Origin of the sequence: Sphingobacterium siyangense (assembly GCF_023277505.1) — a bacterium.
Lineage (GTDB): Bacteria > Bacteroidota > Bacteroidia > Sphingobacteriales > Sphingobacteriaceae > Sphingobacterium > Sphingobacterium siyangense.
Map to the genome: position 1 here is coordinate 1 of NZ_CP080574.1, position 57,490 is coordinate 57,490.

General features: G+C 39.1%; 60 protein-coding genes (1 of these 60 cut by a window edge). 32 read left to right on the plus strand and 28 right to left on the minus strand.

Going from position 1 to position 57,490, the window contains the following annotated elements; genetic code table 11:
* Nucleotides 1-1,425: a chromosomal replication initiator protein DnaA gene (dnaA, locus tag K2F45_RS00005; protein WP_046672557.1), complete on the plus strand. Its 1,425-nt coding sequence runs from the start codon at nt 1-3 to the stop codon at nt 1,423-1,425.
* 147 nt (nt 1,426-1,572) lie between these two features.
* Here the strand turns inward: dnaA and K2F45_RS00010 are convergent, their stop codons facing one another.
* The 7 genes from K2F45_RS00010 to K2F45_RS00040 all read right to left on the minus strand — a co-directional run bounded on the left by K2F45_RS00010 (nt 1,573) and on the right by K2F45_RS00040 (nt 7,359).
* On the minus strand, nt 1,573-1,989 hold the full coding sequence (locus tag K2F45_RS00010; protein ID WP_075990429.1) for a hypothetical protein: 417 nt from the start codon (nt 1,987-1,989) through the stop codon (nt 1,573-1,575).
* 64 nt (nt 1,990-2,053) lie between these two features.
* Nucleotides 2,054-2,437: a hypothetical protein gene (locus tag K2F45_RS00015; protein ID WP_248932748.1), complete on the minus strand. Its 384-nt coding sequence runs from the start codon at nt 2,435-2,437 to the stop codon at nt 2,054-2,056.
* A 304-nt stretch (nt 2,438-2,741) separates the two neighbouring features.
* Nucleotides 2,742-3,110, minus strand: coding sequence for a hypothetical protein (locus K2F45_RS00020; protein ID WP_248932749.1), 369 nt, complete (start codon nt 3,108-3,110; stop codon nt 2,742-2,744).
* A gap of 151 nt (nt 3,111-3,261) precedes the next feature.
* Nucleotides 3,262-4,311 (minus strand): tetraacyldisaccharide 4'-kinase, encoded by a 1,050-nt coding sequence (gene lpxK, locus K2F45_RS00025; protein WP_248932750.1) that lies wholly within the window; start codon nt 4,309-4,311, stop codon nt 3,262-3,264.
* A complete protein-coding gene (locus K2F45_RS00030; RefSeq protein ID WP_248932751.1) occupies nt 4,308-4,778 on the minus strand; it encodes a gliding motility lipoprotein GldH in 471 nt (156 codons plus the stop codon). Before K2F45_RS00030 ends, lpxK begins: the two co-directional genes overlap by 4 nt.
* A 52-nt stretch (nt 4,779-4,830) precedes the next feature.
* Nucleotides 4,831-6,207 carry a PSP1 domain-containing protein gene (locus tag K2F45_RS00035; protein ID WP_172840624.1) on the minus strand — a complete coding sequence of 459 codons (1,377 nt, stop codon included), beginning with the start codon at nt 6,205-6,207 and terminating at the stop codon, nt 4,831-4,833.
* Between the two features lie 6 nt (nt 6,208-6,213).
* Nucleotides 6,214-7,359 carry a DNA polymerase III subunit gene (locus K2F45_RS00040; protein ID WP_145328246.1) on the minus strand — a complete coding sequence of 382 codons (1,146 nt, stop codon included), beginning with the start codon at nt 7,357-7,359 and terminating at the stop codon, nt 6,214-6,216.
* Between the two features lie 209 nt (nt 7,360-7,568).
* Here K2F45_RS00040 and dnaN point away from each other — a divergent pair, with 209 nt between their 5' ends.
* The 9 genes from dnaN (at nt 7,569) to K2F45_RS00085 (ending at nt 14,776) form a co-directional block, all read left to right on the plus strand.
* Nucleotides 7,569-8,690, plus strand: coding sequence for a DNA polymerase III subunit beta (gene dnaN, locus K2F45_RS00045; protein WP_046672565.1), 1,122 nt, complete (start codon nt 7,569-7,571; stop codon nt 8,688-8,690).
* A gap of 13 nt (nt 8,691-8,703) precedes the next feature.
* Nucleotides 8,704-9,366: a DedA family protein gene (locus tag K2F45_RS00050; RefSeq protein WP_075990435.1), complete on the plus strand. Its 663-nt coding sequence runs from the start codon at nt 8,704-8,706 to the stop codon at nt 9,364-9,366.
* A gap of 27 nt (nt 9,367-9,393) precedes the next feature.
* Nucleotides 9,394-10,041, plus strand: a complete 648-nt coding sequence (locus tag K2F45_RS00055; protein ID WP_248932752.1) for a DedA family protein — start codon at nt 9,394-9,396, stop codon at nt 10,039-10,041.
* A 171-nt stretch (nt 10,042-10,212) separates the two neighbouring features.
* Entirely contained in the window at nt 10,213-10,785 is a 573-nt protein-coding gene (locus K2F45_RS00060) for a CAP domain-containing protein (protein ID WP_120335645.1), read from the plus strand.
* An 85-nt stretch (nt 10,786-10,870) separates the two neighbouring features.
* Nucleotides 10,871-11,746: a YicC/YloC family endoribonuclease gene (locus tag K2F45_RS00065; RefSeq protein ID WP_083663423.1), complete on the plus strand. Its 876-nt coding sequence runs from the start codon at nt 10,871-10,873 to the stop codon at nt 11,744-11,746.
* Nucleotides 11,747-11,748: 2 nt separating this feature from the next.
* Nucleotides 11,749-12,318 carry a guanylate kinase gene (gene gmk / locus K2F45_RS00070; protein ID WP_075990439.1) on the plus strand — a complete coding sequence of 190 codons (570 nt, stop codon included), beginning with the start codon at nt 11,749-11,751 and terminating at the stop codon, nt 12,316-12,318.
* Between the two features lie 4 nt (nt 12,319-12,322).
* On the plus strand, nt 12,323-12,898 hold the full coding sequence (gene nadD / locus K2F45_RS00075; protein WP_075990440.1) for a nicotinate (nicotinamide) nucleotide adenylyltransferase: 576 nt from the start codon (nt 12,323-12,325) through the stop codon (nt 12,896-12,898).
* Between the two features lie 222 nt (nt 12,899-13,120).
* Nucleotides 13,121-13,876 (plus strand): hypothetical protein, encoded by a 756-nt coding sequence (locus K2F45_RS00080; protein WP_248932753.1) that lies wholly within the window; start codon nt 13,121-13,123, stop codon nt 13,874-13,876.
* Between the two features lie 60 nt (nt 13,877-13,936).
* On the plus strand, nt 13,937-14,776 hold the full coding sequence (locus tag K2F45_RS00085) for an SUMF1/EgtB/PvdO family nonheme iron enzyme (RefSeq protein ID WP_248932754.1): 840 nt from the start codon (nt 13,937-13,939) through the stop codon (nt 14,774-14,776).
* A gap of 26 nt (nt 14,777-14,802) precedes the next feature.
* Here K2F45_RS00085 and K2F45_RS00090 read toward each other — a convergent pair whose 3' ends face one another.
* The 3 genes from K2F45_RS00090 to kduI are packed head-to-tail and all read right to left on the minus strand — an operon-like array spanning nt 14,803 to nt 17,541.
* A complete protein-coding gene (locus K2F45_RS00090; RefSeq protein WP_172840746.1) occupies nt 14,803-15,567 on the minus strand; it encodes an SDR family oxidoreductase in 765 nt (254 codons plus the stop codon).
* Nucleotides 15,568-15,572: 5 nt separating this feature from the next.
* Complete coding sequence (locus K2F45_RS00095; protein ID WP_075990443.1) at nt 15,573-16,694, minus strand: DUF4861 family protein; 1,122 nt, start codon at nt 16,692-16,694, stop codon at nt 15,573-15,575.
* Nucleotide 16,695: 1 nt separating this feature from the next.
* A complete protein-coding gene (kduI, locus tag K2F45_RS00100; protein ID WP_075990444.1) occupies nt 16,696-17,541 on the minus strand; it encodes a 5-dehydro-4-deoxy-D-glucuronate isomerase in 846 nt (281 codons plus the stop codon).
* A gap of 540 nt (nt 17,542-18,081) precedes the next feature.
* Between kduI and surE the strand changes: the two genes are divergently transcribed.
* The 8 genes from surE to K2F45_RS00140 all read left to right on the plus strand — a co-directional run bounded on the left by surE (nt 18,082) and on the right by K2F45_RS00140 (nt 26,365).
* Nucleotides 18,082-18,882 (plus strand): 5'/3'-nucleotidase SurE, encoded by an 801-nt coding sequence (gene surE / locus K2F45_RS00105; RefSeq protein WP_075990445.1) that lies wholly within the window; start codon nt 18,082-18,084, stop codon nt 18,880-18,882.
* Complete coding sequence (locus K2F45_RS00110; RefSeq protein WP_075990446.1) at nt 18,872-19,132, plus strand: hypothetical protein; 261 nt, start codon at nt 18,872-18,874, stop codon at nt 19,130-19,132. Before surE ends, K2F45_RS00110 begins: the two co-directional genes overlap by 11 nt.
* A gap of 50 nt (nt 19,133-19,182) precedes the next feature.
* The gene (locus K2F45_RS00115) at nt 19,183-20,052 is read left to right on the plus strand and encodes a menaquinone biosynthesis family protein (RefSeq protein ID WP_075994567.1); all 870 of its coding nucleotides are present in this window, start codon (nt 19,183-19,185) and stop codon (nt 20,050-20,052) included.
* A gap of 257 nt (nt 20,053-20,309) precedes the next feature.
* The gene (gene secA / locus K2F45_RS00120) at nt 20,310-23,597 is read left to right on the plus strand and encodes a preprotein translocase subunit SecA (protein WP_075990447.1); all 3,288 of its coding nucleotides are present in this window, start codon (nt 20,310-20,312) and stop codon (nt 23,595-23,597) included.
* Between the two features lie 20 nt (nt 23,598-23,617).
* A complete protein-coding gene (locus K2F45_RS00125) occupies nt 23,618-24,076 on the plus strand; it encodes an SPOR domain-containing protein (protein WP_075990448.1) in 459 nt (152 codons plus the stop codon).
* A gap of 13 nt (nt 24,077-24,089) precedes the next feature.
* Nucleotides 24,090-25,280, plus strand: coding sequence for a M20 metallopeptidase family protein (locus K2F45_RS00130; protein WP_075994568.1), 1,191 nt, complete (start codon nt 24,090-24,092; stop codon nt 25,278-25,280).
* Between the two features lie 9 nt (nt 25,281-25,289).
* Entirely contained in the window at nt 25,290-25,868 is a 579-nt protein-coding gene (locus K2F45_RS00135) for a hypothetical protein (protein WP_075990449.1), read from the plus strand.
* On the plus strand, nt 25,865-26,365 hold the full coding sequence (locus K2F45_RS00140) for a GNAT family N-acetyltransferase (RefSeq protein WP_248932755.1): 501 nt from the start codon (nt 25,865-25,867) through the stop codon (nt 26,363-26,365). The genes K2F45_RS00135 and K2F45_RS00140 overlap by 4 nt, the downstream gene beginning before the upstream one ends.
* On the opposite strand, the gene K2F45_RS00145 is transcribed toward K2F45_RS00140, so the two are convergent.
* Nucleotides 26,362-27,666 carry a M20/M25/M40 family metallo-hydrolase gene (locus K2F45_RS00145; RefSeq protein ID WP_075990451.1) on the minus strand — a complete coding sequence of 435 codons (1,305 nt, stop codon included), beginning with the start codon at nt 27,664-27,666 and terminating at the stop codon, nt 26,362-26,364. The two genes, K2F45_RS00140 and K2F45_RS00145, sit on opposite strands and share 4 nt — an antisense overlap.
* Before the next feature lie 256 nt (nt 27,667-27,922).
* On the opposite strand from K2F45_RS00145, the gene K2F45_RS00150 reads away from it, so the two are divergent.
* Together K2F45_RS00150 and K2F45_RS00155 are read left to right on the plus strand one after the other, a co-directional pair.
* The gene (locus tag K2F45_RS00150) at nt 27,923-28,237 is read left to right on the plus strand and encodes a rhodanese-like domain-containing protein (RefSeq protein ID WP_075990452.1); all 315 of its coding nucleotides are present in this window, start codon (nt 27,923-27,925) and stop codon (nt 28,235-28,237) included.
* A 302-nt stretch (nt 28,238-28,539) separates the two neighbouring features.
* Nucleotides 28,540-28,770, plus strand: coding sequence for a DUF6358 family protein (locus K2F45_RS00155; protein WP_075990454.1), 231 nt, complete (start codon nt 28,540-28,542; stop codon nt 28,768-28,770).
* Nucleotides 28,771-28,803: 33 nt separating this feature from the next.
* Here the strand turns inward: K2F45_RS00155 and gcvT are convergent, their stop codons facing one another.
* The 6 genes from gcvT to K2F45_RS00185 form a co-directional block, all read right to left on the minus strand.
* Entirely contained in the window at nt 28,804-29,886 is a 1,083-nt protein-coding gene (gene gcvT, locus K2F45_RS00160) for a glycine cleavage system aminomethyltransferase GcvT (protein ID WP_075990455.1), read from the minus strand.
* A gap of 80 nt (nt 29,887-29,966) precedes the next feature.
* Nucleotides 29,967-30,785 (minus strand): DUF6929 family protein, encoded by an 819-nt coding sequence (locus K2F45_RS00165; protein ID WP_248932756.1) that lies wholly within the window; start codon nt 30,783-30,785, stop codon nt 29,967-29,969.
* Nucleotides 30,779-31,471 carry a pseudouridine synthase gene (locus K2F45_RS00170; protein WP_075990457.1) on the minus strand — a complete coding sequence of 231 codons (693 nt, stop codon included), beginning with the start codon at nt 31,469-31,471 and terminating at the stop codon, nt 30,779-30,781. Before K2F45_RS00170 ends, K2F45_RS00165 begins: the two co-directional genes overlap by 7 nt.
* Before the next feature lies 1 nt (nt 31,472).
* Nucleotides 31,473-31,841, minus strand: coding sequence for a DUF4359 domain-containing protein (locus K2F45_RS00175; protein ID WP_075990458.1), 369 nt, complete (start codon nt 31,839-31,841; stop codon nt 31,473-31,475).
* Between the two features lie 145 nt (nt 31,842-31,986).
* The gene (locus K2F45_RS00180) at nt 31,987-32,478 is read right to left on the minus strand and encodes a DUF4112 domain-containing protein (protein ID WP_075990459.1); all 492 of its coding nucleotides are present in this window, start codon (nt 32,476-32,478) and stop codon (nt 31,987-31,989) included.
* Nucleotides 32,479-32,480: 2 nt separating this feature from the next.
* Nucleotides 32,481-33,197: an SIMPL domain-containing protein gene (locus K2F45_RS00185; RefSeq protein ID WP_075990460.1), complete on the minus strand. Its 717-nt coding sequence runs from the start codon at nt 33,195-33,197 to the stop codon at nt 32,481-32,483.
* Nucleotides 33,198-33,359: 162 nt separating this feature from the next.
* On the opposite strand from K2F45_RS00185, the gene K2F45_RS00190 reads away from it, so the two are divergent.
* On the plus strand, nt 33,360-33,551 hold the full coding sequence (locus K2F45_RS00190) for a cold-shock protein (protein ID WP_046672593.1): 192 nt from the start codon (nt 33,360-33,362) through the stop codon (nt 33,549-33,551).
* A 217-nt stretch (nt 33,552-33,768) separates the two neighbouring features.
* A complete protein-coding gene (locus K2F45_RS00195) occupies nt 33,769-33,963 on the plus strand; it encodes a quinol oxidase subunit 4 (RefSeq protein WP_120335849.1) in 195 nt (64 codons plus the stop codon).
* A 145-nt stretch (nt 33,964-34,108) separates the two neighbouring features.
* Here K2F45_RS00195 and K2F45_RS00200 read toward each other — a convergent pair whose 3' ends face one another.
* From K2F45_RS00200 to K2F45_RS00210, 3 genes are all read right to left on the minus strand, one after another.
* The gene (locus tag K2F45_RS00200) at nt 34,109-34,597 is read right to left on the minus strand and encodes a DUF805 domain-containing protein (RefSeq protein WP_248932757.1); all 489 of its coding nucleotides are present in this window, start codon (nt 34,595-34,597) and stop codon (nt 34,109-34,111) included.
* Between the two features lie 241 nt (nt 34,598-34,838).
* Nucleotides 34,839-35,561 carry a DNA repair protein RecO gene (recO, locus tag K2F45_RS00205; RefSeq protein ID WP_248932758.1) on the minus strand — a complete coding sequence of 241 codons (723 nt, stop codon included), beginning with the start codon at nt 35,559-35,561 and terminating at the stop codon, nt 34,839-34,841.
* A complete protein-coding gene (locus K2F45_RS00210; protein WP_075990463.1) occupies nt 35,545-35,796 on the minus strand; it encodes a hypothetical protein in 252 nt (83 codons plus the stop codon). Before K2F45_RS00210 ends, recO begins: the two co-directional genes overlap by 17 nt.
* Nucleotides 35,797-36,013: 217 nt before the next feature.
* Between K2F45_RS00210 and rpmB the strand changes: the two genes are divergently transcribed.
* The 7 genes from rpmB to K2F45_RS00245 all read left to right on the plus strand — a co-directional run bounded on the left by rpmB (nt 36,014) and on the right by K2F45_RS00245 (nt 44,603).
* Nucleotides 36,014-36,247 (plus strand): 50S ribosomal protein L28, encoded by a 234-nt coding sequence (gene rpmB / locus K2F45_RS00215; protein WP_046672597.1) that lies wholly within the window; start codon nt 36,014-36,016, stop codon nt 36,245-36,247.
* 75 nt (nt 36,248-36,322) lie between these two features.
* A complete protein-coding gene (rpmG, locus tag K2F45_RS00220; protein WP_002998409.1) occupies nt 36,323-36,505 on the plus strand; it encodes a 50S ribosomal protein L33 in 183 nt (60 codons plus the stop codon).
* Between the two features lie 51 nt (nt 36,506-36,556).
* Nucleotides 36,557-36,718: a DUF4295 domain-containing protein gene (locus K2F45_RS00225; RefSeq protein WP_075990464.1), complete on the plus strand. Its 162-nt coding sequence runs from the start codon at nt 36,557-36,559 to the stop codon at nt 36,716-36,718.
* Between the two features lie 139 nt (nt 36,719-36,857).
* A complete protein-coding gene (gene ftsY, locus K2F45_RS00230) occupies nt 36,858-37,820 on the plus strand; it encodes a signal recognition particle-docking protein FtsY (protein ID WP_046672598.1) in 963 nt (320 codons plus the stop codon).
* Nucleotides 37,821-37,838: 18 nt separating this feature from the next.
* Nucleotides 37,839-39,176: a 30S ribosomal protein S12 methylthiotransferase RimO gene (rimO, locus tag K2F45_RS00235; protein ID WP_075990465.1), complete on the plus strand. Its 1,338-nt coding sequence runs from the start codon at nt 37,839-37,841 to the stop codon at nt 39,174-39,176.
* A gap of 363 nt (nt 39,177-39,539) precedes the next feature.
* Complete coding sequence (gene bshC / locus K2F45_RS00240) at nt 39,540-41,129, plus strand: bacillithiol biosynthesis cysteine-adding enzyme BshC (RefSeq protein WP_075990467.1); 1,590 nt, start codon at nt 39,540-39,542, stop codon at nt 41,127-41,129.
* A gap of 288 nt (nt 41,130-41,417) precedes the next feature.
* Nucleotides 41,418-44,603 (plus strand): TonB-dependent receptor, encoded by a 3,186-nt coding sequence (locus tag K2F45_RS00245; RefSeq protein ID WP_075990468.1) that lies wholly within the window; start codon nt 41,418-41,420, stop codon nt 44,601-44,603.
* Nucleotides 44,604-44,762: 159 nt separating this feature from the next.
* On the opposite strand, the gene ctlX is transcribed toward K2F45_RS00245, so the two are convergent.
* Nucleotides 44,763-45,713 (minus strand): citrulline utilization hydrolase CtlX, encoded by a 951-nt coding sequence (gene ctlX / locus K2F45_RS00250; RefSeq protein WP_075990469.1) that lies wholly within the window; start codon nt 45,711-45,713, stop codon nt 44,763-44,765.
* 575 nt (nt 45,714-46,288) lie between these two features.
* Between ctlX and gcvP the strand changes: the two genes are divergently transcribed.
* From gcvP to K2F45_RS00265, 3 genes are all read left to right on the plus strand, one after another.
* Nucleotides 46,289-49,162 (plus strand): aminomethyl-transferring glycine dehydrogenase, encoded by a 2,874-nt coding sequence (gene gcvP, locus K2F45_RS00255; protein ID WP_248932759.1) that lies wholly within the window; start codon nt 46,289-46,291, stop codon nt 49,160-49,162.
* Nucleotides 49,163-49,373: 211 nt separating this feature from the next.
* A complete protein-coding gene (locus tag K2F45_RS00260) occupies nt 49,374-50,030 on the plus strand; it encodes a hypothetical protein (protein ID WP_075990471.1) in 657 nt (218 codons plus the stop codon).
* Between the two features lie 208 nt (nt 50,031-50,238).
* A complete protein-coding gene (locus tag K2F45_RS00265; protein WP_075990472.1) occupies nt 50,239-51,066 on the plus strand; it encodes an N-acetylmuramoyl-L-alanine amidase in 828 nt (275 codons plus the stop codon).
* A 78-nt stretch (nt 51,067-51,144) separates the two neighbouring features.
* On the opposite strand, the gene idi is transcribed toward K2F45_RS00265, so the two are convergent.
* The 7 genes from idi to K2F45_RS00300 all read right to left on the minus strand — a co-directional run.
* On the minus strand, nt 51,145-51,684 hold the full coding sequence (gene idi / locus K2F45_RS00270; RefSeq protein ID WP_075990473.1) for an isopentenyl-diphosphate Delta-isomerase: 540 nt from the start codon (nt 51,682-51,684) through the stop codon (nt 51,145-51,147).
* A gap of 76 nt (nt 51,685-51,760) precedes the next feature.
* Nucleotides 51,761-53,074: a nicotinamide mononucleotide adenylyltransferase gene (locus tag K2F45_RS00275; protein ID WP_075990474.1), complete on the minus strand. Its 1,314-nt coding sequence runs from the start codon at nt 53,072-53,074 to the stop codon at nt 51,761-51,763.
* A 79-nt stretch (nt 53,075-53,153) separates the two neighbouring features.
* Complete coding sequence (locus tag K2F45_RS00280; protein ID WP_075990475.1) at nt 53,154-53,696, minus strand: NUDIX hydrolase; 543 nt, start codon at nt 53,694-53,696, stop codon at nt 53,154-53,156.
* Nucleotides 53,696-55,432 (minus strand): phospho-sugar mutase, encoded by a 1,737-nt coding sequence (locus K2F45_RS00285; RefSeq protein WP_248932760.1) that lies wholly within the window; start codon nt 55,430-55,432, stop codon nt 53,696-53,698. Before K2F45_RS00285 ends, K2F45_RS00280 begins: the two co-directional genes overlap by 1 nt.
* Nucleotides 55,433-55,467: 35 nt before the next feature.
* Nucleotides 55,468-56,151, minus strand: coding sequence for a hypothetical protein (locus K2F45_RS00290; RefSeq protein ID WP_248932761.1), 684 nt, complete (start codon nt 56,149-56,151; stop codon nt 55,468-55,470).
* A 17-nt stretch (nt 56,152-56,168) separates the two neighbouring features.
* Nucleotides 56,169-56,933 carry an enoyl-CoA hydratase/isomerase family protein gene (locus K2F45_RS00295; RefSeq protein WP_075990478.1) on the minus strand — a complete coding sequence of 255 codons (765 nt, stop codon included), beginning with the start codon at nt 56,931-56,933 and terminating at the stop codon, nt 56,169-56,171.
* A 36-nt stretch (nt 56,934-56,969) separates the two neighbouring features.
* Nucleotides 56,970-57,490, minus strand: partial view of a carboxypeptidase-like regulatory domain-containing protein gene (locus K2F45_RS00300; RefSeq protein ID WP_248932762.1) — the 3' portion only. Its footprint extends 2,152 nt past the window's final position; only the last 521 of its 2,673 coding nucleotides appear in the window; the start codon falls outside the window, past its right edge — the gene reads right to left on this strand; it ends in the stop codon at nt 56,970-56,972.

A 57,490-nucleotide genomic window follows, 5' to 3' on the forward strand; every position in this document is an offset into this window, starting at 1 on the left:
ATGGAAAAAACGTATTCAAGTGTCTGGAATAATTGTCTTTCGATTATCAAAGATAATATACCAGCGCAAAGTTTCAAGACCTGGTTTGAACCTGTGAAAGCAGTCCGTTTGGAGGGTGACGTTTTGACTATTCAAGTGCCTAGCTTATTTTTTTATGAGTGGCTGGAAGAACACTATGTAGGAATTCTTCGTAAGACCGTAAAGAAATTTTTAGGAGAACAAGGTAGATTGGAATACAATATTGTAGTGGAGAAGTCTTCAGCTTCTCATCCCTACACGACTAATCTTCCATCGAATGGCAATGGAGCAGAAGGGAAAAGACAATCTATCCCTGTACCGGTATCTTTAAATAGAGATATCAAAAATCCATTTGTTATTCCTGGATTGAAAAAATTGCAGGTTGATCCGCAATTGAATCAAAACTACACATTCGAAAATTTTATCGAAGGTGAATGTAATCGTCTTGCTCGTTCAGCAGGTTATGCTGTAGCGAATAAGCCGGGAGGTACTTCATTCAACCCTTTGATGATTTATGGTGATGTTGGTTTGGGAAAGACACACCTTGCCCAAGCAATCGGAAATGAAATCAAGAGAAATCTTCCCGATAAACTGGTCATTTATGTGTCTTGTGAGAAATTCTGTCAGCAGTTTGTGGATTCATTGAAAAATAATACAATCAATGATTTCGTTAACTTTTATCAAGCAATGGATGTCATCATTATGGATGATGTACATAACTTTGCCGGTAAAGAAAAAACACAGGATATTTTCTTCCATATTTTTAATCATTTGCATCAATCTGGAAAGCAAATTATTTTGACTTCAGACAAAGCACCTAAGGATTTAGCTGGTTTGGAGGAACGTTTGCTTAGTCGTTTTAAATGGGGATTATCTGCAGATATTCAGATTCCTGATCTTGAGACGAGAATGGCAATTTTGAAGAAGAAGATGTATTCCGATGGTATTGATTTACCTGAAAATGTAGTGGAATACGTCGCAACACAGATCGATAACAGCGTTCGTGAATTGGAAGGAGCCATGGTTTCATTATTGGCTCAGTCTACTTTGAACAAAAAAGAGATCGATTTGGGCTTAGCAAAATCGATGTTGAAGAATTTTGTGAAGAATACCCATAAGGAAATTTCAATGGACTTTATTCAAAAATTAGTCTGTGAATATTTTGAAGTTCCTGTGGATATGGTTAAATCGAAAGTTAGAAAGCGTGAAATCGTGCAGGCCAGGCAAATTTCGATGTACCTAGCAAAAGCACATACCAAATCTTCACTAAAATCGATCGGAGCATTCTTCGGAGGAAGAGACCACTCGACAGTCATTTATGCCTGTCAAACCGTAGAGGATTTAATTGAAACTGACAAGAAATTTAAAACTTATGTAAGTGACATTATGAAAAAATTAAAATCTTAATGTCAATTATCGTAAGTAAAGCACTAGAAGGGCTGTCCATATTACTTGGACAGCCCTTTTTTAATGTATTTAAGGCCCTGTAAGGCATAAAAAAGCCTCTGGATATGCCATTACATATCCAGAGGCTTTTCATTCGTTCTCGAATGGTTATTGTTGTTGTTGATTGCTCTGTCCGTTACCGGATTCTTTTTGTTCTGTTGTTTCTTGTGTTGCCGGAATGTTTACCGGAGGTCGCTCAGTTACATATTTCTGATAAGCAACTTTTTGTTCATCTGTTAGCAACTGTGCTATTTTAGTATCTGACTCAACCTGTATTTTGGCAATATTCTCCTTTTTGACGTCAACCTTAGTCGTCGAGTCCTGAATGACAGCCGCTATAGCCTTTTCTTGATCCAATACGATTGTTGATACCGCAGTTTTCTGCTCGTCATTTAATGTCAGCTTTGTGACTAATTCAGTCACTACCTTTGTTGCATTTTCTTCCGGTGTTGTTTGTGTTTGTTGTGCAAATGTTAGGCCCATCGCTAGAAAGAAACCTATGCCTGCTAAAAATAACTTTTTCATGATGTTCAATTTTAGATGAAATTATTCAATGTTTTTCTGCTACCTAATTTTACTTTGTTGTCGATTATTGACCAGATTCAGTTTTCGTAGGCTCAGCTGTGGTCGGCACGCCTTTAGCTGGTCTTTCAGTTATGACTTTTTGATAAAGCGATTTCTGATCTTCGGTAAGTAATTGACTGACTTTGGTATCTACTTCAGTCTGTAGCTTATTAAGTGCTTCGCTTTTCGCTTGAGGAGAAGACCCAGTATCTTTTACTATTGTCTGTTCTGCTTTTACCTGATCCAATAGAATGGTTGATACCGCAGTTTTTTGCTCATCATTCAGATGCAGTTTCTGTACAAGTTCAGTCGTTGCTTTAGCAGCTGCATCCTCGGGACTAACCTGTTGTGCAAACGTCAGGCTAAGCGTCAAACAAAATCCTATTCCTGTTAAAATTAGCTTTTTCATATCTATTGTATTTAAAAAGTTACAATTAAACGATCTTGCTATAAAAACTCGGAAAGGGTATTTATATTGTATCAACTATGTTACTTTAACAAAGTTTTAACATTAACTGATTGTAATTCATTGAAATACGGGTTTTGATATGTGATGTGAAATGCGAAAATTGATGATATCGCTGTTATTGCACTGTTAACAGGATCGATAAAGTTAGACGAGCTTAATTGTGATGACAACGTCAGAATAAAACTGAACGTGACATAAAAAAGGCCTTGTCAAAAAACAAGGCCTTTTTTTAAAGTAGCTTTATTTAATTGTCGGAACGTTTAGACATTCTTTCCTTCATTTTTTCTTGTTGTTCTTCAAATAGCTTAGCTTGGTCAGGGGTAAGCCATGATTTAATTTTGGTTGTTTGTATTTCCTGAAGCTGTTTATATTTTTCCATGTTCGCTTTTCGATCTCCCCCCTCATTTCGAAGAGCAGCCCGTTGTTGAGCCTGACTTAATGTAAGGTTATAGATCGAATCTTTTTGCGTTTGATTGAGGCTTAATAATTTGTCTAAATGCTCTACGCGCATTTTAGCTTGTTCTTCAGGACTACGTTGCTGACGTTGTTGGGCAAAAACTCCTGTAGCACTTAAAAATAAACAAGCTACTGCCATTAAAATTTTCTTTTTCATCTTTGTATAGTTTATATCATGAGTGCCGAATATCGGGTATACACTCAATTTGTTCATTATAGACAGAGCGAAAACTTTTGAGATTCTCTGTTTACATATAGAATATAAATTTGATGAAAAAGTTTAGTATAGCATCTGATCTTAACAAAATTTAAGGTTGATTAACACTTTGAGCCACTGCATTATATAGCCTTTCATGGAATATTTCCTGTTGGATAGGGTCGTGAAATTGAAGACCGATCGGCAGATAAGCCAAATCAATTGCAGTAAATTGCTGTTTAAAAGGTTTTAGTCGCTGAAAGTCCTTTTCAGTTGTCAATACGATCTTGTTGCTGCTCGCCAGATCGTGGTAAGATTTTGCAATTTGATTGATATCCGATTCAGTAAAAGAATGATGATCTTTAAAGGAAATGTGTTGGATTGAATTGGTTTTGTTTTGGAGATAATCTACTAAGGGTTGAGGTTTAGCAATACCCGTAACCAAAATAATATCTTTGCCTTTGACATCGATTAGATTTCCTTTACTATTGATGGGTTCAAGATAGTCGATATAGCTAAATACTATTAAAGCTTCTTTGTTATAATACCTGATTTTGTTTTCTATCCGTTTTTTTTGCTCATTAGAAAGATCAATAGGACATTTTGTAATCGTTATGATCTGTGCGCGTTTAGCCTCCATAAGGAGATCCCTAAAGTTTCCTGTGGGAAATACGAACATAGGGTGAGAAAATGATAAAAAATCAAATAATAATATATTGAAAAGAGGCGATAATTTTCGGTGTTGATAAGCGTCGTCCAGAATAATAAGTTGATGAGTTGACTGAAGTTTTTCAACTCCAGTACAACGATCCTCACAAACTGCAACAGTGACAGCCGGAAATTTATTTTTGAACTGTAAGGGCTCATCTCCGACGTCCGTGGCCGATGAATCCGTCTGTACCAATAAGAAACCTTTGGTGCTACGTCCATATCCCCGACTGAGTATTGCTGTTTTAAAGTGACCTTTAAGGCTGGATACCACAAATTCAGTCATTGGGCTTTTTCCTGTCCCACCAACGGCAAGATTTCCTATAACAACGGTTGGAATGTCAAAAGACCGCGATGGAAGCAGCTTAAAATCATATAATCTATTTCTTATCCACACCACAAGGGCATAGATGATGGTAAAAGGAAATAATAGATATCGTAATAAGCGTATCATTTTGGAACAACGGTTAACCCTACGTCTGTGATTTCTTTCAACGGATTTTCTTTCATGTTCTGTTCGATGGAAATCGTATAAATTCCTGTATCCGGAAATAGGTAATCTTTATGGATGATGGATTGATTGTTATACAAGCTACCGGAGGATTTTCCGAGCCATTTTCCATCCGGTCTGGCCATTTTTATTTCTTTACGAAAAGTATATTGCTTTTTACCTGGGCCTCGTTGGTAAATAAGTACAAAAAGATTGGAAAAAGCATATTCCGGTGTATGACGGACATCCATCAATACGTCATATCGTTTGGTCTTGTCGCTGATATGAAATTGAAAACTAGGCGGTGATGTATTCAGCCAAGCTTTATTATCAATGGGTTTATTTTCATTTATGACAAAAGTTTGGTCACAAGAACACCCTATGCCAATACATAACAAACCAATCAGGAAAGGAGCGCTTTTGAGTTTCATGTTTATTTATAAAAAGAATATGCCTAATGGGTTAAAATTAGGCATATTTTTTTTATTCTGCTTTCGGTGCAGCATTGTTGTTATTACCTTTGTTTTTATTCCGATGGCGATTGAAGCGCTTTTTGGGTCTGTTATTAGATCCTTCTTTATTCTCTTTATTCGCGCTTGGAGCTCCAGCATCGGTCGAAATCTGAGGTTTAGTACTTTGTCTAGGTGTACTTTGTTCGGACTTCTCAGTTTTTTGTCCAGCCTTACTTTCAGGTTTGACAGTATTGCTTTTGGATTTTCTTTTTTTCTTTCTTTTATTCCGGTCATCAAGTCGAGTTAAGCTATCCTGTCCGACTACATTTTCGTAATCGTAATTGATATTTTTCTCTTCTCTGACTTCATCGTTATCTACTGCACTCGAAATTGCTTCCGGTTTGATCCCCTGCTTATTCATTTCGACAAACTCTTTGACTTGTTGAACGGGGATAGCGATCCAATTTTCGGCTCCAGGAAAAGAGAACCACATCATTTTTTTGAAGATATCGGTCTTTTGAAGATAAGCAATCCCTTTTAGGGTTTCGATGCGGTCGATATTATTCGGGATGTCTTTTAAAGCATCCATGTAACTATCTAATTCATAATTGAGACAGCATTTTAATTTTCCGCATTGTCCCGCTAGCTTTAACGTATTCAAAGAAAGATTTTGATAACGTGCTGCCGACGTGGACACTGTTTTGAAATCCGTTAACCAGGTTGAACAGCAGAGTTCGCGACCACAGGAGCCGATTCCACCGAGGCGGCTAGCTTCTTGTCGCATACCTATCTGGCGCATTTCAATGCGTATTCTGAAAGCTTCAGCCATTTTTTTGATAAGCTCACGGAAATCCACGCGGCCCTCAGCAGTGTAGTAGAAGGTAGCCTTGGTTTTATCACCCTGGTAGTCAACATCAGAAATCTTCATGGACAAACCCAGGTCCAAAGCCAGTTTACGTGCTTTGTGCATCGTTTCCCATTCGAGATCTTTTGCTGCGTTATACTTCTCTACATCCATTTCATTGGGCTTCCGATAGATTTTCTTAGTTACCGTTTCTGGAGTAACATTGTTCTTTTTTAATTGTAGTCTGACCAATTCACCCGTTAAGGAGACATGTCCGACATCATAGCCACCAGTAGAGGGTTCTACAACGACCATTTCCCCCATTTCAAGGTAGGTATTGTCTACATTAATAAAGAAATCTTTTCGTGATCCCTTGAATCGTACTTCGACGATATTAAATGGTTTATAGTTTGAAGGCATATCCATATCGGAAAGCCAGTCATATACATCTAATTTATTACATCCGCTAGTCATGCAAGAGCCATTGTTCTGACATCCTGCTGGTGTACCATTTGTCGTGGTAGTACCGCAACCTCCGCCGGATGAGCAACTGCCACATCCCATAGTTTTCTATATTATATATTGAGTTCCTTTCGGAAACGTTTTGTACTTGTATATTAATGTTAACTGCAAAGATAAATCTAAAAATAATATTTTGGGATTTGCATTTCTTTCTACAAAATAATGTGTTTCCTCAAATAGATTTATTGTTGCTTCAATTTGTTCAACGGTATAGTGTACGGCAAATTTTTGGACAAAATCCAATTCTTTGGCCGGTAAGAACACTAAGCTGGAAAGCCCTTCTTTGATTAATATAATTTGACGCATCATATTAATTGCATAAAAAAGAAAGCTTTTTTGGTTTTCTCGCCCCATTTTTGAGAGCTCTTCTTCCACTAAAGAGATCATATTGGTTCCCGCATCTGAAACAATGAAACGTAACCAATTGACTAAAATGCCAAAATGATTATTTGTCTGCGCGTGCAATAGATTGGTTGCTTCCTGGAGATTTCCATCTGCAATAAAAGCAATCTCTGATGCCTCTTGATCCGAAAGTTGATGTACCGTTTTTAAGTATTGTGTTACCTCACTATGATCCAGTTTCTTTATTTTGACCAATTGCGTACGCGATATGATCGTATTTAATATTTTGTCCTGATTTTCTGCCACCAGAATAAAGAGCGTTTTTTCGGGTGGTTCTTCGATTAACTTTAACAACGCATTGCCTTGTGTGTCCAGGTATTCGGGAAGCCACATAATTAAAACCTTATATTCAGCTTCGAAGGATTTGAGGCTTAGTTTTTTGATGATACCATGCGCCTCTGCAATATTGATATTGACCTGTTTGTTGTCTGCATCTAATTGATTGCGCCAATATTCCAATCCCATGTACGGGTTGGATAAAAAAGATTTTCGCCAGCTGTCCGCATAATCGGATGCCGTATCTTCCTTATGTTTGGCTATGAAAGGATAGGACATGTGGAGATCGGGATGGATCAGCTTATTATATTTTCGACAAGAGGGGCATTCGCCACAACTATCGGTTGACTGTCGGTTTTCACAATTCAAAAACTGTGCATAAGCATAGGCTAATGCAAGGCTACCACAGCCCTCTGGACCAAGAAATAATTGCGCATGACTCACACGATTTTCATGAACCGTGCGAACTAAATGTTCTTTGATGTCTTTGTGCCCAATGATCTCTTTAAACTGCATACACTACTGCTATTATACAAATGTAATAAATATTGTGATTTATCGGGCCGAATTTGCTTTCTATACTTTTGGCGCTGTGCTTATTAATTGAAATACAATTGCTTATTTGAGCGATCGAAATCTCTTTATGTGGAAAGAAAGCGGCCTGTAAAACTGAAAAATATTGATTAATTTGTGTATTATTGCACATAATAATTAGTATTCAGGAAATGAGATTCATTGTATCAACATCAATTTTATTAAAGCAGTTACAAGCTATCAATGGCGCATCCAGTACAAGTACTGTTTTGCCTATCTTGGAAAACTTTCTTTTTGAAATAAAAGACAATAACTTGACTATTTCTGCTACGGATCTGCAAACAAGTATGGTTACTTCTTTACAGATCGAAGCAAAAGAAGAGGGAAGAGTAGCCATGCCTTCGAAGATTTTGATCGAGACGTTAAAAACCTTACCAGATCAGCCAGTAGCATTTTCAGTAGATATGAATACCTTGGCGATTGAGATCAGTGCAGGTGATGGAAAATATAAGTTGAGTGGAGAAAATGCCGACGATTTCCCTAAAATTCCCTCAATCGATAACGGGTCAGTTATTCAGATGCCAGCTCCTATTTTGTCAGAAGCGATCAGTAAAACGATCTTTGCTGTCAGTAACGACGAATTGAGACCGGCGATGTCTGGTGTTTTGGTGCAATTAGCTGAAAAGAATGTGACTTTTGTCTCTACCGATGCGCACAAGTTGGTGCGTTATTCGAGAACTGATATTGGTGCTGAAAAACCAGCATCCCTTATTTTGCCGAAAAAGGCACTTTCATTGCTCAAATCGTCGCTACCATCCGATGATATTACAGTATCGATAGAATATAATCAAACCAATGCGTTCTTTAGCTTTGGCAATATTAATTTGATCTGTCGTTTGATTGATGAACGTTACCCAGATTATGCTGCTGTAATCCCTCAAGTCAACCCTAACAAGTTAACTGTAGATCGATTATTGTTTTTAAATACCTTGAGACGGGTGGTGATTTTTGCTAATAAAACAACCCATCAGGTTCGTCTGAAGATCTCAGGAAGTGAATTGCATATCTCTGCAGAAGATTTAGATTTCTCTAATGAAGCGCATGAACGCTTATCCTGTCAATTTGAAGGGGATGATATGGAAATCGGTTTTAACGCCAAATTCCTCGTGGAGATGTTAAATAACTTAGAGAGTGAAGAAGTTGTTTTGGAGATGAGTACGCCAAATCGTGCCGGTTTATTGATTCCGGCCGTATCTGAAGATCATGAAGATATTTTGATGTTGGTGATGCCTGTTATGTTAAACAACGCTTAATCTTCGTCAGGGTTTGGAACTAATTACGCATCTTATAGACTTTATTCTCCATATTGATAAACATTTGGTTGAAATAGTCAATGATTATCAGACTTGGACGTACCTTATTCTGTTTCTTATTATTTTTGTAGAAACAGGAGTGGTTGTGATGCCTTTTTTACCAGGAGATTCTTTGTTGTTCGCAGCGGGCATGCTAGCCGCACAACCAAATGATCTTAACGTATGGTTGATGATTCTCATTTTATTGGTAGCCGCGGTTTCTGGGGATTCCTTAAACTATGCTATTGGTAAGAATTTTGGTATGCGCCTAACGAAATTTAAGCTCTTTGGTAAGCAGGTAGTCAAAGATGAGCAAATTGCCAAGACTCATTCTTTTTATGAGAAATATGGCAGTAAAACAATCGTTATCGCTCGATTTGTACCTATCGTACGTACCTTGGCGCCTTTCGTTGGGGGGATTGGAAAGATGAATTATGGCACCTTCATTACGTATAATGTCGTAGGGGCTGTCTTGTGGGTGGGTGGTATAACCCTCGCAGGATACTTTTTGGGAAATATTCCGATTATCAGAGATAATTTCTCGAAGGTCGTATTGATCATTATTTTTATATCGATATTGCCAATAATCTTCGAGCTTATTAAAGAAAAGATAAAAACTAAAAAGGGAATCCAATAAGATTCCCTTTTTTTATAGATCAAAAAAATGGAAATCATTTCACAGTTTATTGATTTTATATTGCATATCGACCAGCATCTTTTGCAACTGATCAATAGTTATGAAAACTGGACTTATCTGATTTTGTTTTTAGTCATCTTTGCGGAGACAGGACTTGTTTTTACCCCATTTCTTCCTGGTGATTCAGTTTTATTTGCCCTGGGTGCGATAATTGCCCGCCCCGATTGTCCGCTTTCTTTACCACTATTTATGGTCATCTTAGTTTTCGCCGCTATTTCCGGAGATTTCGTGAATTATGAAATAGGTAAATATGTTGGAATCCGTGTTTTTAAGCCAGGATCAAGGATATTTAAGCCGACTTACCTGCAAAAAACACAGGATTTTTATGCGAAACATGGAACGAGGACCATTATTTATGCGCGATTTGTGCCCATTGTTAGAACTTTTGCGCCATTTGTAGCCGGTATTGGTAAAATGCCGTACAGGATCTTTGGAACATATAATTTAGTTGGCGGTATATTATGGGTTTCATTGTTTATGCTTGCAGGTTATTTTTTTGGACAGCTGCCATTCTTTAAGCATAATTTCTCCCTTGTTATTCTGGCCGTTATCTTTATTAGCCTAATACCCATGCTTATACAGTTTCTGACTACAAATAGATCAAAAAAAGATTAAACGTTGCATACTAAATATGGTCTTTTAGGGTTAAAGGATTGATACGAAATATTCCTATTGAAAAAGTACAGGTACTGTGCCCAAATGTATTTTGGACGCGATAAAATTAAGTTAAGCTGGCAATATCATCTGGATATTTCGTAAGGTCATTGAAGAAGAGATTATTTACGTATGAACTATTTGATTTTAGCATTTACCCTGCTTTTTACACAGTCTATTTTTGCCCAACGTGTGGTTGTCGATCATGGTCAAGCCATCGAGGCCTATGAGCTATTGAACAAAATTCGTACAAATCCCGAAAAGTATAAGAAGGAACTGAAGCTTTTTAATCTACAGAAGATTAAACGAACCAAGCTCAATTGGAATAAACAGTTGGCCGAGGTTGCGGTTTATCGAGCAAAAGATATGGCTAAACGTTCTTATTTTGACCATGTCTCACCTGAGGGCTATGGACCTAATTATTTCATTGACGAGGCAGGATATCAGCTTAATCCGGCATGGCTGTCCAAACGAAATGCAAACAATTTTGAGTCCATTGCGGCCAACCGATCCAGTGCTACCGCTGGCATTAAGGCCTTAATTATTGGAAAGGAAGCTCCGGGTTATCATCATCGTACCCATTTATTGGGCATGGATCAGTGGAACGCTTCGCTATATGATATTGGGATTGGCTATGTTGAATGCAAAGGTGCCAAACCTTATGAAAGTTACTTAGTAGTTATCATCGCTAAACACGATTGGTAAAATAAAAAGAAAGGTAATTTGGCGAGTATCAGCAATTAATCGATACAGTGTATTTAATTTTTACTGAAAAGTCATACCTTTGCATATGATAAAATCCATGACAGGATATGGCACAGCTTCCGCTGATAACGGTAAAGTTAAATATAGTGTCGAAATAAAGTCCTTAAATTCAAAATTCCTTGAATTAAATCTTCGTTTGCCCAAAGTTGTTTCGGACAAAGAATTAACCCTGCGTACTGAAAGTAGCAAACTTATTGAACGTGGTAAAGTTAACATGAATGTAACGGTTGAATACACGGATCAAACTGCGAAGGCGTCTTCCATTAATGCTGATTTACTCAAAAAATATTATAGTCAATTGCAGCAGATTGCTGTAGAACTCAACGATACGAATGTCAACCTGTTTGAACTCGCATTAAATATGCCTGAGGTAATCACGAACAATGATGATTCGGTTGATGACGAGGAGTCTAAGGTATTGATGGATGCTTTTTATGATGCCGTCAAACGTTTTAATACATTTCGTGAAGATGAGGGAAATGTACTTGCTGGAGACTTAAAAAAGCGGGCTGAGCTTATTTTAGTTTACCTTGCTGAGGTAGAGGCTTTGGAAGTAGAACGTATACCTTTGATCAGACAGCGTATCGAGCAATTTTTGAATGATACGGTAGGTAAAGAAAATGTCGATCAAAATCGATTTGAGCAGGAACTTGTTTACTACATCGACAAATTGGATGTGACTGAGGAGAAAGTGAGATTGCGCGCCCATTGCAACTACTTTTTAAAAGCGTTTGATTCAGCCGATTCAAATGGTAAAAAATTAGGTTTTATTTCACAAGAAATGGGTAGAGAAATCAATACCCTTGGTTCTAAAGCCAATCATGCCGGAATCCAACAGATTGTGGTTAGAATGAAAGAAGAATTAGAAAAAATAAAAGAGCAATTGCTCAACGTATTATAAGGATGAGCGGTAAATTAATTATATTCTCGGCCCCGTCAGGAGCGGGTAAAACAACAATAGTAAGAGATCTTTTAAGTAAACATGGCGATAAAATCGAGTTTTCCATTTCGGCGAGTACCCGTGACCCCAGAGGACAGGAAGTAGACGGAAAAGATTATTATTTTATGTCAAAGGAGGAGTTTCTACATAAGGTCGCTAAACAGGAGTTCATCGAGTTTGAAGAAGTATATTCAGGAACATTTTACGGTACTTTGCGTTCAGAAATTGAACGTATTTGGAAAGAAGGTAAACATGTTATTTTTGATATCGATGTGGTTGGTGGACTACGTTTGAAATCAAAATTTCCAGAACAGGCAATTTCTATTTTCGTACAGCCACCTTCATTGGAAGTGCTTAAGGAGCGTTTGACAGGACGTGGAACGGATTCAGAAGAAAAATTGAAGGAACGTTTTGCCAAAGCTGAACTGGAACTTACCTATGCTAATAAATTTGATGTCATATTGAATAACTTTGATTTAGCTACCGCATGTGCCGAAGCTGAAGAAATTGTTATGGGATTTATCAATAAATAAGTCCATGCGAAAAATTGGTCTGTATTTTGGTTCTTTTAATCCGGTGCACATAGGGCACCTGATCATCGCCAATTATATGGCCAGTTTCACTGAATTGGATGAAGTTTGGTTTGTGGTCTCTCCTCAAAATCCATTTAAGAAGAAATCTACATTGGCAGATCCCTATGATCGTCTGGAGATGTTAAATCTGGCTTTGGAGGGTGCTGAACACCTGCGGGTAACAGATATTGAATTCCATTTACCAATACCGTCATATACGATAGATACACTCACCCATTTAAAAGCAAAATATCCCAATCGTGAATTTGTGCTCCTTATGGGAGAAGATAGTTTGGAATCTTTGGAAAAATGGAAAAATGCGGATATTATCTTACGCGACTACCAGATTTATGTCTATCCACGTCCTGGATATGATGGTGGAAAGCTTAAGGATCATCCTTCAATCACCATCACAGCTACACCATTGATGGAATTGTCTTCTACCTTTTTGCGAAAGGCAATCAAGGAAAATAAAAATATTCAATTTTTTGTACCGCAAAAGGTGATAGAGTTTATCGATAAGAAAGGTTTATATTCTTGATATAGACAAAAGTAAAAGAAATATAGTATCCCTGGGTTTTATTAAATCCGGGGATTTTTGTTAGGAGCAGAGGGTATTCATTACAAAAAGGAATTATTGTATTTAGAAATCATTGCAATTAGGAAAAGGCAGATCGTGGCGAAAGGAAGTTCTATATAATAAAGAGGAATAATTTTTGTAGCAGTAATTTCTTTATTTTTAAAAGATATTAAATCATACGATATGAAAAGGGGACTTTTATTTTTTATTTCTTTCCTGTGTTGGGCAGGTGTTTTTGCACAAACAAATCCGGAGGATGACGAGAGTCTTTTTATGGATCCTGCCGCTATCGAAGTGCGGAACAAAATGACCATCCCGCCCTATGGTTTGGACAAAGTAAAGGCGTTAATCGCAAAAATAATCCCCGAAGAAGATAAAGAAACGACCGATGCTGGAACAAATGCAATTTCGGCTACTGATTTTAAAAAGCTATCCCTGCGCGAAAAGTTTACCTATACCATGATTCACGCAGAACTATATGCACAGAATTGCGCTATACCTGAATACCAAACGCAGATCGACAAAAAAATCTTCGGTACCTTATTGGACGGTTTTAATGAGTCGTCCTGGTCGCAAAGACAGACCGATTTTTTGCAGGAGAATAGGGATTCAGTAATCAAACTTATCCAGGAATCTGTTATCCGAAGCAAACGGATGGGGGTAAATTATAAGCATGCCCTAGTGGAACTAAACGGTTGGCAAATGATTCCTTTTATTATTGATTATGCCAAGAAAACACCGAAAGACAAAGATGCCCTGACCTTATTGATGTTGCTGATGAAACGAGGTGAATATGGTGAATTTATAAAGTCTACGTCTTTTAAAAAGTTATATGGAGAAAATAGCAATTATTACTCCTATCTAAATTACAATAAAGAAAATGAGGCGCTGATCTTTAGGCGGGCGCTTAAATATTACGATGAGAAAAAAAGCAAGTAGTGCAGTTGGATTTTTAGTATTCGAAACTTCAAATTTGTATTATAACAAACGGCAAGGAGAATGAGGAAATTACTCTATTTGATAGGATTGATTGTTTTACATCTCCAATGTGAAGCCCAAGCTGGAAACTATATCCAGATTCCGGCCGGAGACTATCATTTGGGTGATACAGGTAGCCTAGACAATCCCAAAAGAGTTGTAAATGTTGAATCGTTTTGGATCGCTAAGTTTGAGCTGACAAACGCTGAATTTGAGAAATTTGTTCAAGCAACAGGCTATAAAACATTAGCAGAACGGTATCACAACGCCATGGTCTTTGAGCCTGGATTGGCGGAGTTTCGTTGGCTACAGGATAGTACAGCCTATTGGCGCTTTCCGAATGGTATAAGTCGTGGCGGCATTGAGGCTAAGATGGATCATCCTGTTACCTGCATTTCCTATAAGGATGTGCTAGCATATTGTACATGGGCAAACTGTAGATTGCCCTCTTTTGACGAATGGGAGGTGGCGGCAAGAGCGGGTAGCGAAGGTTATTATTTTGAAGGTTTCAGTAAGGAGAATATGGGTGAATATGCAAATGTATGGCATGGAAGAGATCATTTGAAAGCGGATTATTCCGATGGCTATCTGTATACTTCTCCTGTCGGAAAATTCAAACCCAATCCATGGGGGCTTTATGACATCTTTGGAAATGTCTTTGAATTTTGTACCGGAAAGCTTGAAAGAGATGGTGATCGCTCTATTGCCCATGCCCGAGGAGGCTCCTGGTGGTGTAGTAAAAATAGCTGTGCTGCTTTTAATACAGTCTATATAGGTTCAGTTAGTCCCAATGCATCTTTTAGTAATCTGGGGTTTAGAATTGTAAAAAAAGTCTTTACCCCTTCGGATAAAGACTCTTAAAACAAATTCATCGTAAAGGTTGATTGTTATCTTCCCATCCAGCCACCATCCACTGTAAGGATGGTTCCATGTACATAGTCAGACGCTTTTGAAGCGAGGAATACAGCTGGCCCCTTAAAATCTTCTGGGGTTCCCCAGCGACCTGCAGGTATACGGTCCAAAATGGACTTAGAGCGTTCAGGGTCGTCTCTAAGGGCCTCGGTATTATCCGTGGCAATATATCCTGGAGCAAATCCGTTTACGTTGACACCTTTGGAAGCCCACTCATTCGCAAAAGCCTTTACTAAAGATCCTACAGCACCTTTTGAAGCGGCATATCCCGGAACATTGATGCCACCTTGGAAAGTTAACAAAGATGCTGTAAATACGATCTTTCCAGTTCCACGTGAAATCATGTCCTTTCCAATTTCACGTGTTAATATAAATTGCGCATTTTGATTGATCTCGATAATTTCATCCCAATATTCATCTGGATGCTCGGCAGCAGGTTTACGAAGGATATTTCCAGCATTGTTAAACAGGATGTCAATCGTCGGATGCGCTGATTTTACTTTTTCGATAAATTTGTAAAGTTCTGTCCGTTTAGAGAAATCACACTGATAGGCATAGAAATTTTTGCCTAATGCTTTTACGGATTTTTCTACTGCAGAGCCTTCAGTTTCCAATGACGCTGAAACGCCGATAATATCTGCTCCGGCTTCAGCCAATGCTTCGGCAATTGCCTTGCCAATTCCTCTTTTGCAGCCTGTTACCAAGGCTACTTTCCCACTTAAGTCAAAAGATTGCAGTATGGACATTATTTTGAATATTTTATTGTTAACGGTTGATCTAAATTATTTTTAAATGTTTTTAAATAAGACTGCCATTGCTCAAAACTACCTATTTTACCCGCTTTATTGAATGCAGCCCCCGCAAAATAAACCAGTGGTTTATCATTTTTGACGGTGGTTGCCAGTAAAAATTGTTTTGGACTATCTTTGAATACATATTTTACTTTTGGTAGGATAACCGCAGTTCCAGTAATTTTATCTCCTTCTGCAGGTTCCCAATACGCTAAAATGCCATTCTTTACATCATTTAGAATTTGAGGTTTTTCCTCTTTTCTTTTAGCGATCCCCACAACAATTGGCGTAGAGGCAGAGGTTGCGTTTTTGATAGAATAGCTTATTTTGTTCAATTGACTCCCAGCATCTAGGGAAATGGTCTTTTCAACCTGTAGCTGCTGACCCTTTACATTCTCCGGTTCATAGATAAGTTTGAATGTGGAGCGTAGCGGACCGTTGTCCAATACCTCGTATTGGCGATAATGCTTATGGTAAACAACCTGTTCGTCAATAAAGGGGGTTGCATCACCAACACCTAAGGTTTGTCCGACGGAATAATAATCTAATCCTTTGCCATGATCGGCATGATAATCCCCGGTTTTATACCATTCGTCAACAACAAGGTCATTGCTACGTTTTGCCCAGAAGTCAAAACCCTGTGCGTCCTCAGAGCTACCTTCTAAAGCCTTTCCATAGGCTCTAAACGCTGCAATATCGTTTTCCCATGCAAAGTCATCTTTGCGTTCAGGGACGTATCTTGCATAGGTCTTGGAAGCAATAGTTGTGGGTTTATTCCCATTTACCCCGAAGGTTGTTGAACTTTTAGGAGCAACGGTTATTTGGATTAAAATATTTTGTGCCGTCGGTTTTCCTAGTTTTTCAAGTTGATAGGCGAGTTCCTTTTTGTCCTTATCCACAATCGTAAATACACTGTTTTTCAGGTCGAAGTGTTTCTCGAATGTTGTATAAGGGATGCTGATCAACTCTGTTCTTGCGCTAGCGGAAGAGTTGTTTACAGTAATGGTTTTGTTGTTCTGCGCAAAAGCAAGTGTTGAAAGTCCTAGCGCTAAACTCAATACGAGTGTTTTTTTCATATTACTTCAATTCTGTGATGGCACATTTGTCCATATCGTCATAATCTAAATTTTCACCCGCCATTCCCCATATAAAGGTATAATTGGAAGTTCCAGCTCCGGAGTGAATTGACCATGGTGGAGAAATTACAGCCTGATCGTTGTGCATCCAAATATGGCGGGTCTCATCGATGGGTCCCATAAAATGTGATACCGCCTGTCCCTCTGGTAATTCAAAATAGAAATAGACTTCCATACGACGATCGTGGGTATGGGATGGCATTGTATTCCATACAGAGCCCGGTTTTAACTCGGTCATTCCCATCTGTAATTGGCAGGTTTGTACCACTTTGTTCAATAACATCTGGTTTATCGTACGGTGGTTAGCTGTTTCCAATGAACCCAATTCTATTTTATTTGCATCTTCTTTCGTTACCTTTTTAGTTGGGTAGCTGCAATGTGCAGGTGTAGAGTTTAAATAGAATTTTGCGGGCTGTGCGGCGTCCTTGCTTGAAAAATAAACCTCTTGAGCACCCTGGCCGATATAAAGGGCTTCTTTGGTATTGAGATCATAGGTAATGCCGTCAACTTCAACTTGACCGTTCCCACCGACATTGATAATACCCAACTCTCTTCTAGAAAGGAAGTAAGGTTCTTTTAATAATGCGGGAATGGTATCTAATTTGATTTTTGAGCTTACAGGCATTGCTCCACCAGCCATATAGCGATCATAGTGGGTATAGACAAAATTAATTCTGTCTTCTTCAAAAACTGTTTCAATTAGAAAATTTTCCCTTAACCCTTGTGTATCTAAAGTTTTGTATTCCTTTGGCCCTATTGCATAACGGGATTCAAAATTAATGCTCATAACTGAATTATTATCTTTGTTTGTCTGTTTGAATGCTAAATTTAGGGCTAATATTTGTCAATAACGACACAATCTTACGCAAACGATGTCGTAGTGATCGGTGGTAAATCATACCCCTACCAAATTATATCTAATAACAATATTTAACCAATGTTTAGACAGTGATTAATCATTATTTATTCAGTCGTTACTGAGCAAGCACTGAACAAGCACTGAACGAGCACTGAACAAGCACTGTTAAAACATATAACTTGGTTACCATCTCATCTTTGTTTGCTGCGCTTAAACTCAGCGCTCCCTTGCAGCTTCCCTGTGTTCGTTTGAACTCCTGTTTCCACAGTCGCTTATGCTGTTTGCCATGTCCTAATGAGCGACCTTTACAGATAATAATTGCCTGTTGTGTCAATATTATTTACATCTCGGTTTCAGATTTACTAACTTCGTATATGGTTAAAAAGAAATACCCGATTCTAAAAGCATAAACACAGATGGAGAGAACTGGAGATTCCTGATGACCTTTAAAAAAGAAATTATTTACATATGAAACCCAATATTTTAGTTGTTAATGACGACGGTATCACAGCGCCGGGGATTAAGGTGCTATTGGAGGAGATGCAGAAAATCGGAAATGTAGTTGTCGTTGCTCCTGATTCGGCGCAATCTGGAATGGGGCATGCCATTACACTTGGTAGACCGTTACGTTTGGATAAAATCAATTTATATGAAGGGGTTGAAATGTATCAGTGTTCAGGAACACCGGTAGATTGTGTGAAACTTGCGGTGAATAAAGTTTTTAAAGGGCAAAAGCCAGATATATGCGTCTCGGGAATCAATCATGGGCTCAACAATTCAATCAATGTTTTGTATTCCGGTACGATGTCTGCTGCGGTAGAAGGGGCTATTGAAGGGATTCCTTCTGTTGGTTTTTCGCTCGATAACTTTTCTCATGATGCGGATTTTAGCTATTGCAGACCTTACGTGATTTCTATTGCCGAGCAGGTGCTGGCGAATGGTCTTCCTAAAAATACATTGCTGAATGTTAATTTTCCGCAAACAGCAGGTTTTAAAGGGATTAAAATTTGTAGACAGGCTGGAGGACATTGGGTGGAAGAATTTGATGAACGCATTGATCCACACAATCGCGATTATTATTGGACAACGGGTAAATTTGTCTTGCAGGACAGGGGGGAAGATACCGATAGTTTTGCATTGGCCAATGGTTATGTATCTGTCGTTCCGACACAGTTCGATATGACGGCACATCACGCTATCCCAGAATTGAATTCATGGAGCTTTGATCATCTGGGAAATACAAGGGGAGACGATAAACGTGAAAAATAATCTCTGGATAGGATTGGGTATCGGTACTGTATCTCCAGTATTGGCTCATATTTTAGTACGTTTTACGGATCTTGAACTTCATTTTTTACCCGAGAAACCCATGGCTATCTATACCATAGCCGTATTGGTTAATTTAGTGCTTTTACGTTTTGCGTATCGGTCGGGAAACGATCATCTCGGAAAAGGAATTATCGCCAGTACTTTTTTGGCAATGATACTTTACCTGATAACGCATAGAATTACGGTTTGATTAAAATTCATAAATCCCATCTGACGGATGGGGAAAAAATTTTGTACAACATGAAATTAACATTAGGATTTTCTCCATGTCCAAACGATACATTTATTTTTGATGCATTGATTCATCATAAGATAGATACCAAAGGACTGGATTTTGAGGTGGAATATCAAGATGTGGAGACCTTGAACTTGAAAGCTTTTCAAGGCGATCTTGACATCACCAAGCTGAGCTATCATGCCTTTGCCTACGCGGTTGAAGATTATGAACTGCTCGATGCAGGTAGTGCTTTAGGATTTGGTGTAGGGCCTATGCTGATTACGAAGGATCCGAAATTAGCGAAATTACTTCAGCAAAAATTAGAAAGAGCTGAAAGCCTAGAGGGATTCGATCAACTGAAAGTGGGTTATCCAGGAAAGTATACAACCGCTAACTTTTTATTAAGCTTGGCATTCCCCGAATTAAAAAATAAAGTTGAACTTGTTTTTTCGGATATTGAGGGAGCCTTACTTGATGGATCCATTGATTTGGGATTGATTATTCATGAAAATAGATTCACTTATGCTGAAAAAGGACTGCATAAAGTCGTAGATCTGGGGGAGTACTGGGAGAAGACGACAAAATTTCCGATTCCTCTTGGCGGAATTGTCGTAAAACGTAGTTTGCCACAAAAGGTGAAGGATACGTTGAATACAATTTTAAAGGAAAGTGTAGAATTCGCATTTGCCAATCCGAAATCTGGACTTGAATTTATTCGTGCGCATGCACAGGAAATGAGTGAAGAGGTGATGTACAAGCATATTGAACTTTATGTCAATAAATATTCAGTAGAGTTGGGGCATGAAGGACGTGATGCGATTACGAAGATGTTTGAAAAGGCTCAGGAACTGGGATTCATTCCGCAATCAGACCAAAAGCTGTTTTTATCATAATCAGCTGACGGATTAGAGGCATATATTACCCAGAAAAACTTCACGTAAAGGTGGCGTAAAAAGGGATAAATATATATGGGATTCTTGCTGGCTGAAAGGAACTGACATTTTCAATAAAAATAACGTAAAAAAAATGGATGTAAGCTGTTAGATATCATATCTAATAACTAAATTTGCCCGATTAGTGTCAAATTGTCTGCAATTTTACTTTGGAGTCATTATTGTACAAAATCTTAAGTTGAGATAGAAAAAAAATTATGTTAAAGTTTTTAAGTAAATTATTTGGAAGTAAATCCGAGAGAGATATCAAGGGAATTCAGCCTGTGGTAGACCAAATCAAAGCTGAATATGAGAAGCTTTCAAATCTAACCAATGACGAGTTACGTGCCAAGACCGTTGATTTCAAAGAAAGAATTAAAAATTACCTAGCAGATATTGACCAAGAAATTGATACGCTTAAAAAAGAAGCGGATCAAGACGAGGACGATATGGCAAAGAAAACTTCTATTTACGAGCAAGTGGACAAATTGTCCAAAGACCGTGACAAGAAGTTGGAAGAGGTATTGAAGGATATTTTACCGGAGGCATTTGCTGTGGTAAAAGAAACTTCAAGACGTTTGACAGAAAACGAAGAATTAGAAGTTACTGCCAACGATTTTGACAGAGAATTGGCTGTTTACAAATCAAACGTTATCATCAATGGTGATAAGGCGATTTGGAAAAACAAATGGATGGCTGCAGGTACTGAGGTCACTTGGAACATGGTACACTATGATGTCCAGTTAATCGGTGGTATTGTATTGCACAGCGGTAAAATTGCCGAGATGGCAACAGGTGAGGGTAAAACGTTGGTAGGAACATTACCGACCTATCTAAATGCTCTTTCTGGTCAAGGAGTACACATCGTAACGGTGAATGATTACCTTGCTCGTCGTGACTCGGAGTGGAATGCACCGTTATTTGAGTTCCATGGGCTATCTGTTGACTGTATCGATAAACATCAACCAAATTCCCCGCAACGTCGTAAGGCTTATCAATCGGATATCGTATATGGTACGAATAATGAGTTTGGCTTTGATTATCTACGTGATAATATGGTTCAGACTCCAGACGCATTGGTGCAAGGAAAATTACACTTTGCCATGGTCGATGAGGTTGACTCTGTATTGATTGATGATGCGCGTACACCACTAATTATCTCAGGTCCGATTCCTCGTGGCGATCAACACGAATTCTACCAATTAAAACCGCGTATCGAACGTTTGGTACATGTACAGAAAGCTTACATCAATACAGTCTTGAATGATGCTAAAAAAGCGCTGGCGGCAGGAGATTCTGATGTTGAAGGCGGAGGTTTAGCATTATTAAGAGCTTATCGAGGTTTACCTAAAAATAAAGCATTAATCAAGTTCTTAAGCGAAGGTGCTAATCGTTCTATCTTACAAAAAGTAGAAAACTACTATATGCAAGAGCAAAATAAAAATATGCCTAAAGTAGATGCAGAACTTTATTTTGTGATTGATGAAAAGAATAATCAAGTAGAATTGACAGAAAAAGGTATCGAGTTGATTACAGCAACAGGTGAAGATCCTTCATTCTTTATTTTACCGGATGTTGGTACTGAGATTGCCGAAATTGAAAAGTCTTCTTTGACTTTGGAAGAAAAGGCAGCTCAGAAAGAAGACATGCTGCGCGATTATTCAATTAAAGCAGAGCGTATTCACTCGATTAACCAGCTGTTAAAAGCATATACCTTGTTTGAAAATGATGTTGAATATATCGTTGATGAAGGTAAAGTGAAAATTGTTGATGAGCAAACAGGTCGTATCATGGATGGCCGTCGTTACTCAGATGGTTTGCACCAGGCGATCGAAGCAAAGGAGAATGTGAAAGTAGAAGATGCAACACAAACTTACGCAACGATTACACTGCAAAATTACTTCCGTATGTACCACAAGCTTTCGGGTATGACAGGTACAGCGTCGACAGAGGCCGGTGAACTTTGGGAAATTTACAAACTTGATGTGGTCGAAATTCCGACGAATCGTGTTGCACAACGCGATGACCGTCAGGATCTGATTTATCGTACGGCACGTGAAAAATACAACGCAGTAGCTGAAGAAATTCAACGATTGACAGATGCTGGACGTCCAGTATTGGTTGGTACGACATCGGTTGAAATTTCGGAGTTATTGAGCCGTATGCTTCAATTGCGTAAGATTAAACATAATGTATTAAATGCGAAGTTACACCAAAAAGAAGCTGATATCGTAGCTGAAGCTGGACGCCCAGGACAAGTAACCATCGCGACGAACATGGCTGGTCGTGGTACGGATATTAAATTGACCGAAGAAGTTAAAAATGCTGGCGGTCTTGCAATTATCGGTACCGAAAGACACGAATCTCGTCGTGTTGACCGTCAGTTACGTGGTCGTGCAGGTCGTCAGGGAGACCCAGGTTCTTCGCAATTCTTCGTTTCTTTGGAAGATAACTTGATGCGTTTATTTGCTTCAGAGAGAATCTCTAACATCATGGTGAAAATGGGTGTTGAAGAGGGGGAAGTGATGCAACATAGTATGTTGACTAAATCCATCGAACGTGCACAACGTAAAGTGGAGGAGAATAACTTTGGTATCCGTAAACGCCTATTGGAATACGATGATGTCATGAATTCACAACGTACTGTAATCTATTCGAAGCGTAAAAACGCTTTGTTTGGAGAACGTTTGGATGTGGATTTGAACAACATGATTTTTGATGTAGCCGAAGAAATTGTCGTTGAAGCAAAAGAGCAAGGTAACTATGAAGATTTCCAAATCGAAGTAATCCGTATTTTTGCGATTACACCAGAAATTACTGCGGAAGAATTTGCGCAAGGCAAAATTGAAGGCTTGACCGATCGTCTATTTGAGCATGCAATTAATGCTTACCACCATAAAATTGAAGCCGTTGGCGCTTTGACAGTTCCTGTATTGAATAATGTGTATGCGGAAAGAGGTCAAATTGTCGAAAATGTCGTTATTCCATTTACGGATGGTATCCGTGGCATTCAAGTTTCGGCGAATTTGAAAAAAGCGATCGAAAGCAATGGTAAAGAAGTTTTCAAATCTTTTGAAAAAGGAATCGTATTAGCATTAATCGACGAGGCTTGGAAAGAGCACTTGCGTGAAATGGATGATTTGAAACAATCCGTTCAAAATGCTGTTTATGAACAAAAGGATCCGATTATCATTTATAAAATGGAGGCATTTGATTTGTTTAAATCGATGTTGGCTTCCATGAATAAAGATGTCGTTAGCTTTATTTTCAAAGGAGAGATTCCAGGTCAAGAACCGACTTCTATGCAAGCGAGACAAGTACAGCAGGCGCCAGTGAAAACTGTTGAAAGCAAAGCTGAATTGGCTTCGCCTACAGGTGTGAGTGAAGAGGATGTGAATGAGGGTGCAAAAGAACCTGTTCGTAATGAGAATACTGTGGGACGCAATGACGAATGTCCTTGTGGTTCAGGAAAAAAATATAAAAATTGCCACGGCGCAAATAACTAATCGATAAGAAAGGTTAAACTATGCTGAAGAGAGGATTGATTTTCATACATGCACTTGTGTTGTTTGCGCTAGCTCAGGTGAACGCACAAGAAAAAGGTGGAGTAATTGTAACCAAAGATTCATTGATTACACAGCTTCAAAATTTCAGGGCAGCTATGGGGATCAATCCTGTCGAAAGCAAAACGACAGTAGTTCCTTCTAAACCCGTCGTCCGCTCAGCGGCAACGCGGGTCAAAGTAAGGGGATTCCGTGTACAGATCTTCGCTGGATCAAATCGGAATCAGGCATTTTCGGAGCAGACACGTTTCCGAAGCATGTATAAAGATATTGATACCTACATCACCTATGATGAACCCAATTATCGCGTTAAGGTAGGAGATTTTAGAAGTCGTTCAGAAGCAAATGCGTTCATGCGCGAGTTACGTCAATATTTTAGCAACGTCTTTGTTTTTTCAGAGAACGTTTTTGTATATCAATAAATCAATCAACCTTATGGCAAGTACGAAAGAAAAAGTCCTGGCCTTAGCTCATCAATATTTTGAAGATACGGTTTCCAATCGTAGACATCTTCATCAGAATCCTGAACTTTCCTTCGAAGAATACAATACCTCGGCATTTGTAAAAGCGCAATTGGATGAATTGGGAATTCCTTATGAGGCTAAAGCCGATACGGGTATTGTCGCTTTAATCAAAGGTGACCTACCATCAGATGAAGTTATTGCGTTACGCGCAGATATGGATGCTTTACCAATCCAAGAAGTGGAGGGCCGTTCATATGGGTCCAAGAATCCTGGAGTGATGCATGCCTGTGGCCATGATGTACATACCTCTTCTCTTTTGGGGACAGCTAAAATATTGAATAGCCTGAAAGCCGAATTTGGAGGAACGATCAAATTGATCTTCCAGCCCGGTGAGGAGCGCTTGCCAGGAGGAGCTTCCTTAATGATCAAAGAGGGCGCTTTGCAAAACCCGGCTCCTTCGGCCATAATAGGCCAGCATGTGATGCCTTTTATCGAGGTGGGTAAGGTTGGTTTCCGAGAGGGAAAATACATGGCCTCCTGCGATGAACTGTTTATGACAGTCAAAGGCAGGGGCGGGCATGGTGCACATCCGCATCAAAATATTGATCCAATTGTTATTACAGCACAGATCATTACCGCTTTGCAACAGATCGCTAGTCGATTTGCAGACCCACGTACCCCAACGGTTTTATCTTTTGGAAAGATTATTGCCAATGGAGCGACAAATATTATTCCTGATCAAGTATATCTGGAAGGTACATTTCGCACATTTGACGAGGAGTGGCGTGCTGAGGCGCATGAAAGAATGGTGAAAATTGCTGTCGGCATTGCTGAAAGTATGGGGGCAATTTGTGAATTTGAGGTCCGTAAGGGATATCCTTTTTTAATAAACGAACCTCAATTGACTAAAAATGCACGCACTTTTGCAGAAGAATATCTTGGTAAGGAAAATGTTGTAGACTTAGATCTATGGCCTGCCGCGGAGGATTTTTCCTATTATTCGCAAGAAATTAATGCTTGTTTCTATCGTTTGGGTACAGGTAATGCGGCACGAGGAATTTCTTCAGCTGTTCATACGCCTACCTTTGATGTGGACGAAAGCTCGTTGGAGATCAGTACGGGATTGATGGCATACATTACCTTGCGTAGGCTCGGTTATTAAATAGAACCTATGTCATCTCATCATATTGTCCGCGAAAATCAGGAACCCGCATTACTGATTGAAGATCTTTTCCTTATTGATGAAGAGGATTTGGGCCAGCTACTGGAATGGAGCCCAACCATTGTAATCGAAGAAGGAACAATGGATTTACTGGATGCACGAGGGTATAAGTTCGATATTGTTTTTACAAAAAATGCCATTAACGCGTCACAGGAGAATCTGAAGGTAATTTCCTATGATAATGCTTTTCTAAGGACCGCTATTGAATACCTTGTAGCACATCAGTATAAAGCGGTGAATATCTTGACCGATCAGCTTGATGTGGCGTATTACGAGCCCTATCTTGAGCAGATTAATGTTGTCCTTATCACGAATGGGGTTCGCTATTGTTTTGTGACAACAGGATTCACCAAATGGAAGCCGGCAGGGGAAAGGATCCGAATTGAGGGACTTGATACTGATGGAAAAAATACGCACGAAGGCTTGATTAAGATCAGTGACAACGAATACGAAATGGAAAAAGACGGCTTATTTGTCCTTAAATTTTCCCATGTAAAATACATTTTAATAGGAGAAAAGATCGCATGATAACAATAGAATTGGCAGAACAAAGCGATATCAGAAGCATTTCAAATATGGCGCATATTATTTGGCCAGTTACTTATGGAGCCATACTTTCACAGGACCAAATTGACTTTATGCTGGAAACAAGCTATACCGTTGAAGGACTTGCAGAAAGCATGGTTAATGGCCAATTTTTCTATATTTTGAAAGAAGATGGTATCGGACAGGGATTTATTGCCTTGAGAACTCTTGAAGATCGCGTCCGTATTGAAAAGCTCTACTTGATGCCTAACGTTCAAGGAAAAGGTTTCGGAAAGGCACTGATAGACTTCGCTTCGGAAAAAACACGACTAAAAGGTAAAGGTATTCTTGAACTAAATGTAAATAGAAATAACCCTGCTTACCATTTCTATTTAAAGCAGGGCTTTGAGGTCATTGAAGCTATTGATATTCCTTATTATGATTATGTGCTAAACGACTATGTTATGCAAAAGGAAGTCAACGCTTCAGCTGTTTCTTAATCTTTTAGTTTTTCGACGCGGGAAGGTGTTTGTCTGCCTTCTACAATTCCCGAGATACCTATCGCGATCGCTTCTATACTGGAAATAATGTTCTGAACGTTTAGCGTAGATACCTCATCTTTTACGGTGTGGTAGTATTCATCCTTATCCATTTGAGAGGTTGAGAACGAATGTGCCGGAACTCCCTTGGCCGCTAATACTGCATTGTCACTACGGTAAAACAGATTCTGTTTGGTATAAGGATCTGGGTAGAATTTGAAGGTTGTATTTTTCAGATTCTCCTGCATCAATTCGCCAAGATTGGATTGATCATATCCCGTGATATATACCGTATTGGGACCGAATTTTGAGTCTTTTCCGATCATTTCCATATTGATCATCGCGACTACCTGATCCGCATTGATATGGTTGGAAAAATATTTTGAGCCATACATGCCAAGCTCTTCGGCGGTAAAGGCGACAAAAATAAGGGTCCTTTCATTTTTATTCTGTTTTTTGTAGTAATCTGCCAGGGTCAACATCGCTGTTACGCCCGAGGCATCATCATCGGCTCCGTTGGCAATAGAATCTTGACCCACTGCCGGAAGAATGCCAATATGATCGTAATGTCCCGAAAAGATGACGTATTCGTTGGGTTTACTTTTGCCGGGAATAATTCCCGCCACATTAAACAAGGGGAAATTTTGAAGTTTCCGTTCAATATGAATTTGAAATGCTTTGGGCTTTTCCGCTGTCAAAAGGTAGACAATCGATGGTTTTTGTTTGGTGGATTCCTCTATAAATTTTGGAGCGTTGAGCATTTGACCAAAACGTACAAAATAGCTTTCAAAGGAAGGATCTACCAAGACAAGTGTATTTTCTTTGGCCAGTGAATGTTCTCTAAATACTTTCGCAAAATCATCACCCGATTTTATTTCGACGATGTTAAGGCTACTTTGATTATCCCACTGTAAATCCACATGGTTTCCAAGTGAAATAATATGGTCAGCTGCAATAACCTGCTTATTGATGGTTGCGGATTTGCTTACCGGAGAGATTTTATCCAATTGGAATGTCTGCCTATAATTTTGTTCTGCGTAGGGGGTCAGGCCTATTCTCTTCATTTCAGCAGCGATAAAATCTGCAGCAGGTTCGATGTCTTTTGTCAAAGCAGATCTCCCACGCATATCGTCGGCGGCTAAGGTATTGAGTATACGGCTCACATCTTGGCGTTCCTGAGCGGAAATGACTTGCTGTCCATAAGTTACTGCCGAGAGTGCTAGTAAAGATATAGACAGTATAATTTTAGGTATTGAATTCATATAAAGCTTAGTAAAGTCTGGGTGAAGATAAGGAAAATTCTACAAGCGAATTGTGCATGAAAAAAAATCCTAAAATGATGCAGACAAAATGATGCGAAGATAGGGAAATCCCGTCTGGCATTTCTAACGCCGTTAATACACTAAAAATTGAGGCTATTTTATGCTATTCTCATTAACAATGGCTGATTTTGAGCATCCATGAAAGCGAACACTTTCGGAAAAAATGTAGTATATTTGAATATTAAATAGTTTGAAAATGAAAGAAGTATCTGTACAAGAATTAAAGAATAAAATCGATAACAACGAAGATTTTCAGTTGATAGACGTTCGTGAATCCTTTGAGTATGAAGTATCAAATTTAAATGGATTGAATATTCCACTTTCAGGTATATTGATCGAAGCGGATAAGATTGCGAAAGATAAACCTGTTATCGTACAATGTCGTTCTGGAAAACGTTCTGCACAGGCGATTATGTTATTGGAGCAACAAGGTTTTGACAATCTTGCAAACTTAAGAGGCGGAATTTTAGCTTGGAAAGAGGAAATCGATCCAGAGTTAGACGTTTATTAAGATGAAGAATTTGGAGCATCAGACTAAGCAAGCTTTCTTGTTTAGTCTTGCTTTTTATAGCGTAGCTATTTTAGCGCGATTATTTAACCTTGGTATATTCCCTATATTAGGTAGCCTTTCCATTTTATTGTCTCTCCTATGGGTAATATTGGTTCTACGGGAAATCATGCTTTCGAGGACAATTTCTAACACGGAGAGGATGCTGATGGCTTTGACGATCGTTTTATTAAACATTGTTGGGGGAGCATTCTATTTCTTTGGAGGATGGAGAAAACGGGTATTGGGATTAATAAAAAAGTAATATGTTAAAGTATTTTTTTCTAAACATCGTGTTGAGTTTGGCTATTGTATTTTTAGTTTACAGTGGTTTTGAAGGGTATAAGGCCGGCAACATGTTGGTAACGGGATTATCCATCGCCTTTTTGGTGGTTTTGATCTACCTCCGCGTTGTTTTAAGCAAACGAGTTCGATCGCTTATTCAACAAAAAGAAAGCGGTAAACAGCAACCTGCTACAAAACAAAAGAAGAAGTGATAAAAAAAGCCTGCTTTAAGCAGGCTTTTTTTATTACTTCACAAATGGTGGTTTTGTTACTTTTGCTTTTATTTTTTGATTGCGGATCAGAATAAAGATCTCGGTGCCGTCTTTTGAAAAGGCTGTATCCACATAACCCAAACCGATTGATTTTTTCAATGTTGGTGATTGCGTTCCCGAAGTAACACGTCCAATTACATTTCCATCAGCATCAACGATTTCGTAATCATGACGAGGAATGCCTCTGTCAATCATCTCGAAACCAACAAGCTTTTTCTTTAGACCAGCTTCTTTTTCCGCTTTAAGCGCCGCAGAATTCACAAAGTCTTTTGTAAACTTCGTTACCCAGCCTAAACCGCCTTCTAAAGGAGATGTATTATCATCGATATCATTTCCGTATAGGCAGAAACCCATTTCTAGACGTAAAGTATCACGGGCACCTAAACCAATTGGTTTGATTCCATAAGCTTTACCTGCTTCAAAAATAGCATCCCATACTTTTTGGGCATCTTCATTGGCCACATAGATTTCAAAACCTCCAGCGCCAGTATATCCTGTTGCAGAAACCAACACATTTTCTACACCCGCAAATGTACCTTTTGCAAAGGTATAGTATTCCATTGGAGCTAATTCGATATCTGTAAGCGATTGAAGTGCATCCGCAGCCTTAGGACCTTGTACTGCAAATAAAGAGGTTTGATCCGAGATATTCTTCATCTCCACACCATCTGTATTGTATTTGGAGATCCAGTTCCAATCTTTCTCAATATTTGACGCATTCACAACCAAAAAATATGTCTTATCGTCTATACGGTATGTTAGGAAGTCATCAACTACACCGCCAGTTTCATTGGGGATATAAGCATATTGAACTTTGCCATCGTATAATTTTGACACATCATTGGAAGAGATTTTTTGAAGTAGATCCAGGGCTTTTTCACCTTTTAGGATGAATTCACCCATGTGGCTTACATCAAAAACTCCTACACCTGTGCGAACTGTTTCGTGCTCATCATTGATGCCTGTGTATTGTACGGGCATGTTGAAGCCTGCAAAGGGAACCATTTTTGCTCCTAAAGCAATGTGCGTCTCCGAAAGGGCAGTATTTTTTAACATAAAAATTAAGTTTTAATCAGCTACAAATTTAATAAAATATACGTGATTCCTCACTGTGAATCCATTTTAGAACAATCGATTTAATTGCTTACCTGGAGCGAATAGATGGTCATATGATCATCTTCGCTATCGGTATCCTCACACAGCAGGAAAACAAGGCCTTGGGTCGTCTTCTCTTTTAACGTGATTCCTTCAAATTTATGCTTTTCAGGAATTTCGAATGTCTCGGGTTTGCCAGAAAGATCTGAAGGTATTTTTCCAAGAAGGGAACCTCCGATTTCTCCATCCAGATAGGTCGATTTTGCGTCTTCCGCGGTAGCGATAAAATAGATTTCATTTCCAACCAGGGTCGCATCTGAGAAGCCTGTCGAGATGCCATTTAGCTTGGGTAGTTCAATCGGGATACATCGGGACTGGCCAGGATAAAGCGGGTGATACTCTAAAATGGCATTTGTGCCTTTAGGACCATTTCCCCGGTTAAAAAATAGGATCTTATCTTTTACATGAACAACACCTTCAATATTGAAGTCTTCTTTGGAAATACTGAATTTTTCCATTAAGGAAGAATAGATTTTACTGAAGTCTTCCTCGAGGATTGTTTTGCCGTCCCAAATAAAACGATTGTTTCTGTTTGGGGTAGAACCAGAACCATAAAGATAATAGCGGCTTCCATCGAAAGTGATCGATTCCAAATCCAATTTAGCTGCTTTAGCAATGTTTTCCATCGGATCAGACTGGCGTAGTATCGTTTTAGACAACTTTTGGTCTGCGATATGATAGCTGTAGATGTAATTGCTATTGTCAGAAATGATATGGATCTGCCTATCCTGATAGACAATACCAGAAGCTGCAGTGATACCGGATATGCTGATAAAGGCTTCGAGAATCAATTTTAACATACTTCATTGAGATTTAATATTTCCAATACTCTGATGAAATCGGGTTGTAGGGGCGCTTCGATATGAACGTCTTCGCCCGATAACGGATGTTTAAAGGTCAGCTCCGAGGCATGCAACAGCATGGTATCCATTTGGTACGTTTCTTTCCAGAACTTGTTTTGTTTGTTGCATCCGTGCGGGCGATCGCCGATAATTGGATGGAAGATATGCGCGAAATGGCGGCGTAACTGATGCATACGACCTGTAATTGGATTGGCTTCGACGAGACTGTATCGTGACGTCGGAAATTTTCCGAAGGGAACGTCCAGCTCGCTTTGAGCAAGTAAACGAAAAGACGTTTGGGCTTCCTGAAGCGTACCATCGTCCCTTTTTAAGGGATAATCAATCAGACCTTCCGCTGGTGCGAAGCCCCTGAGTACAGCGAGGTATTTTTTGTCGACCTTGCGCTCCTGAAAACTTTTTTGTAAATATTGGTCAGTCTCCTTATTTAGCGAAAATAGCAGTATGCCTCCAGTCTTCCTGTCCAAACGATGTGCGGGATAAACTGTTTTTCCTAGTTGGTCCCGAAGGAGCTGTAGCGCAAATTCTGAAGCATCGCGTGCGATAGAAGATCGGTGTACCAATAGTCCATGCGGTTTATTGATTGCAACGATAGATTCGTCTTCGTAGAGTATTTCTAAAGGCATATTAGATCTTTTTCAATGCAGCAATAATTTCGTCTGCTTTTTCATCAATTTTTGGGCTCAGCCAGATGTGTTTAAAAGCGCCTCCGCCTATGATCTGTTCGGTGCCCTGCCATTTTATTTTTGTTAAAGAAAACAAATAGTAGTTGTCTACCACGACCGAAGTTTGAATAAATCTATCGACAATGTCGTTGCCAAAAAGCTGCATCCCCAATCCGAAAAATTCCTGATCTTTTGCATGAAGCTGGCTTTTCAATAGCTGTTCAGCTTTCGCACGTACAATTTTTTCATGTTCCTCTTTGCTGGGGTTCGTCAAAATTGCAGCCAGCATGACGACGATCAAAATCAGTGCAAATATTCTTTTTTTACTCATTTTAAATTCGAGATTAAGTTTTGGATGTCATAACGGGATGACTATTGACATCAAAATTATTAAATAGATATTAGATATAGGTCATTGTTTCCCCAGAAATACCAAGGATTCCAATTTAGCGAGAGAATGACAGGAATTGTTGGCATTAGATACCATTTAGCAGCGAAAAAGCCCAGGAGAATAATGTCCAAATAAGATACAATGTAACAGCGATGAGCAGGAAAAAGACAATCAGGATACTGATGACGATTCCGATACCCGAACCCGTATGTTTTCCTTCATAATAATGTTGTCTCAGTAATTTGATATTCTTTTCGTTGGCTTTGCTAAAAAAATCGAGCAGGTTTCCGAGGAAAGGAATGCTCCCAAGAATTGCATCCAGGGAAATATTGAGGAGCATGCGTATGACGAGCTTGGGACTGGCGCCATTACGCCACATGGCTATGACTAAGACTAGTGATGTTCCAAAACCCGCTATTGCTCCTCCTAGGGGAATAAGGTTTAACAGCGGATCTAACCCAAACCGAAATCCTCCAATTTTAAACTGATTATCCATTAACCAAGATATTCGGTCGATCCAACCGAAATCTTGGTCAATTTGTTTTAATTTATCTGCTGGAGTTTTTTCTCTGTGCATGATTACAATAACTCGAACGAAGCGCTGATCTCACTCGTTACTTTCATCGGTCTGATATTTAAATCAAGCCCATTGCCAGCAGCACTATCTGCAGCTTCGGCCATGGCGCCTTTATACATAGCGTTACGCATCATCGGTTGAACGCCAAATATAATTTGTTGCGGTGTTTCAGATAATACGATGGCTTTGCCAATTTTTTGACCTGCTGCTTCTGCTAGAATCTGTGCATTAGCTTTGGCATCCAATACTGCTTTGGTTTTTAAACTTTTTTCCAGTTCCTTTTTCTTCGAATAGTCATATTCACTGATATAAGTGCTTTGGATACCCGCTTTGTCGACTCCATCTAGTAATTGATCCAAATTATTCAAGTTGGTTACCTTGATACGGTACTGTCTCGAAAGTAGAATATCTGTATCTTTTTTCTTTTTGTCCGGGACGTTATAACTCCAGATATTTTGGATGGTAAAATCCTCTTTTTTAACACCAGCTTTTGTTGCCGAATCAAACAGATCCTTTTCTAATTTGTCTATTGCAGCTTTTTTCTTGGTGTTGCCATTCTCATAAAACTCTTTCAGTGTTACATCGATGTAGATGATATCGGGAGTTACTTCCTCTTCGGCACGTCCTACCGTGGATACAAATTCTTTATTAACCATTTGTTGTGCGTTTAATTGAGTCATCAAACCTAAAAAGGCAAGTCCTAAAAGTATTTTTTTCATGTTTTTTGTCTTAAAGTTTTTATAATAATACGATTGCTATTATCGCTTTGCTACAAGATTGGAGCCAAAGTTGATGAAAAAGTTTAACGGATAAAAAAAATAAAAAGGTTAAGATTTTTGATTTTATTTCTATACCTTTAGGGAAATTAATAATATAGTGCCATGCAAGAAGGTAAAGTAAAATTCTTTAATGAGACCAAAGGTTTCGGTTTCATCATCCCTAACTCAGGCGAGAGCGAAATTTTTGTTCACGTTTCGGGATTAGTAGACAAAGTTCGTGAGAATGACAATGTATCTTACGAAGTTGAACAAGGCCGTAAAGGTCTTAATGCGGTAAATGTAAGAGTTATCTAATTAGATTGAAGATATATTTATTGTGAAAAGGCCTATGCGAACAGCATGGGCTTTTTTATGCAGTTGTATTTTATGAGCCAGGATTTTTATGAGCCAGGATTGATATTATCCTTTAGCATTGGAAATTCGAAAGAGTAGGTGCGAGGGCCGTTGTTATGGTCGGTTAAACATTTTGGACTGATAATTGTAATGAAGTGTTTAAAATATGGAGATTAAGATGAAACGCACTTTATTATTGGTTCTTTCTGTTGTCATAGCGGTTTCCATGTCGGCATGTTATTCCACTCATCATGGCCACAGCCATGGCCGAGGTCCGAAAAAAATGCCGCCGGGTCAGGCTAAAAAATACTATGGAGAGCAGTCTGCTCGTGATTTTGCTCCCGGGCAACAAAAGAAAAAACACAGACATTAATTCTAATTGGATGCTAGAGAATCAAATCCGTTACTATTCTTGGGGCGGTGAATTTTCGTTAGTTTGATCGGGAAAGATCAAAAATAGAATTTAAATAAAAAGCGCTTTCACAATCTTGTGAAAGCGCTTTTTATATGGGTTAGCCTTAAGCAAAGGGGTCTTTGTCGGGTGCAGGTGGCGTAGGATTTGACGGTTGTGAACTTCCGAATGGATCCTGTGGCCGAGAAGAACCGAATGGATCTTGGCTTTGATTAAAGGGATGATTTGAGCCGCTTTCAATCGCCTTGGGGTCTGGACCATATTGATTTGAAGCCTTGTCACCTTCCAATACCAATAAGTAAAGCAGATAGATCCAACCAATAAATGGAATCAAGGCGACTAATATAAACCAGCCTGATTTATTGGTGTCATGTAATCTTCGGACCGTAACGGCTATCCCTGGAATTAGTAAAGCTAAACTTACTAAGCCTGAGACATACGTAAATAAGCTTGCAATTTGTCCCAGTATTCCAAATACTGCGCTAATGATAAGATTTGCAAGGAAAAACATCCAATATTCCTTTCGGCGGGCTCTTCCTTCAAAGTTGGCATAGTTGTCTCGAACAACTTTTAAAAAGTTTTCTTTAAGTTCCATATCTTTAATACTTTTTTAGGTGAAAATGATGTTAGTAAACCAAATGTTATTTCAATTTTGTTACAATAAATGTACCAAGAATTTATCTGAGAGAACAATTATTAGAGACAATTAGATGGTTACCAAGTAGCTAATTGCTGGTTATTTTGTTTAGGCTGGTTGAGCATTTCAGAAGGGATATTTATTTCCTGTTATCCAAAGAGCGCCTGTTGGATCTTTTGAATAGGAAACTTGGGCTTAATTATCTAAAAATTTCTTCGAGTATATAGAGCGATTTTATTTCTTTAAAATTTGTGCGGTGCAGACGATAGAAGTCGAGCACTTTTTCCAATAGGAATTGCCTATCCGAACTGCTCATTTTAATTCGATCACAATTCGAATATTCGGATTCGATTAAATTTCTGAAAATAGACGTATGTGGTTCCTGTAATACAAGCGGATGTTCAGGAAGGCTATTTGAGAAGGTCGCTTCATGAAGATTAAAATAAGGGTGGGCCTGCTTGGATTCAGCCGGATAAAACCCGAGAAAACGGGTTAGCTTGATTAAAAAAACAAGATGAAAATTGGCCAGATTTAAATGCGTTTCATCCAGCCAACGGATAGATTGGTGGATGAATTCAAAAAGGTAGGGGTCGTTTTCCTGTTCCTTCAGAATTTTATAGAGTATTTCATTCAGAAAAAGAGCGAGGGAGCTTTTGACAATATCATAAGGAATTTCTTGCAGGACAGGAACCTGACGAGCTTCGGCAATCCGCTGTAATGAACCATTATCTTTATGAGTAGCGACAATTTCCAATAAATGTAAGGGTTGAAGGATATTGGCCTTGATCTTTGCTTTAGGCTTCCTTGCGCCGGTAATGAGATAAGATTGCATGCCAAACTGTTCGGTGTAGAGCTGTACTACAAGGCTACTTTCCGAATAGTTGGTTGTTTTTAAGACGATACCTCTAGTTTTGTTCAGCATTCCCTTCTTTATCTTTTTTATGCGCTTCTTCACGCATCTCAATAATGGCATTTCGGTCTACCTTGCGAATCATGCGATAGATTAAAGTTAGAAAACCGATACTAAATACAATAACTCCGACAAGCATCGCTAATTTATACCAATTGGAGCGCTGTTCCATGAGGTAATATCCCAAGATGACAAGTACGACACCGATGATTATTTCCCTTAAGCCCTTGCGAAGATATTTGTTCATAAATGTGAATTGTTGAAAACTATTTTTCTTTACAGAGCAAATATAATACAATAAAATCCTTTATTTTTGCCCTTACCATTCCTGTGTAGAACTATTTTTAAAAATAATTCCAATTATCTTGTTGCTTATCCAAAAAAAAATATAGATATTTGCAAACTCTTTGCAGAGAGTGCAAAGGATTAACATATTGTAATAAAGACAACAAAAAAATAATATCATGTCAAGAATTTGTGATTTAACAGGCAAAGCGGCGTTAACAGGAAATAACGTTTCTCACTCAAACGTTAAAACTAAACGTAAATTCTATCCAAATTTACAAACTAAACGTTTTTACATTCCAGAAGAAGATCGTTGGATTACGTTAAAAGTATCTACTTCTGCTATCAAGACTATCAACAAGAACGGGATTACAGCAGCGATCAATAAATTTATCGTTAAAGGGTCAATCTAATTGATTGTCGCGCCTGTTACATTAAGATTATTCATGAATTTCAATCCTATAATGGGATCAAAATAAAGTAAAACAATGGCTAAAAAAGGAAATAGAGTACAAGTTATCTTAGAATGTACTGAACACAAAGAAAGTGGTCTTCCGGGAATGTCTCGTTACATCACTACTAAAAACAAAAAGAACACAACTGAGCGTTTGGAATTGAAAAAATTCAACCCAGTATTGAGAAAAGTTACTGTTCATAAAGAAATTAAGTAAGTCACACATCTTAGCCCTTGAAAGAGAAGCTAAGTAAAATATTAATATACCATGGCAAAGAAAGCAGTTGCATCGTTACAAAAAGGTGGCGGTAAAGAATTTACAAAGGTTATTGTTACTACTAAATCTGCAAAAACTGGCGCGTATACTTTCAAAGAAGGTATGGTTCACAACGATAAAGTGAAAGACGTAGTTGCAGCAGCTCAAAAATAACTAGTAGCATTTTCCTTTTTTAAAGTTTTTCTTTAAAAAGAATTCGATAAAAATAGCCGTTTTGGTATCCTACCGAAAGGGCTTTTTTTGTTGAGGACATTTGTTTATATTTGGACATCAATTTTCACTACTACACTCCATGGGATTATTTGATTTTTTTAAGAAAAAACCACAAACACAAGAAGAAGAACAGGCCTTAGATAAAGGTTTGGAAAAAACAAAAGAAGGCTTTCTTTCCAAGATTACAAAGGCTGTCGTTGGTAAGTCAACAGTAGATGACGATGTACTGGATAATCTGGAAGAAGTTTTGGTTACTTCTGATGTTGGGGTTACAACTACCTTAAAAATCATTGATCGCATACAAGCTCGTGTTGCCCGCGATAAGTACGTTTCTACTTCTGAGCTAAACAATCTCCTGAAAGAGGAAATTCAAACGCTACTGGCAGAGAACAATAGTGCTGATTTCGAGAATTTCAATTATGGCGATCATAAACCATACGTCATTATGGTTGTAGGTGTTAATGGGGTTGGCAAAACAACGACCATTGGCAAACTGGCTCATCAGCTGAAACAAGCTGGAAGCAAAGTTGTATTGGGGGCCGCGGATACCTTTCGGGCAGCTGCTGTTGATCAACTTAAATTATGGGGTGAGCGTGTTGGCGTGCGTGTTGTCGCTCAGGCAATGGGCTCGGATCCTGCTTCAGTGGCCTATGATACCGTGAAATCGGCAGTGGCAAATGGTGAAGATGTGTGTATCATTGATACCGCAGGCCGTTTGCACAATAAGGTTGGCCTCATGAATGAGCTCACGAAGATCAAAAATGTGATGCAGAAGGTTGTTCCAGGTGCACCACATGAAATCTTGTTGGTCTTGGATGCATCGACAGGACAAAATGCCATTGAGCAATGTACGCAGTTTACGCAGGCAACGGATGTGAATGCCTTAGCATTGACTAAACTCGATGGAACAGCTAAGGGTGGGGTGGTTATTGGTATATCTGATCAATTTAAGATCCCGGTGAAATACATTGGTGTAGGAGAGAAAATAGGTGATCTTCAGTTGTTTAACAAAAAGGAATTTGTGGACTCCCTTTTCAAATAGAGTCTACCTTCTAATCATATGAAGACAAAATACGCGAAACCAGCGCCTTTGATCAATAAACCACGTGTCAATGTGGTGACTTTGGGCTGTTCGAAAAATATTCACGATAGTGAAGTCCTGATGGGCCAGTTAAAGGGCAATCAGATGGAAGTCGTGCATGAAGCATCCAATATACAGGCGAATGATATCGTCGTCATCAATACCTGCGGTTTTATTGATAATGCCAAACAGGAATCGATTGATGCGATCTTACAATATTCGGATCTAAAAGATCAGGGTAAAATCAATAAGGTGATCGTTACAGGTTGTCTTTCTGAGCGATATAAGCCAGAGTTGCAGTCTGAAATCCCCAATGTTGATGCCTTTTTCGGTACGAATGATTTGCCGGATCTGTTGTCATCCATTGGAGCTGATTATCGGCATGAATTGTTGGGTGAACGCTTATTGACAACACCTTCGCATTTTTCTTACTTTAAGATTGCCGAAGGATGTAACCGTCCCTGCTCTTTCTGTGCAATTCCCTTGATGCGTGGTAAACACGTTTCCAAATCCATTGACGATCTCGTGAAAGAAGCAAAATTTCTCGCGTCGAACGGCACGAAAGAATTGATTCTGATTGCACAAGACCTGACCTATTATGGCTTAGATATCTATGGAAAGCGCAATCTTTCTGATTTAATGCGCCATTTGTCAGATGTTGATGGTATCGAATGGATCAGACTGCAGTACGCCTATCCTTCGGGTTTCCCAATGGATATTTTGGACGCCATGAATGAACGTTCAAATATCTGTAATTACTTGGATATGCCATTACAACATATATCTGATCCGATGTTGAAGTCTATGCGAAGAGGTACAACGAAACAGAAACAGATCGATCTTGTCAACGCCATACGTGACAAAGTTCCAGATATCGCGTTGCGTACAACATTAATTTGTGGTTATCCAGGTGAAACTGAACAGGATTTCCAGGAGATGTTGGATTGGGTTGAAGAGACCCGTTTTGACAGGTTAGGCTGTTTTACCTATTCTCATGAAGAAAAGACGCACGCACATTCGCTGGAGGATAATGTGCCACAGGAAGTAAAAGAAGAACGCGTGGAAGCTATCATGGAAGTACAGCAAGGTATTTCGTATGACATCAATCAGTCCAAAGTGGGCAATACATATAAAGTATTGGTTGATCGGGTAGACGGCGATTACTTTATTGGCCGCACAGAATACGATTCTCCGGAAGTAGACAATGAAGTTTTGATTCTTGCTGCAGATTCTTATGCACGTATTGGTGATTTTGTTCAGGTAAAAATCGACCGAGCTGAAGATTTCGATCTATATGGTGAAATTGTAAGGAAATAAGTTTAAAAGCTTATAGATGATAATATAAACAAACGGGCCTCCTTTATTCAAAGGAGGCCCGTTTGTTTATAGACAATTGTCAGTAAAATGATATAATTTAAAAGCGGGACAAGCTTTTTGTGAAAATTCACTATTTTGTCGACGCAAACTAGATACATTTGTAAACGTACAATCCCCATTTTAAACAATCTATAGCCGTTTAAAATCAGATTCAAGAAAGCCTGTCGTTTCATGGTGAATCATCCTTCTGATTAAAATTGAAAATAGGTTCTATTTAGCGAAAAAGATACACTGCCATGTCAGCTTGCTTTGGGGGATTTTCGTTATCAATTAAGAATAGAGAATAATTAATAAAATTTGCAGATGAAGGCAACTTATATTGAATATAGTGAAACAAATAGCTTCTCTAAGACTTTATTGGCCTATTTGGCGCATGATGAAGCCTTAAAATCTTTTGTAGGAAACTGGCCTACCTGGGCTGGTTTTGAAAAGCAATTGAACGAAAAGAAGAAATTTGAACACCGGGAGATTCTTGTTGAGCGTCTTAAAAAGCAATATGGCGAGCTATTAAAGGATTCCCCTGCTGTAGCGGCCAATATAGAACTGTTGCTCGACCAGAATTCTTATACCATCACGACGGGACATCAGCTCAATATTTTTACCGGACCTTTGTATTTTATTTTTAAAATCATGACGGCAATACGTTTGTCCGAAGATTTGAAGGGCAAACACCCCGATAAAAATTTTGTTCCTGTATATTGGATGGCGACCGAAGATCATGATTTTGAAGAAATCAACCATACGAAAGTCTTCGGTAAGAAAATTAGTTGGGATACGCCTGCTATTTCTGCTACCGGGCGAATGGATACAGCAACAATCGTTGATGCTGTGAAGCAGTACACAAATATTTTGGGGCTTTCCGAAAATTCGACTAAACTTACACGGATTGTGGAAGAAGCCTATTTGAACCATGATCGATTAGCAGATGCAACGCGATATATGGTTAATGAGTTGTTTAAGTCTTACGGTCTTTTGATCGTCGATGCGGATGACCGGGAATTGAAGGAACTGTTCAAGCCAATTATCAAGGAAGATATCTTAACTGAAAAAAGCTTTAAGGCAATAACAGCGCGATCGGAAGAGCTAGAATCAAATGGTTTCTCCACCCAAGTACATGCTCGTGAGATTAATTTCTTTTATTTGACGGATGAATTTCGGGAACGCTTGGTGCTCGCTGCCGATGGTCGATACGAAGTATTGCATCAGAATATTTATTTTACGAAGGCTGAGCTTGAACAGGAGATTGATCATTATCCAGAGCGCTTCAGTCCAAATGTGGTCATGCGTCCGATGTATCAAGAAATTATACTTCCCAATCTTGCTTATATTGGTGGTGGCGCCGAAATGGTCTATTGGATGCAATTGAAGTCTAACTTTGACCAATATCAGGTAGATTTTCCAATTTTGATACCGCGCAATTCAGCGATGATAACTGAGGACAACGTTGCGGCGAAATTATTTCGCGTTGATCTAACGTTTAAGAGTATCTTTCGTCCAGCAGAAGTACTAAAAAAAGAATATGTTCGACGTCATACCAAAGAACGTCTCAATCTCAATGACGAATGGATGGAGCTGAACGCTATTTTTGGTAAGATAAAGTTACGAACCCACAAAATAGATCCAAGTTTAGGCCCTAGTACGGAAGCGGTAAAAGCGCGGTTAAAAAAAGCGATCAATAATTTAGAGAAAAAGCTGATGAAAGCCGAAAAGCGAAATCATCAACATGCTCTAACGGATATTGATAATGTGAAGGAAAAGCTCTTTCCTGGCGGAGGACTACAGGAAAGGTCTGAAAATTTTGCGTTACTCTATGTTAAATATGGAGATAGCCTTTTTAGGGATCTTTACAAATACTTTAATCCATTGGATTTTAAGTTTACGATTTTGTATTAGCATGTCAGCTTCGGCTGACTTTTTTTGTGATGTTATTCGCAATAAAGACCGTCGATTCGGATCATTTCTGTTGGTGTTTACGAATCATGCAGGCTTTTTGCAGATACGGTCTATTTCTATCCCTATTTAAAATGTTTTTGATGCATATTCCGAGTTTTTTTCAAAAGCGCTTTCATTTTTATTAATATATATTTTAAAATGCTTTGTTTATAATTTCATAATATTTCGTTTAGCTCCTGTTAACAGTTTCGGTGTAGTTTTGCTTTCATTATCACAACCAACAACTAAATGAAAGAATTTTTACTCACAACATGTGCCATTGCGCTTGGAACAGGTTTGTACGCCCAGACGACCCAAGCGGGGTTTTCCGGCAAGATTACGGACGAAAATGATAAAGGAGTTCACGGAGCTTCAATTGAAGTACGTAATGAATCAACGGGTTTCACAACGAAGACTTCGACTAATGCAAATGGCGATTTCAACTTTAAGGAGTTGCCTTTAGGCGGCCCCTACACGATCAAAGTAACTTATATAGGCTATGGCGAACAAGTGCGTTCGGGATTTAATTTAAATCAAGGCGATATCGTCCGCCTGAAGATTCCTATCCAAAATACCTCAAATGTATTAGAAACGGTTGAATTAACAGGAATAAGTACCCTAAAGAATAAAATAGAAAATCTAGGTGCTGCTACAGCGGTTACGGCCAAAGATATTGCGAAACTGCCTGTCAACGGTCGGAATTTTACTTCGCTGATGGACCTTTCTCCTTTGAGTAAGGGCGATAATATCGGTGGCCAGTTGGGTTCCTCTACTAATTTTACAATTGATGGTATGAATGCCAAAAACCCGACTTCTGCAGGCTCAACAACCAGTCGTAGTGGTGCTCCGTTCTCCATTTCGATAGAAGCCGTTCGTGAATTTAAAGTGGTCACCAACCAATATGATGTGACTTATGGAAGAGCAGGGGGAGGAACAGTCAGTGCGGTAACCAAACAAGGAACAAATCAAACGCACGGAAGCGCATGGCTTTATTCAAGGGCCGATTGGTTGTCCAGCCCATACGATATTAGAGGAAATAAACGAAGCAATGATTTCTCTACGTATCAATATGGATTTACATTAGGCGGTCCCATCATTAAAGACAAGTTGCATTATTTTGTAGCTTGGGATCATCAACGCGATGCCCGCCCCTTGATTATCGCAGATATCAATTCGCCAGCAGATGAAAAGCGTTTCAATGTTACACAATCGACCCTCGATGAGTATATTCGTATAGGACGTGAAAAATATGGATTGAGTAATGATAGGCAATATGGTTCTTTCGATAAGAAACGAAATTCTGATGCTATATTTGGCCGTATAGATTGGCAGATCAATGAAAAGAATTTATTGACAATACGGAATAACTTTACAAGTGACCTCAATAAGCTTGGTCTAGAGGATAATACCGCCATCAATTTATATGAATCATACGGAAATGACAAGAATATTGATAATAGTTTTTTAGCAACTTTACGTACTTCCATTTCCCCAAAGCTTACCAATGAACTGAAATTGCAACACCTTTATACTTTTCAAAAAAGTAGTCCTGGAGATATGTTGCCTAGTCAAAATATTCCCCGTGCCATTGTAGAGAATGTGGTGTCTACCATTGACGGAAGTAATTTGTCGACTAATATTCAATTAGGCGGTCACCGGTTTGCACAGGAGTCCTTTAAGAATAATGTCGTACAGTTGGTCAATAACCTGTATTATAGTACGGACAATATCAATTACACGTTTGGTGTGGATTTGATGTATACACATGCAAATTCGATTTACGGAAGTGAAGTCAACGGACGTTTTCATTTTAGGGAGGATGCTAACAATACGGCATTGCAAAATTTTGCAAACCTAAAACCTTATGCATTTTACCGGGAAGTCCCTTTGGTGGCCGATCCAACTGTGATCGGTAAGATATTTAATGCCGGTGCGTATGGACAGTTGCAGACCAAATTGGCGAAAGGATTGGATCTGGTTGCGGGACTACGATTGGATTATGGTCATTATCCAACCTCTCCTCTAAATGAAGAATTGCTGAAAGAAGTGGGGGTACGTACAGATCACAAGTTGAAATCTTTTGTTGTACAGCCTCGTTTCCAGATGACTTGGGATGTGAATGAAGAACGAAAAGATTTTTTCCGTGTAGGAGCAGGTATCTTTGCATCTGATATTAATAATTATATGACCATCAATAATTTAACTTTTGATGGGAAGCATTTTGCGACAGTAGATGTTCGTGGTAACGATGTGCCTACACCTAATTTTGTGGGGTACAGACAAGATCCGTCAACAACGCCAACCCTGGCACAATTTCAAGTGCCAACGATCAACACCTATGGAGCTGATGCGAAAATACCAGTGGTGTACAAGGCCAATGTATCTTACACGCATTTCTTTACCGAAAAGTTAAAAGCGAGTCTTTCAGGATATATGAATCTAGGACGCAACAACTATATGTATGTTGATCGTAATATGGTTCAAGATCCGTTCTTTAGATTGGCGAATGAAGATAATCGTGGGGTATTCGTACCGGCTACGGCTATTGTCAATGGTGTTCCAGATTGGAAACAGGGAAGGATTTCCAATAAGTTTGGACGCGTGTTAGAACTAAACTCTGAGGGAAAAGTAAATCAGTTTGCAGTTGTATTGGATGCAAGTTATCAGTACTACAAAGATGGATCGATTTCTGTAAGCTACACATGGAACGATGCGAAAGATAACACGTCCTACAATGGGAATGTTGCCAATACAGCGACCTTATCGCTGGCGGTAAAAGATGATCCAAGAGATTTGAGTAAGATGAGTTATTCGAATAATCAATTCCGAAATAAAATTGTTATTTATGGTACACTACCTACATTTTATGGTGTCAGTGTAGGGGTTCGTTATTCGGGAATTGGTGGAACACGCTACAGCTTGCTTGCTGGAGGTAATATCAATGGCGATTTTGTATCCAATTCGAATGACTTAGCCTTTATTTTCGATCCCAATAGTCCAAATACGCCAAAGGCGTTGGCAGATGCCATGAATGCGTTGTTGGCGAATGGTGAAGCCAGTCAAAGTCTGAAAGATTATATTAAAAAGTACGAAGGTAAGATGGCCGAAAGAAATGGCGGTATCAATAGCTTTTACGGTTTGATTGATTTAAGAATAGCTAAAAAATTCAACCTTTACAAAACACATGCTTTGGAGCTTTCAGCGGACGTATTCAATGTGGCGAATCTCTTTAAGAAAACCTGGGGTGTCAATGAATCTTTAGGTAATCAATCGTTGTATGCTGTATCAAAAACAGCGGCAGCAAATGGAAATCCCGAAATTCCTGCATTCGACCCTGTTAAGCAACAGTTTAATTATAGATTGAACAACTCTGGTATTGTATCACCTTCAGGGAATCCGTACCAATTCCAATTGGGATTGAGGTATTCGTTCTAACTTGACTGGAGAAATAGGAATTAGATTGTTTTAGAAAAGATAATGCCCCTGCGAGCAATGGCTCCAAGGGGCATTTTTATTTGTCTATTAAATAAGCCTGATTAGGCAAAATAGGCTTATTTTAAAAAGAGCAGCCTAACTGCATCATTATGCTTGGGACTAGCTCAGTATGTTTTCTTTCGGAAGAAAAACTTCAGCCATCATGTGGCGTACACTTCCGCCACCACATGTCTCGATAACATGTAGATCTTGATGGATGATTTTACCATGCTTTTCCAATTGTGCTGTTTGGTATAAAGTCAATGAGGATAACGCCTGATTGCTCAGGACAATAAAACGATTACCATATTTATTTCTCACCTGGAGGCAGTTTGCTGCAAAAGATTCGAGTTGGTTCTCATTGATTTCAATGATCTCTTTGCCTGTATCTTTTAGACTCTTCAGCAGCGTTTGGAGCTCAGCCTGATTATCGATTGCCTGTGGGCATAAGATAGCAAAATCTTCGCCTACGGCTAGCACCACATTGGTGTGATAGATAGGTCTCCGCTCTCCATGGACAGTTTGATAGGCGTGAAATACAACAGGTGTGTAGTTTTCAGTCCTGCAGTATTCGTCGAGCATATCCCGGTCTGCCCTTTCGGATAAGGCACAGTAGGCTACACGGTGAGCGCGGTCCAAGACAAGTGCGCCGGTGCCCTCCAAATATTGTTTATTGTTTTCGGCTTCACTGAGATCCTTAGTTAGTTTTACATAATAACCGTTTTGCTTCAATGGACCTTCGAAATCCAATAAATGTTCTTTTCGACGATTGGGAGCAAACATGGGATAAAAAATTATTTTTCCATCCTGATGAAAGGAGACAATATTATTGGGGAATATACTGTCGGGACTTTCTGATTTCTCGTCGTCTTGAATGACAGTCACCAAAATTCCATGTGACTTCAATTCATTTACTAGCGCGTCGAACTCTCCTTGCGCTTCTTTGTTGACTTCTTCTATACTGAGATTTTCGATATCCTTTTGGAAGAAATTGTTGACCGCAGTCTGTTCATTTTTACGGAAGACAGAGGGTCTTACTAAAAGAACGCTGTCTGTTACCTGTTTTCTCATGGTTTATAATCGTTACTTCGCTGTTTTATATTCGTTAAAAAGAAATGATATTCGTTTTTTGTGATAATTTACATTTGTCAAAAGAGATGCTTCCCTAGCTGGATAATGTTTTCTTTGTTAAGATTCCTGATAGCAAAATACCCTTGATATCAGTTGTTCTTAGCAAAAAAGTGTATATCGTTATTTCGAAGTCACTTTACAATTGGTACATATACTAATTTATTGAAAATTCATTGGCATTGCAAAAAAGAATAGTGAAGTAATGAAAGAAATACGCAGGTGAAATAACAGATAACCTGGTATTTTTTTAAAATTGTAGCAAACGATTGTCGTATTGTTTGTTATATTTATAATGAACAGTCTGTATGTTTGAGGTTATTCCAAAAATTAATTTACAAAGACAATCGATTGCATTTCAGTAGCTCAGTAAAACTGACTTTTTATCCACTTTTTTGCTTCGTTTTCAGTCATTTATTTTGCTATCTTTGCTCATCCAAAAAACGACTGTTTATAAGAGAGTTAATTGCCTAATTATTATGTCGCTAACTATCTATAAGCGTTAACTTTTTGCACACATGAGCAATATACACTTCCAAGAAAAATTCGAAAGTCGCCACAATGGCCCAAGTCCAGTTGAAGCGAATGAAATGTTGGCTAAATTAGGCGTTTCGTCAATTGACCAACTTATTGACCAAACGGTCCCTTCTCAAATTCGTGCTCCAAAACCTTTAAATCTTCCTAAAGCATTGTCTGAGGTAGCCTATTTAAAGCGTATTGCGGAAATCGCTGAGAAAAATAAAGTTTTTAAATCTTTTATTGGTCAAGGTTACTACGATGTGATCCTTCCGGGCGTAATTCAACGAAATGTATTTGAAAACCCAGGATGGTATACGCAGTATACTCCTTATCAGGCGGAGATCGCACAAGGTAGGTTACAAGCTTTATTGAACTTCCAGACTGTAATTTGTGACTTTACTGGTTTAGAAATAGCAAATGCTTCTTTGTTGGATGAAGCTACGGCTGCAGCTGAAGCCATGTTTATGCTTTATTCAGCTCGGAAAAATAAAGATGCTAACGTATTCTTGGTGTCGGACAATGCCTATGCGCAGACGGTTGATGTATTGAAGACCCGTGCCTTGTCTTTTGGTATTGAACTTAAAATTGCGGCTATTGCTGAATCAGAATTAACAGATGATGTATTTGCGGCATTTGTTCAATATCCTGCAGCGGATGGTTCAATTGTTGATTATAAATCATTTGCAGCTACAGCGCACAGTAAGAATATTACCGTATGTGCGGCGGCAGATTTGATGAGTTTAGCATTGTTAACGCCTCCGGGAGAATGGGGCGCAGATGTTGTTGTTGGTAATTCACAACGTTTTGGCGTACCGATGGGCTTTGGTGGTCCTCATGCAGCATATTTTGCGACACGCGACAGCTTCAAACGTAATATCCCTGGTCGTATTATTGGTGTTACTTCCGATTCAAATGGAAAGTATGCATTGCGTATGGCTTTGCAGACTCGTGAACAACATATCCGCCGTGATAAAGCTTCTTCAAATATTTGTACTGCACAAGCTCTTTTAGCGATTATGGCTTCTTTCTATGCCGTGTACCATGGCCCAGAAGGAATCAAAAATATAGCATCACGTATAAATGCTTTGGCCAATCTGTTGGATCAAGCATTACAGTCGTTGGGTTATACGCAATTGAATGCAGCTTATTTTGATACACTACGTGTAGACTTAGGTGCTCATGCTGGTGCTTTGAAATCTGAAGCATTAAATAACGAGTTAAACTTCTATTATAATGGTTCGGAAGTTTCAATTGCTATCGACGAAACAACCACATACGAAGATATTAAGACGATTATCAAAGTATTTGCTAAAATTCAAGGTAAAACATTGAATGACGTAGATTTCGATGCATTAGAAGAGAATTTAGGCTCTTCAATTCCTGCCGATTTAGTACGTACTTCTGCCTACTTAACACATCCAAACTTTAATAGCTATCATTCTGAACATGAGATGTTGCGCTATATCAAATCTTTGGAAGCAAAAGATTTATCGCTTTGTCACTCAATGATTCCATTGGGCTCATGTACGATGAAATTGAATGCTACAGCTGAAATGGTGCCAGTTACATGGGCGAGATTTGGCGGTTTGCATCCATTTGCTCCTGCAGATCAAACTTCTGGATATATGCAAATGATCGGTGAATTGAACGATTGGTTATCTGAAATTACTGGTTTTGCGAAGATGAGTTTCCAACCAAATTCAGGAGCACAAGGCGAGTACGCTGGTCTGATGGTTATCCGTGCTTACCATGAGAGCCGTGGTGATCATGGACGTAATATCTGTTTGATCCCTGCTTCTGCACACGGAACAAACCCTGCTTCTGCTTCTATGGCAGGCTTAAAAGTGGTCGTTGTGAAATGTGATGAATTAGGAAATATCGATATTCCAGATTTAAGAGCAAAAGCGACTGAACATGCTGCAAACTTGAACTCACTGATGGTGACTTACCCTTCTACACACGGTGTATTTGAAGAGTCGATCATTGAAGTCTGTGAAATTGTTCATGCAAATGGCGGTCAGGTTTATATGGACGGTGCGAACATGAATGCACAGGTTGGATTGACAAGCCCAGGGCATATTGGTGCCGATGTTTGTCACTTGAACCTCCATAAAACATTCTGTATTCCTCACGGTGGTGGAGGTCCAGGTATGGGACCTATCGGTGTTGCAAAACACTTAGTTCCTTTCTTACCTAACCACGAAGTGGTTTCGACTTCTGGTGAAGAGGGTATCTCTGCTGTTTCTGCAGCTCCATTTGGTTCAGCATCAATCTTGCTTATTTCTCATGCTTATATTTCAATGATGGGTGGTGAAGGCTTGACAAATGCGACAAGAACCGCAATATTAAATGCAAACTATATTAAGGCACGTTTAGAAAATGCGTATCCAGTACTTTATTCAGGTACTAACGGACGTTGTGCACACGAAATGATCTTGGATTGCCGTGGATTCAAAAACTTTGGTATCGAGGTTGCAGATATTGCAAAACGTTTAATGGATTATGGTTTCCACGCACCGACTGTTTCTTTCCCTGTTGCAGGAACATTGATGGTTGAACCTACTGAATCTGAGTCTAAGGCTGAATTGGATCGTTTCTGTGATGCATTAGTTGCTATCCGTGAAGAGATCGCTGCGGTTGAAGCAGGAGACGTGGACCAAGCTAACAATGTACTGAAACATGCACCACATACAGCTTCGGTTGTAACTGCAGATGAGTGGGACAGACCTTACAGTCGTCAAACTGCCGCATACCCATTGGAGTATGTAAGAGAACGTAAATTCTGGCCTTCAGTAGGTCGTGTGAACGACTCTCAAGGTGACCGTACATTGATTTGTTCGTGTCCTTCAATTGAGGAATACGCCGAAGCATAATCTCGGTAGTTATAACGGAAGGCCTCTATACTCGCATAGAGGCCTTTTTTTGTGTAGCGCAGTCCCATTCGGCAGTACCTAGGTAATACAAGTAACAGGTAGAAATTTAGGTCGGGCTTTAAGGTCTAAAGATCGTCTGCGAACAGATTTTAAAATTTAGATTAATTATATTATTTTGTTCTTTTTAGCGTTTTAATTAAAACTGATAATCATGAAAAGACAATGGAAAGTAATGCCTGTTCTCTTAGGACTGGGCCTTTTGGTCGCGAGCTGCGGCAACAGCAAATCCAGTGAAGGCGGCGAAGATGCTAAGGAGAAAGAGGCTGGAATTTCGGATGTAGTTAAGGGAGTATCCAACTTGGGCAATCTGAGTGATGGAGCAAAAAAATTGGAAGACCTTCAAGCCAAACTTAAATCCGAGAAACCATTAAGTTCGGAAGAGTTGAAGGCTTTTTTACCGGAAAGCTTAGATGGTTTAAAAAGAACGTCCTATTCTGGCGGATCAATGTATGGGGCAGAAGTTGTATCTGGAGAGGCGACGTATACCGTCGATAACCAGAAGGAAATTAAAGTCAATATCATTGATGGCGCGGGCGAGACAGCTTCGGCAATCGTGGGTTTGGCGCAAATGGGCTTCATGGTAGATTCAGAGAAAATTACAGATACTGAAATAGAAAAAACTGGCGAATTTGAAGGTAAACGGGCAAAAACAACTGATAGTAAAGGAGTGGAAGGCTCAACGGCAAAAAGCTCCGAAATAAGTTATCTTGAGAAAGACCGCTATCTAATTACTCTTCGGGGAAACGGGTATAGCCTCGACGAGCTGAAAGGGTTTTTGGCAAAATTGAACCTAAGCGCATTAAAATAATAAAAAATGTAATTTCAGATAAGCAGGAAATGCATGGTTGACATGGGAAAGGCTCAAACATTGGTTTGAGCTTTTTTTAAAAGCAGGCGGCCTTGTTCCGCAATGTATAAGAAAAGGATATTTGGAAATTATGTCGAACTATAGGACGAAGCTAATAAATTTGTTTTTGTTGGCAAATTTGCCTTAGTTTGTGCTGAAACATTTCAATATGAAGATACTAAAATTTTCCATCAATCTTTGTGTCGCAACAGCATTATTGGCTTCCTGTGCGGGAGGGAAATACGCGAAGACTGAAAAGGTATATAAGAAACAAGCAAAAGAATTTTCAAAACTCTATAAACAATCGCCTGTCACCGGTCAATTGGAGAAGGTGAATGTCAAAGAACAACAATGGATCGCCTCGATTAATTTTGGCATCCGTAAACCCAATTTTGTTGTCATTCATCATACAGCACAGGATTCTTTGGGACAGACCATCCGTACATTTCATTCCGCGAAAGCAGGTGTAAGCTCCCATTATGTGGTTGGTCGGGATGGAAAAGTAGTGCAGATGGTCAATGACCTCTATCGTGCACATCATGCGGGCTTGGGGAAATGGGGCAATGATACGGACCTCAATTCTTCTTCCATTGGCATCGAGCTCGACAATAATGGGACTACTGATCCTTGGACCGATGCCCAAATAAACGCCTTGACGCAGTTGTTGACTTATTTAAAAACGACCTATAGAATCCCGCAGGCAAATTTTATTGGGCATATGGATTTGGCGCCAACCCGAAAAAATGATCCGTCACGTTTTCCTTGGAAAAAACTGGCTGATCAAGGATTCGGCTTTTGGTATGAGGACTATTTAGAGATGCCTCCAGCAGACTTTAACCCAAAAATGGCATTACGTATCATCGGTTACGATGTAAGTAATCTCGATGCGGCAATAAAAGCATTTAAGATTCACTACATTCAGCAGGACGTAAATACAGCGTTCATGAGTGAGAATGATCTTAAAATTCTGTATTCCATCTATAAAAAATTCTTATAGCGATTCGCTAAACTAAAGGAAAAAAAAGATCCTGCTTTTTAAAAAAGGCAGGATCTTTTTTTGCTGGGTATAAGATTGCTATAATTTGTCCTTATATATATTGAAGTACGTATCAAAAGCACGTTGATAGATTAGTTTAAACCAGGGGGTAAACTGCTCGGGTGAGTGTTGTATTTCATTTTGAATTTCCCGTTGATTCATGTATTTTGTTGCGGCAACTTCTTCTTCGTTAATTTCTGGAGTTCCATTAAATTTTCCGAATAAGACATAATCGAATTCATGCTCCGTAAGTCCGTTGTCAAATTGAGCTTTATAAACGAACGAGAAGACATCTTGAAGGGCTGTTGCAGTAATTCCTAATTCTTCCATTAAGCGCCTTTTGGCGGCTTCTATGTTACTTTCTTCCAGACGCTGATGCGAGCAGCAGCTATTGGTCCACAGTCCGCCACAGTGGTATTTACTTAATGCTCTTTGTTGCAGGAGCAATTCGTCTTGGTCATTGAACAAAAATACACTAAAAGCACGGTGCAATAGCCCCTTTTCATGGGCTTCATATTTCTCCATGCTACCAACCATCCTGTCATTGCTGTCAACCAGTATTACATTTTCTTGCTTCATAAGGCACAAAAATAAATATAGCCCAATTTAAGAAAATTGGGCTATATAATAAATTTAAATTTTGTGCGAGATCTGCTTATACGGTTTTTACAAATTTTTCGTCGTAATTTTCAATATCAATGATGTAGCCGTTTTTAATTAAGAATTCAAATAAAGGTTTGGCTTCTTCAGAAACGGGCATATTGTGCGTGGTAATAATCTTATTTTCTTTTTTCAAGAGATAAGGATATGCGTAGAGTTTCACATTTTTATTGAACATCCCCGAGATATAGGAAAGAAGTTCATTGGTGTATAACTCTTTATTATAATTATCTGAATTGAAAATGTTCTTTAAATTGTAAACATTGGTTGCAATTCCAATGTTCTTAGGCTTAAAGTTGCTTATAAACTCTGCTAAATGATTATTTCTTCTAAAGTTGCTAACGATAATATTATTGCCTGTCGCACATAGTTCGTCAGCCCTAGAAGCAAATTCTTGCAGGTCTTCATCTGTAATTTCATGCGTATCTTCCAACACATTTCCCATCAGGACTTCAATTAATACAATGGTGTCTGCGTCAGTTGCACCTGTATTTTTTTTGAACTGTTCAACGGCAAGATTGAAGAGATCAAAGTTTGGAAGGGATTTTTGACGGTATTTGGTGCGAAGTAGAATAATGTTCTTTTTGTACAGATAATCTTTGATTTGTACCGCTTTGCCATCGGGCTGGAATATAGCGGCTTTAGCAAATCCTTTTGCAATCAGGTATAAGTTGATTAGACGTTGGTTGACGTTTTCAAATAGAGGTCCGTTTAATTTAACCAGGTCAATCTCAACGGAACCAACAGAAAGGTTATCGACCAATGATTCGATCATGGTCTGCACATTGTCTGTATAATAATAAGCCGCAAATAATAGGTTTACACCAATTATGCCTAAAACTTTTTGTTGCAATTGGTTGTCGCTGTCTAGTAGTCTTACATGGACAATGATATCATTTGTAGGGCCTCCAACTTCATGTTGGAAGCGAAGTCCGATCCAGCCGTGAGGTTCATTTGTCTTGGTGAAATTGAGGGTTGTTACGGTATCTGCAAAGGCAAAGAATTTTTTGTTGCAGTATTTATCGCCATGAAGTCGTTGGGTAAGAAGATTGAATTCATGGGAGAGCATTTTCTTTAAACGTGTTCTGCTGACATATCGACCATCAGCCTCTTCACCATAAATTGCATCACTGAAAGCCATGTCGTAAGCTGACATTGTTTTAGCAATTGTGCCTGATGCTGCTCCTGCGTTGAAAAAGTTACGTGCGACTTCCTGTCCAGCACCGATCTCTGCAAAGGTTCCATAAATCTCTGGGTTTAGATTTATTTTCAGCGCCTTTCGCTTGGTTTCAAAAATTTCTCTTGCCATGATGCAAAGGTACAAAAATCAACATGCTAGTGAAAATTAAAAGTATGAATGAAAAAAACAGAATAAAATTAGGCCTGTTTTATAACAAGCCTAATTTGTTGAAAGCATAGAATAGCGCACTAGCATGTAATGCCTGACTGAATTTGTTGTCCAGCAACATGCTTTTTGCTTCTTCAAGCGGTATACGATACACATCGATTTCTTCATGTTCATCTAATGCCTGTTCCTGAACTTTTTTGCCCCCTGTCATCAGGTAGGTATAGGTAATATTGCCACTTGTCGCCGGGTTGGCATAAAGCGTGGCGATTTCTTCAATCTGATCAAATTGATAGCCTGTTTCTTCAAGCATTTCACGAACAGCAGCATTTTTAGGATCTTCTCCTGCTTCTGTTGTCCCTGCGGGAATCTCCAATGAAATAATGCCTGCTCCATGGCGGTATTGCTTAATGACCAGAAGTTCGTTCTGCTCAGTAATTCCGATCATATTTACCCAATCTGGATACTCCAGTACGTAATAATGGTCATTGATCCGTCCATCCGGAAGTTCACAGGTATCTCTGCGCAGTGTAGCCCAAGGCTCTTTACAGATATATTCAGAGGATAATAGTTTCCACTTTTCCATTAGCTTACAATATCTTTCATCATACGTTCAACCTTCTCTTCCAAAATAGTTTGCACATCGAAATAATCAGCAGTATCTTTCAAGCTTTCTTTTACAGAACAGTAAAATTTAATCTTGGGTTCCGTTCCCGATGGTCTGGCAGAAATCACATCGCCGTCTACTGTTATAAATTGCAATACATCAGATTTAGGCAATGAGATCGCTCTTCGCTCCCCTGTACTCATATCTGTGATTTGGGAAAGCTGATAGTCCCTGATTTCTTTGACTTTTATTCCACCGAGTGCGGTTGGTAGATTATGACGTAAGCCATTCATCATGGCCTGAATTTCTTCGGCACCAGCCTTTCCTTTTTTGGTTAAGGAAATGAGCTTTTCTTGATAACAGCCAAATTCTTTGTAGATATCTAATAAAACTTCGTAAACTGTTTTTCCTTTTGTTTTAAAATAGGCGGTCATTTCGGCTAGGAAAGCACAAGCGTTTGGAGCGTCCTTGTCACGCACTAGATCGCCTACTAGATAGCCATAACTCTCCTCTCCGCCTGCAAGATATTGTGCTGAATCACCTAGATTGGTAATCAATTCACCAATATATTTGAAGCCTGTAAGTGTTTCATAACAAGGCACGCCGAAATGCTTTGCAATGTCTGACTCGAGATTTGTTGTTACGATAGTTTTTACAATATATGGATTCGATCCGAGTTGTTTTAGTTCACTTTTTGCACTGAGGACATAATATATCAATAAGCTGCCGATCTGATTACCATTGAGCAGTTGAAACTGTCCCTTATTATTTTTTACGGCAATCCCTACACGATCGGCATCGGGATCTGTCGCCAATACAAGGTCAGCATCAATTTCTTCCCCTTTTTTCTTTGCTAAAGCCATTGCATCTTCCTCTTCGGGGTTTGGATAGATTACCGTTGGAAAGTTGCCATCAGGTGTGGCCTGTTCAGCAACGACTGAAACATTTTCAAATCCCCAGGCTTCTAGCATTTTAGGAACAATGGTAATTCCGGTACCATGTATCGGTGAAAAAACAATTTTCAAGTTTTTTTGAGCCCTTACCGCTTCCGGATGAATACTTAATGTTTTATTGGCATTGATATAGAGCTGATCGATTTCTTCCCCGACAGGAATGATGTTTTGCGTATTCCCCTCAAATTTAATAGCACTAACTGAGCTGATTGCATTTACTTCGTCGATTACATTTTTATCATGAGGTGCAGTCAGCTGGCAGCCATCGTTCCAATAAGCCTTATAACCATTGTACTCCTTTGGGTTGTGTGAAGCCGTTAGCATAACACCGCTCTGACAGCCGAAATGACGAATGGCAAACGACAACATTGGGGTCGGGCGCAATGCGGTGAACAGATGTACCTTGATGCCGTTGGCTGCAAAGACGTTCGCAACCAGCTGGCCAAATGCCTGCGAATTGTTGCGGCTATCATAAGATACCGCTACTTTAATCTCCTGATCTGGGAACTGTTTCTTTAGATAGTTGGCTAATCCTTGAGTGGCTTTGCCGATTGTATACTTATTCATACGATTGGAGCCGACACCCATAATGCCCCTTAAGCCACCGGTTCCAAACTCAAGATCCCTGTAAAAAGAATCTGTAAGTTCTGTCTCCTCATTATTGTCGATTAAATCCTGAACTGCCTTTCGAGTTCCTTCATCATAACTTGGGGTTAACCAATCTTCGATTTTCTTTTGTATGTCTTTATCTATATTTTTCATTAACGTTAAGTTTGGCTACTAAAATGTGCAACATATTATGCATCACATCCGGCATAAGCGCGGTCTATGACTGTAATATACCATTTTTCTCCCTCTTTTGTCACATGAAAAACAAAGGGTTCTTCATGCTCATTGGAGGTCATAATGGCTCTATAACTTTTGGATTCTATATTTCTTAGTCGCTGTAATTCAGTGTTATTAATTTTGGCGTCAAGAATTTCATTCATGAACTTTGCTGTTTGAGATAATTCATTGGGGCGGGACTTTTTATCATAATAGAATCCGGCTTTATCCCACTTCATCGTACCACAATCAAAAATAGGTAGTTTTCCGGACTTCAAAGGGCCCTTGTACGTTAACTTTTCATAAGAATGGTACTCTGGCACGGGTTTAGAAAAATTAAAACTGTTTTGGTGTACATAAGAGTCTAGCGCGCCTGGACGATAAATAATATAAATTCCCAATTTGGGATGTATATAGGAATTTATTGTTTTACTGTCCTGCTCTGAATATGCCTTGGCAAGTTTCTCCAGTACCTCCTCCAGCGTTTCGGAGTTCTCTTTCTTTACTTTCTTTTCAGTCGTGTCAGGTTTTTGTAGGGTATCCACAGGAATTGAATCCTGTACGATTTTTACAGCCTTATCTTCTTTTTTACTATTTCTGCAGGAGATTGTGCTTGCAGTGAGACAAATAAGAATAAAGAAAAAGAGATTTCTCATGATGATTTTGTTTAATATTACTTCTTTGAAGTCAAGTTTTCAATAATTGACTTTAGAATAGAGCGCGTTGACGGAAGCCACCATTGTTCGAGGATGCGCTGGATTGTCTCTTCTCTATTCTCGCGCAATTTAAGGATTATTTCCTTTCGGAAGTTCAATTTGGATGTCTGCCAGGTCTTTTGGTTGAACTGCGTGATCTGCTTTATCTTTTTTGTTGCGGTATTGAAGAGTATATTAGCGGGAACAATGTCATCGATAAGACCCTGTGTTTTTGCATCTACAGGAGAAAGCAATTTACCTTCGAGCAAATTCTGATAAGCATTCCGTTTTCCGATCCAAAATGCATAAAGCTGAAATATACTTTCAGGGACGATGAGTCCGACTGGAATTTCATTAAGGCCAATCACAAAATTCCCTTCGGCCATAATGCGATAATCGCAGCAGAGCGCCAGTACGCAGCCCCCAGCGGGACTATGACCAGATATTGCGGCAACTATTGGCTTTGGAAAACCGGCCAGTAGCGATGTCGCCTCCAAGAATAAATTCCAGAATTCCCGAATCTGTTCTTCATCGTATTGGAATAAGGTAATTAGATCGAGTCCCGCGCTAAAGAAGTTCTCCTTGCCAATCAATATTGCACCATAAATGGCTTCATTTTGCTGGGAAGATGCTAAGGTATCTATCAGTTCCTTCAATAGCTGTGTGTCGATGGCATTTGATTTTCCCCTGTCGAGGAAAATACTTAAAATATGATCTTCTATTTTGGTTTTAATATGTTCCATAACCTTGTCTTTAAATTTAACGATTTGTTTGCACTGCTATTGTGGTTTTACCTCTATTAAATACTCAAGATGAGCAATCTTGCCATCCATGCTTATTCCCTCAACGGTTAGTTTGTAAGTCCCAGGTTCGTCAGAAGTAAAGAATTCGAAATGCGTTTTCCCATCTTTTGGTATGATCAGATTCGGTTCCCATGCGATTGTTGTCCGTAGATCGCGTGTAAGCTTATGTTGGACTGTGGCATCATATTGGGGTTTGAAAAAGGTTCGGGGCACATATAGCCCTTTTGGCGTGATCGTTAGAATTCCTGTAGGGGTATAAGATGAAGCAATCGCATCTCCGGATTTACTGGTAATCACAATAACGCCGCTGCCTCCGTACATGCCATAAATCGCCGTGTTTCCAATACTACGCAAGACTTCAACACTCGCAATGTCGGCAGTGTTAATCATATCTATTTGTTCGGGTTCAATATACATTCCATCGAGAACAACTTGCATCGGACTATTCATCGATCTTGTGCTATAAGGGATTCCATTTCGAAAAATAACACCATTTA

Excerpts from the sequence above, each read along its gene's own strand:
- kduI (WP_075990444.1), bottom strand. The coding sequence starts at position 17,541 with ATGAGCATTAATTTTGAATCCCGTTATGCAATAGGGCCAAAGGAATAC.
- K2F45_RS00125 (WP_075990448.1), top strand. The coding sequence starts at position 23,618 with ATGCTGAAGAGAGGATTGATTTTCATACATGCACTTGTGTTGTTTGCG.
- K2F45_RS00065 (WP_083663423.1), top strand. The coding sequence starts at position 10,871 with ATGATAAAATCCATGACAGGATATGGCACAGCTTCCGCTGATAACGGT.
- rpmB (WP_046672597.1), top strand. The coding sequence starts at position 36,014 with ATGTCAAGAATTTGTGATTTAACAGGCAAAGCGGCGTTAACAGGAAAT.
- surE (WP_075990445.1), top strand. The coding sequence starts at position 18,082 with ATGAAACCCAATATTTTAGTTGTTAATGACGACGGTATCACAGCGCCG.
- K2F45_RS00055 (WP_248932752.1), top strand. The coding sequence starts at position 9,394 with ATGGAAATCATTTCACAGTTTATTGATTTTATATTGCATATCGACCAG.
- ctlX (WP_075990469.1), bottom strand. The coding sequence starts at position 45,713 with ATGAGAAAACAGGTAACAGACAGCGTTCTTTTAGTAAGACCCTCTGTC.
- K2F45_RS00225 (WP_075990464.1), top strand. The coding sequence starts at position 36,557 with ATGGCAAAGAAAGCAGTTGCATCGTTACAAAAAGGTGGCGGTAAAGAA.
- recO (WP_248932758.1), bottom strand. The coding sequence starts at position 35,561 with ATGCTGAACAAAACTAGAGGTATCGTCTTAAAAACAACCAACTATTCG.
- K2F45_RS00280 (WP_075990475.1), bottom strand. The coding sequence starts at position 53,696 with ATGGAAAAGTGGAAACTATTATCCTCTGAATATATCTGTAAAGAGCCT.
- ftsY (WP_046672598.1), top strand. The coding sequence starts at position 36,858 with ATGGGATTATTTGATTTTTTTAAGAAAAAACCACAAACACAAGAAGAA.
- K2F45_RS00010 (WP_075990429.1), bottom strand. The coding sequence starts at position 1,989 with ATGAAAAAGTTATTTTTAGCAGGCATAGGTTTCTTTCTAGCGATGGGC.
- K2F45_RS00030 (WP_248932751.1), bottom strand. The coding sequence starts at position 4,778 with ATGAAACTCAAAAGCGCTCCTTTCCTGATTGGTTTGTTATGTATTGGC.
- lpxK (WP_248932750.1), bottom strand. The coding sequence starts at position 4,311 with ATGATACGCTTATTACGATATCTATTATTTCCTTTTACCATCATCTAT.
- K2F45_RS00265 (WP_075990472.1), top strand. The coding sequence starts at position 50,239 with ATGAAGATACTAAAATTTTCCATCAATCTTTGTGTCGCAACAGCATTA.
- gcvP (WP_248932759.1), top strand. The coding sequence starts at position 46,289 with ATGAGCAATATACACTTCCAAGAAAAATTCGAAAGTCGCCACAATGGC.
- idi (WP_075990473.1), bottom strand. The coding sequence starts at position 51,684 with ATGAAGCAAGAAAATGTAATACTGGTTGACAGCAATGACAGGATGGTT.
- nadD (WP_075990440.1), top strand. The coding sequence starts at position 12,323 with ATGCGAAAAATTGGTCTGTATTTTGGTTCTTTTAATCCGGTGCACATA.
- K2F45_RS00165 (WP_248932756.1), bottom strand. The coding sequence starts at position 30,785 with ATGTTAAAATTGATTCTCGAAGCCTTTATCAGCATATCCGGTATCACT.
- rpmG (WP_002998409.1), top strand. The coding sequence starts at position 36,323 with ATGGCTAAAAAAGGAAATAGAGTACAAGTTATCTTAGAATGTACTGAA.
- K2F45_RS00295 (WP_075990478.1), bottom strand. The coding sequence starts at position 56,933 with ATGGAACATATTAAAACCAAAATAGAAGATCATATTTTAAGTATTTTC.
- K2F45_RS00275 (WP_075990474.1), bottom strand. The coding sequence starts at position 53,074 with ATGGCAAGAGAAATTTTTGAAACCAAGCGAAAGGCGCTGAAAATAAAT.
- K2F45_RS00040 (WP_145328246.1), bottom strand. The coding sequence starts at position 7,359 with ATGCAGTTTAAAGAGATCATTGGGCACAAAGACATCAAAGAACATTTA.
- K2F45_RS00015 (WP_248932748.1), bottom strand. The coding sequence starts at position 2,437 with ATGAAAAAGCTAATTTTAACAGGAATAGGATTTTGTTTGACGCTTAGC.
- K2F45_RS00140 (WP_248932755.1), top strand. The coding sequence starts at position 25,865 with ATGATAACAATAGAATTGGCAGAACAAAGCGATATCAGAAGCATTTCA.
- K2F45_RS00060 (WP_120335645.1), top strand. The coding sequence starts at position 10,213 with ATGAACTATTTGATTTTAGCATTTACCCTGCTTTTTACACAGTCTATT.
- secA (WP_075990447.1), top strand. The coding sequence starts at position 20,310 with ATGTTAAAGTTTTTAAGTAAATTATTTGGAAGTAAATCCGAGAGAGAT.
- K2F45_RS00175 (WP_075990458.1), bottom strand. The coding sequence starts at position 31,841 with ATGAGTAAAAAAAGAATATTTGCACTGATTTTGATCGTCGTCATGCTG.
- K2F45_RS00195 (WP_120335849.1), top strand. The coding sequence starts at position 33,769 with ATGAAACGCACTTTATTATTGGTTCTTTCTGTTGTCATAGCGGTTTCC.
- K2F45_RS00080 (WP_248932753.1), top strand. The coding sequence starts at position 13,121 with ATGAAAAGGGGACTTTTATTTTTTATTTCTTTCCTGTGTTGGGCAGGT.
- K2F45_RS00200 (WP_248932757.1), bottom strand. The coding sequence starts at position 34,597 with ATGGAACTTAAAGAAAACTTTTTAAAAGTTGTTCGAGACAACTATGCC.
- K2F45_RS00130 (WP_075994568.1), top strand. The coding sequence starts at position 24,090 with ATGGCAAGTACGAAAGAAAAAGTCCTGGCCTTAGCTCATCAATATTTT.
- K2F45_RS00095 (WP_075990443.1), bottom strand. The coding sequence starts at position 16,694 with ATGAAAAAAACACTCGTATTGAGTTTAGCGCTAGGACTTTCAACACTT.
- bshC (WP_075990467.1), top strand. The coding sequence starts at position 39,540 with ATGAAGGCAACTTATATTGAATATAGTGAAACAAATAGCTTCTCTAAG.
- dnaN (WP_046672565.1), top strand. The coding sequence starts at position 7,569 with ATGAGATTCATTGTATCAACATCAATTTTATTAAAGCAGTTACAAGCT.
- K2F45_RS00180 (WP_075990459.1), bottom strand. The coding sequence starts at position 32,478 with ATGCACAGAGAAAAAACTCCAGCAGATAAATTAAAACAAATTGACCAA.
- K2F45_RS00155 (WP_075990454.1), top strand. The coding sequence starts at position 28,540 with ATGTTAAAGTATTTTTTTCTAAACATCGTGTTGAGTTTGGCTATTGTA.
- K2F45_RS00245 (WP_075990468.1), top strand. The coding sequence starts at position 41,418 with ATGAAAGAATTTTTACTCACAACATGTGCCATTGCGCTTGGAACAGGT.
- K2F45_RS00210 (WP_075990463.1), bottom strand. The coding sequence starts at position 35,796 with ATGAACAAATATCTTCGCAAGGGCTTAAGGGAAATAATCATCGGTGTC.
- K2F45_RS00185 (WP_075990460.1), bottom strand. The coding sequence starts at position 33,197 with ATGAAAAAAATACTTTTAGGACTTGCCTTTTTAGGTTTGATGACTCAA.
- K2F45_RS00035 (WP_172840624.1), bottom strand. The coding sequence starts at position 6,207 with ATGGGATGTGGCAGTTGCTCATCCGGCGGAGGTTGCGGTACTACCACG.
- gmk (WP_075990439.1), top strand. The coding sequence starts at position 11,749 with ATGAGCGGTAAATTAATTATATTCTCGGCCCCGTCAGGAGCGGGTAAA.
- K2F45_RS00085 (WP_248932754.1), top strand. The coding sequence starts at position 13,937 with ATGAGGAAATTACTCTATTTGATAGGATTGATTGTTTTACATCTCCAA.
- K2F45_RS00290 (WP_248932761.1), bottom strand. The coding sequence starts at position 56,151 with ATGAGAAATCTCTTTTTCTTTATTCTTATTTGTCTCACTGCAAGCACA.
- dnaA (WP_046672557.1), top strand. The coding sequence starts at position 1 with ATGGAAAAAACGTATTCAAGTGTCTGGAATAATTGTCTTTCGATTATC.
- K2F45_RS00145 (WP_075990451.1), bottom strand. The coding sequence starts at position 27,666 with ATGAATTCAATACCTAAAATTATACTGTCTATATCTTTACTAGCACTC.
- K2F45_RS00285 (WP_248932760.1), bottom strand. The coding sequence starts at position 55,432 with ATGAAAAATATAGATAAAGACATACAAAAGAAAATCGAAGATTGGTTA.
- gcvT (WP_075990455.1), bottom strand. The coding sequence starts at position 29,886 with ATGTTAAAAAATACTGCCCTTTCGGAGACGCACATTGCTTTAGGAGCA.
- K2F45_RS00020 (WP_248932749.1), bottom strand. The coding sequence starts at position 3,110 with ATGAAAAAGAAAATTTTAATGGCAGTAGCTTGTTTATTTTTAAGTGCT.
- K2F45_RS00135 (WP_075990449.1), top strand. The coding sequence starts at position 25,290 with ATGTCATCTCATCATATTGTCCGCGAAAATCAGGAACCCGCATTACTG.
- rimO (WP_075990465.1), top strand. The coding sequence starts at position 37,839 with ATGAAGACAAAATACGCGAAACCAGCGCCTTTGATCAATAAACCACGT.
- K2F45_RS00260 (WP_075990471.1), top strand. The coding sequence starts at position 49,374 with ATGAAAAGACAATGGAAAGTAATGCCTGTTCTCTTAGGACTGGGCCTT.
- K2F45_RS00115 (WP_075994567.1), top strand. The coding sequence starts at position 19,183 with ATGAAATTAACATTAGGATTTTCTCCATGTCCAAACGATACATTTATT.
- K2F45_RS00190 (WP_046672593.1), top strand. The coding sequence starts at position 33,360 with ATGCAAGAAGGTAAAGTAAAATTCTTTAATGAGACCAAAGGTTTCGGT.
- K2F45_RS00170 (WP_075990457.1), bottom strand. The coding sequence starts at position 31,471 with ATGCCTTTAGAAATACTCTACGAAGACGAATCTATCGTTGCAATCAAT.
- K2F45_RS00150 (WP_075990452.1), top strand. The coding sequence starts at position 27,923 with ATGAAAGAAGTATCTGTACAAGAATTAAAGAATAAAATCGATAACAAC.